This window comes from Gillisella taibaishanensis (genome assembly GCF_001938985.1).
Lineage (GTDB): Bacteria > Pseudomonadota > Alphaproteobacteria > Rhizobiales > Rhizobiaceae > Allorhizobium > Allorhizobium taibaishanense.
Window position 1 is genome coordinate 1 of the sequence record NZ_MKIN01000021.1, and the last position, 56642, is coordinate 56642.

The following is a 56642-nucleotide window of genomic DNA, read 5'->3' on the forward strand; positions in this document are numbered from 1 at the left end:
AGCCGGGTTCTAAGCCCACACCCTCATCATGTCAAACCCATTTTGTAAGTTTTATGACGTTTTTCGTAAGTCATTGATGTTAAATCAGAATATCGAAGGAACTTTTTGCCGGAAGCCAGTTGGACTGCCCCCGCGTCAGCTTTTCCTCCAGGCAGAGGTCTTTTCCAGCCATTGTTTGGTGCGATTTTCCGGATTTTCATTGCGGGTAATGTCCGTCACCACTGCCGCACTGTTTGCTCCATCGGCGAAGACCCCATCCAGACGCTCGACAGTGACCCCGCCGATAGCCACGAGCGGGATAGCGCCGATACGCGCTTTCCAAGCGGCAAGCCTTTCCAAGCCTTGGGGTGCCCATTTCATCTGCTTGAGAATGGTCGGCCAGACAGGACCTAGAGCAACATAGTCCGGTTGCGCAGCCAGTGCCGTCTCCAGTTCAGCTTCATCATGAGTGGAGAGGCCGAGACGCATATTGCCGGCCCGGATGGCTTTCAAATCTGCATCGACCAAATCTTCCTGACCGAGATGGACGAAGTCGCATCCCTCGTCCAAGGCGGGTTTCCAATAGTCGTTGATGATCAGCTGGCAGCCATGGGCCTGACAGACCTCCCTCCCCTGCCGGATATGGCAGCGCAAATCGGCCTCCGATACATCCTTCATGCGCAACTGCACGAGTTTGACGCCAAGAGGGACCAAACGTTCGATCCAGTCTGCGCTGTCGACGATCAGGTAGAAGGGATCGAGTGTCATGCAAATACGCCTTTGCCGATAACAGGAGTGGATGGCACGGCCATGTCACGCGGTTCCAGCAGACCGGAGAGATAGCCGATATGGCCGGCTTCGATGGCGCCTGCGAAGGCCTCGGCCATGCTGGCCGGGTCGGCAGCGGCGGCGACAGCCGTATTGAGCAACACGGCATCAAAACCAAGCTCCATCACTGCCGTTGCGTGGGAGGGGCGGCCGATGCCTGCATCGACGATCAGCGGCACCTCAGGAAATTCGGCACGCATGGCCCGCAGGCCCGGGATATTTTGCGGTCCCATAGCGCTGCCGATTGGCGCGCACCAGGGCATCAGCAATTGACAGCCGGCATTCAAAAGCCGCTCGCCCACCACCAGATCGTCTGTGGTATAAGGAAAGACCTCGAAACCATCTTCGGCCAGAATGCGGGCGGCTTCGACCAGCTGAAAGACGTCGGGCTGTAACGTGTCTTGATGGCCGATCAATTCCAGCTTGATCCAGTTGGTTCGAAACACCTCCCGCGCCATATTGGCCGTCAGCACGGCCTCCTTGACGCTTTGGCATCCGGCGGTATTCGGCAGAACGCGCACGCCGAGATCGCGGATCAGTTCAAAAAAGGCGCCGCCGGACTTGCCGCCTGCGGTTTCACGCCGAAGGGAGACGGTCACAATTTCGGTTTTCGACCGTCGCACGGCCTCTGCCAGAATGGCAGGAGACGGATAGCGGGCCGTACCCAGCAACAAACGCGAGGATAGGTCTACGCCATAGAGTGTCAGCATGTCAGCCTCCCTGCATGGGCGAAAGGATTTCGATCCTATCACCGTCTTTGAGCGAGCAATCCAAACGGTCTTCAGCGTGAATGAGATCGCCATTCACAGCCGTGGCCAGCCACTCACCTTCATACTCGAGGGTGGTGAGCAGAGCCGACAGCGTCTTAGCCGGACTTTCCAGCGCTTCGCCATTAACAATCAACTGCATCAGCTCGCCCTCTTTCTTTGTGCGCCAGCCAAGGCAATTTGAATGCGGTCGGCAGCCTGGCGGGCCATGGCCGGCGCCAGCAGAAAACCGTGGCGATGCATGCCGGCGATGGCCAAACCATCGCTGTTGTCGAGCACCCGTGGCAGATTGTCGGCGAAGGCGGGGCGGATGCCGACACCGGTCTCAATCACCCGCGCTTCGCCAAAGGCGCTGTTGAGCGTATAGGCGGCATTGAGAAATTCCATCAGCGAGCGGGCACTGATCGGGCCGCCATCTTCGGCCTCGATCATCGTCGCGCCGACCATGAAGATATTGTTGTCGCGTGGGACGATGTAGATCGGATGGCGCGGATGCAGCAGGCGGATCGGCCGGTGCAGCCGAATGTCGGGGCTGTGCAGGTAGATCATCTCGCCGCGCACGCCGCGAAGCGTGTCGATGCGGCCGATAGCGGCCGAGCCGGTGCAGTCAATAACTTGATCAAAAGAATGGCGGTCCGGCTCGGTATCAGGACCGAGATGGAACGCGACACCTTGCTCAACGAGAGCACGGTGGAGCCCGGCGAGTGCCTGGCGCGGATCAAGATGGGCTTCATCCGCGAAAAACAGTCCCTTGCGGAACCTGCCGGCGAGATCAGGCTCCAAGGCGCTGATCTCATCGGCATCGAGCCAGCGGTGGCCACGCGTGCGGCTGGCAAAGCGGTTGAGATCCTGCAGGTCGCGGGTCGGGGCGAGAACCAGGGTTCCGGCGCGGGTCACCGAGCCGGGCAAAGCGTCTTCCCACCAGTCGGCTGCAGTAAGGCCGAGCGTCAGCACCAGCTCTTCTGCAGCCTCGCGCTCACAATAAGGTGCGAACATGCCGCCGGCATAGTGTGACGCCCCCTGCCCGATCTGCGGCTTCACGTCATGCACGGCAACGGAGATGCCGCGCCGGGTGAGTTCAAAGGCCAACGCGAGGCCGGCAACGCCGGCCCCCTTGATCAGAACAGGCATATCACTCTCCCGGATTGGAAACCGGCATATAGAGATCGCCGCCCTCGCGGTATTTCGCGGCCATGGCCTCAAGTCCTTCCTTCTGAGCTTCGGCGCGAATGTCGTGCGAGATTTTCATCGAGCAAAATTTCGGGCCGCACATGGAGCAGAAATGCGCAACCTTGTGGGCGTCTTTCGGCAAGGTCTCGTCGTGGAAAGAGCGGGCCGTGTCCGGGTCGAGCGATAGGTTGAACTGATCTTCCCAGCGGAATTCGAAACGGGCGCGGCTCAGCGCATCGTCCCGCACCTGTGCGGCCGGATGGCCCTTGGCGAGGTCAGCGGCGTGGGCAGCGATCTTGTAAGTAATCACGCCGACCTTGACGTCATTGCGATCCGGCAGGCCAAGATGCTCCTTCGGCGTGACATAACAAAGCATGGCCGTGCCAAACCAGCCGATCATCGCGGCACCAATGCCCGAGGTGATATGGTCATAGCCGGGAGCGATGTCGGTGGTGAGTGGTCCAAGCGTGTAGAAGGGCGCTTCGCCGCACACAGCCAATTGCTTGTCCATGTTGGCCTTGATCTTGTGCATTGGCACATGGCCGGGGCCTTCAATCATCACCTGACAATCCTTGGCCCATGCGATCTTGGTCAGCTCGCCCAGCGTTTCCAGCTCGGCAAATTGTGCGGCATCATTAGCGTCGGCAATCGAGCCGGGGCGAAGGCCATCGCCGAGCGAAAACGACACATCGTAAGCGCGGCAGATGTCGCAGATCTCATCAAAATGCTCGTAGAGGAAGCTTTCCTTGTGATGATGCAGACACCACTTGGCCATAATGGAGCCGCCGCGCGAGACAATGCCGGTGACACGGTTGACGGTGAGATGGATATAGGACAGCCGCACCCCGGCATGGATGGTGAAATAATCCACGCCCTGCTCGGCCTGCTCAATCAGCGTATCGCGGAAGACTTCCCATGTGAGGTTTTCGGCAATGCCGTGGACTTTTTCCAGCGCCTGATAGAGCGGCACCGTGCCAATCGGCACTGGCGAATTGCGGATGATCCAATCGCGGATATTGTGGATGTTGCGGCCAGTGGACAGGTCCATCACCGTATCGCCACCCCAGCGGATGGCCCAGACCATTTTTTCCACTTCTTCGGCCATGGACGACGTGACAGCAGAATTGCCAATATTGGCGTTGATCTTGACCAGAAAATTCCGGCCAATAATCATTGGCTCAGCTTCCGGATGGTTGATATTGGCCGGAATGATGGCGCGGCCCATGGCCACTTCCTGCCGCACAAATTCGGGCGTCACATAATCTGGAATGGCGGCACCAAAGCTTTCGCCATCACGGATCAGCGCTTCTTTCGCGGCTTTGCGGCCAATGTTTTCGCGGATGGCAATGAATTCCATCTCTGGCGTAATGATACCTGCACGGGCGTAAGCAAGCTGGGTTACGGCCTTGCCGTCCTTAGCCTTCAGAGGCTGGTGGCGCACCGGAAATTCCGGCGTCAGCTTTTCGCCTGTGGCAAAGCCGTTATCTTCTGGCTTCACATGGCGGCCATCATAAGCTTCCACATTGCCGCGCGCGGTGATCCATTGGCTACGAATGCGCGGCAGGCCCTGATCAATGGCAATGGTGGCTTTGGGATCGGTGTAAGGGCCGGAGGAATCGTAGACATTCACCGGTGGCTCGCCGGATGTTGGGTGCAGCGCGATCTGGCGCATGGGCACACGGATCTCGGGATGCAATTCACCGGGAATGTGGATTTTCGTAGAAGCGGGCAACGGGCCCGTGGTGACTTCGGGTGTCGGAAACTGCGGGGCGATATTCATTTTTGAGGCTCCAAGTGTTCAGGTTGGAGACCCAGTCATGACAGCCGGAATGATGGAAAGACGCTTTCACCAAACCCATCGCGGGCATGGAATAACAGCGCTTGCACCGTCCCTACGCCAGTATGAACTGGATCAGGTTCAACGGGTCACCGCGCTGCTTTTAAGCCTAGCGGAATCTCAGCCCCTTGCGGGACACCCCTGGTGAATGATTGGAGTCTAACGCCAAATAGACGCCGACGTCAATGCAGTGTTCAAGTGGGTAAAGACCTGCGTTACAGGCCCCAGGTCCGCTCGAGAACGGATACCCAATTGCCGTGGCAGATCTTGGCAACAGCCTCCGCGTCATAGCCACGACCGACAAGCCCCTCAACGATTCGCGGCAGGCCGGTCGCGTCTTTAAGTGCTGCCGGAATGGTGGTGCCGTCGAAATCGGAGCCAAGCGCGACATGATCGAGGCCGATGCGGTTCACGATGTAGTCGATATGGTCGAGCAGCACATCAAGCGGCGTATCGACGTTGCGTTGGCCATCCTGGCGCAGGAAAATAACCCCGAAATTGATGCCGACGAGACCACCCGCGTCACGGATCGCATCCAGCTGCCGGTCGGTGAGATTGCGGCTATGAGGGCAAAGGGCATGCACGTTGGAATGGGAGGCGACAAGCGGCGCCTTGGACAGGCTGGCGATGTCCCAGAAGCCTCTTTCGTTCATATGCGAAAGATCGATCATGATCTTCAGCTCGTTGCAAGCGCGCACGAGGTCTGATCCCGCAGGCGTCAGCCCCGGCCCGATATCCGGTGACGAGGGAAAGCGAAATGGCACACCATGCGCAAAAGCATTGGGCCGGCTCCAGACGGGACCGAGCGAGCGCAGGCCGGCCTGATGCAGCACGTAAAGTGCGTCGAGATTTGTAGCGACCGCCTCGATACCCTCGATATGAAAGACAGCGGCAAACACATTGTTTTCGATGCTATGGCGAAGATCCGCGCCGCTGCGGCAGACTTTGAGGCCGCCTTGCGACTTCGCCTCGATGTCGAACAGCAGCCTGGCCATGGCGAGCGTTTCGCTCAAGGCATCCTGTTGGGCCGGCGCGATAAAGTCACCATTGGCATCGGGAGTATGGTGTGGCGATGGAATGAAAATGGCGCAAAGCCCGCCGGCAAGCCCACCCTCGCGTGCTTTCGGCAGGTCGATATGGCCGGGTTGCCCGCCTTCCAGAAAATCCGTGACCGGATCTGGCCGGCCCGACCGCCTCAGCCGCAATAAAACGTCATTGTGACCATCAAAAACCGGAGTGGCCGTCATCATCGCTCTTCCTTATCTTCTATACCGGCCGTCGCGGTCTGGTGAATGTCGATACAGGTCAATGGCTTGACATATCCCGACCGCAAATGCCACCCATCATCGCCGCACCGAGACGCTGACCCCTTATGATGCGCCCCGACCTCGGCGAAGCAGACAGATGTCTTTGCCAGTCCAACCTTGGGCGCAAAGATAACGCTATCATTCCGCCGGGCTGTCGTTCAACAGCGGCAATGCAGGCACCGGGCATATCTCACAGCGCATGTCGCGGCAGAGCTGAAGAATGGATGAAAGATGATGAATTGGGATAAGGCGCAAGCCACCATCGAAGCAATGCTGGCCGATTGGGGACATGGCGCCCAGGCCGTCACCCCCGGCGGCGCGGTGATCGGCTTTGACAAAGACGCGTTCCGGTTTACCGCCTGCGGTGGGCTTGCCGATCTCAGCAGCCGGACTCCTTTCACCGAAGAGACGGTTGTGCGCTATGCCTCTGTCACCAAGCATGCCTTTTGCACCCTGGTCTTGTCTCATCCCGATCGGATCCGCCTTGATGACCGGCTCGGGGAGCATCTGCCCGAGTTGCGAGAGCCACTCGCCAGCGTGTCGGTGGGCCGGGCACTCGATATGAGCGGCGGTCTGCCGGATGTCAGAGAAATGCTGAGCCTGCTCGGGTTTTCCGTCTACTCGGAAACCAGGAAGGACGCTTTGCTGGATTTTCTCAGCCGGCAGACGCGGCTGAATTTCGCCGCAGGCACGGAGGTTTCCTATTCCAATACCGGCTACCGGCTGGTCGAGGCTGCTCTTGAGCGGCAGGGGATCTATTTCCGCGACTATATCCGCTCGGCGGGCCAGGAAGCGGGCGCAATCTTCGATGCACCCGACGTCTGGAACGACGTCGTCGCTGGACTTGTCCCCGGCTATTGGCATGACGACGCGAAATGGCAGCTTGCCGCCGCCGGTCTGCATATTTCGGCCTCCGGCAGCATGACCGGTAGCGTCCGTTCGCTGGCCTTATGGCTCCAGGCACTCCTGAAGGGTGATGGTCGACTTGCCGGCCGGCTGCAAGAGATGAGCGGACCGCGCCTGCTCGCCGATGGGCGGGAAAGCGGCTACGGGCTTGGACTGGCCCAGACGAAGTTCGGCGACAAGGTTTTTATCGGCCATGGCGGATCGCATCCCGGCTACAAGACGTATTTCCTGCTCGATCCCGAAACCGGAGTTGGCTTTGCCGTCGTCTCCAATCGCGAGGACACCAATGGCGCCAAGATTGCGCAGGCGGCGATGGTGGCCCTGCTCGATCTGCCGCTGCCGCGTCTATCGAGGGCGCTGCGCGACGGGCTTTATGTCGAAGACAGCGGCCCGAACTGGATAGAGGTAAAAGGTGCGAGCATTATTTCGCTCGACGCGGAAGACACCGCCTATGATGATGGTGAGGGATGGGTCTCGTCGCGCTCATCGACATCGCCCATCAGGCTGCGGATGGAGGGCGACGACATCGTTGGTGACGTCGGCCATGCACCGCGCCGCTATCGGCCAGCGCGGGACGAAGGTGTGCCTGAGGATCTGTCAGGCAGCTGGCAATCGCATGAAGGTGCGCGGTTCGATATCCACGACGGACAGCTGATCATGGGCATCGGCCCGACTCGCCCCGCCATGCCATTGCACAGCCTGGGTGGCGGACGCTTCCTCTTTACCTTGCGCGACGGTCCCTGGACCAAGCGCATCTGCCTGAACCGGCTTGATGACGGCAGGGTTGAACTGGTGCTGGCCCGCGCCCGGATGATCGAATATCACCGGGCGCGATAGAGCACCGGCCGAAAAGTGGGAACCGGTTTTCGGAAAACTCCGATGCGCAAACAAAAAGTTAGAGCATCGTGCCGATTCCGATTTTCGGCACGATGCTCTAGAATTTAAATGGCCGTCTTGCGGGCGTTTTCCATGTAGAGTGCCCGCAGGCGGGTCACGACCGGACCTGGCTTGCCGTCTCCGACAGGCTTGCCATCAATGACAGTGATCGGCACGATGAAGTTAGAGGCGCTGGTAAGCGCGGCTTCACGGGCGTTCAACGCCTCTTCCAGGCTGAAGGGCCGCTGCTCGATGGTCAAGCCATGCTCTTCGGCCAGCTGCAGCAACGCCGCGCGGGTGCAGCCGGGCAGTGTCGCATTGCTGTTGGCCCGGGTAATGATCTTGTTGTCGGCCGTGACGATATAAGCGGTCGACGACGCACCTTCGGTGATCATCCCGTCTTCGATCATCCAGGCCTCGTCGCAGCCGGCAGCCTTTGCGGCGCGCTTGGCCAGCACCTGCGGCAGCAGGCAGACGCTCTTGATATCGCGCCGCTCCCAGCGCTGGTCGGGCACAGTCTTTACCTTCAGGCCCTTTTCCATCACGCTTCCCTGATCCAGCGACTTTGCCTGGGTAAACATCAGCAGAGTCGGCGCGAGATCTTCGGAATAGAGGAAGTTACGGTCTTCGGCACCGCGGGTATATTGCAGATAGATCATGCCTTCCCGCAGATTGTTATCCGCGATCAGCCGCCGTTCGGCAGCGACGATCTCGTCCGTGGTGACCGGCAGCCGGCCGCCGATTTCGCCGACGCTGCGCTCCAGCCGCGCCATATGCAAGGCGCTGTCGATCAGCTTGCCATCCAGCACCGCCGTCACCTCATAGATGCCATCGCCGAACAGGAACCCACGATCGAAAATCGAGATATGGGCTTCGTTTTCGGGCAGGAAGGCGCCGTTGAGATAAACGGTGCGAAGAGAGGGGCTGGACATGCGAACTCCTGGAATGAGCCGGGAAGCTGAAATCAGACCTCCCGAAGAGACAAGCGACAAAAAGACAGGCGACGATTACAACAGCGACGACCTCAGCCGATTATCGCAGGTCGAGTCCGTCATCTGGTCGTGAGGGCCGACGGATGGCGTCGAGATGAATGGCTTGAACTGAAGACGGTTTGCCCGTTGTGCAATTATACCCCGTCATCGGCAAGCCCATGGTCAGCGAATTGAGGATCGCCTCCTCCGTTGCCTCGATAACGGCTTCGAAAAGCGGCGAAACGACGTCATTGGCGAGATATTCGACGGTCATCAGCCCTTTGCGGCGCGCCGGCGTTAGCCTGACGCTTTCCGCCGTCGAAAAGGCGAGCGCATAATCGCCCGACCCGTTGCTGAGCGCCGCACCTGTGCGGGCAAGACCGCCAAAGCAGCGTTCGGCAAGCCGCTTCAGATTGCGGGAACAGAGCGGCGCATCGGTCGCAACCACCATGACGATCGAGCCGTCCTTGTCGTGCAGCGCTTTCGTATCATAGGCCTGTCCGGCAAGTGTCAGATGGCCGCCGTAATTGGATTGGACCAAAACACCTATTGTATAGACCGTGCCACTGACGCTGATCTGCCGCGAACTCGTGCCGATGCCGCCCTTGAGGCCGAAGGCGACGGTTCCGGTGCCAGCTCCGACGGCTCCCTCCGCCACCGGCCCTGGCCTAGCAGAATCGATCGCGGCCTCAATCTCCGCCGTGTCTGGACGCGCGGCCCTGATGTCATTGAGACGACCGTCATTGGTTTCGCCGACCACGGCATTGATCGATGTCACGCGCTCGTCACCGGGTTGGGCCAGCGTATAGCGATTGACGGCCTCAATGGCACGGCCGACGGCCAGCGTATTGGTGAGCACGATAGGCGTTTCGAGTTCGCCGAGTTCGCTGATCTGCGTGCTGCCGGCAAACTTACCGAAGCCGTTGAACACCGCAAAGCCGGCCGGCACCTTGTCCTGAAAGAGATTGCCGCCATGAGGCAGAATGGCAGTCGCGCCGGTGCGTGTTCGCTCGCCCTCGATCAAGGTAATATGGCCGACTGTCACGCCCGCCACATCTGTCATCGCGTTGAGCGGGCCGGTCGGATAATGGCCGACTGGCCCGCCGATATCCCTGAACCGCTTTTGCCGGAATGTCGTCACATGCGCGCCCTTTCAAATCAGGCGGCACAATAGGCTCGACATCGGCAAACATCACGGCAAAACTGGAGATATCCCCCAGTTGTTATGGTTTCAGTGCGCCATCCCAGTGCTCGTCCGCCTTGCCGTCGACGAACCGCCACATGTCGAACCAGGTTGTCGTATAGGTCTTTGTAGGATCCTTGGGGTCTTTGACGTCGCGGACGGTGGCGACCGTGACGAGATCACCTTCGGCGACGACAGCAACCACCTTGGCAGCCATCTTTTCAGGAATAGGCTTCTGCGTCTGCTTCAGCACCTTGGTGAAATAGTCGACCACGCCCTGGATGCCGGAGACGGCATTGGGATTGTGCTGGATGTAGCGAGTGGTGAGATATTGATCAGCTAGCTCCCAATGGCCGGCTTCCAGCAGATCCTTGAAGATATGATAGGCGGCCTGCTTGTTGCGGTTCAGCACAGGATCGGTGCTGGTGAACAGTGCGTCGGTATCGGCTGCGGCGGTCACAGCCTCCTGGGCGAAAGCCGGTGATACCAAAACAGGCGACGCGAGAGCTGCTGTCACCGTCAGGGCAAGGAAGAGAGATTTCATGAGGCGATCCAAATAAGGTTGCGATAGGCCGAGACCTTATTCATGGGGACCTGAGAGGCAAGACGGCAGTTTTCCCGCCGATAGGCAGAAAAACATAACCGTTCTACTCAGGCTCGCTTGCCAATCTCGGCAAGGATATCCTGCCGATGCTCGTCCAGACGTGGCGCGCGCCGCTCTGTCGCGAGTTCCGCTTCGGAAAAACGGATCGGCGTGCGAAGCCCAGGCACGCCATCCGGTGTGATCTTCATCTCCCGGAACGCAAACTGCGGATCGGCGAAGAGATCGGCGACGGTGTTGATCGGCCCGGCTGGCACCGTTGCTGCCTCGAGCTTCTGCAGCAGATCGTCTCTGGAGAACTGCCGCGTCCGGTCCTCCATAACCGTCGTCAGCTGGTCGCGATGGGCAACCCGGGCGGAATTGGTGGCAAATTCCGGCGTCTGCGCCAGGGGAGAAAGACCGAGCAGGTCACAGAGACGCACGAACTGCCCATCGTTGCCGCAGGCTATGATGATGTGGCCGTCCGAGACCGGAAAGGTCTGATAGGGCGCGATATTGGGATGGGCATTGCCCATGCGCTTCGGCACCACGCCCGACGCGGCATAATTCATCGCCTGATTGGCGAGCACAGCGCCCATGCAATCGAACAGCGCCATGTCTATGGCTTGGCCCCTGCCTGTCTTCTCCCGCTGCGCCAAAGCCGCCTGGATGGCGACAACGCCGTAAAGACCGGTGAAGATATCGGCAAAGGCGACGCCGATCTTCTGCGGCGCGCCATCTGGCTCGCCTGTGAGGTCCATGATGCCGCTCATGCCCTGGATCATGAAGTCATAGCCAGCGCGTTGGGCGTAAGGTCCATCCTGTCCGAAGCCGGTAACCGAGCAATAGATCAGGCGCGGGTTGATCTCCTTCAGGCTATCGTAGTCGAGCCCATATTTGGCGAGCCCGCCGACCTTGAAATTCTCGATCACCACATCCGCCGACGCGATCAGCGCCTTGACGATCTCGATATCCTCGGCCCGGGTAAAATCGGCGGCAATCGAGCGTTTGCCGCGATTGCAGGCATGGAAATAGGCCGCAGCCTTTTCAACGCCATCATCAATGAAGGGAGGCCCCCAGGTGCGGGTATCGTCGCCTTGCGGGCTTTCCACCTTGATCACATCGGCGCCGAGATCGGCCAGCGTCTGGCCGATCCAGGGACCGGCCAGAATCCGTGCGAGTTCAATGACCTTCAGGCCGTGCAGCGGCGCATTGGACATGGGTAAAACCTCAGAAAAATGCCTGGATACCGGTCTGGGCGCGGCCAAGAATCAGCGCGTGCACATCATGGGTGCCTTCGTAGGTATTGACCGTTTCCAGGTTCTGCGCGTGGCGCATGACGTGATATTCGATCTGGATGCCGTTGCCGCCATGCATGTCGCGGGCCATGCGGGCGATATCGAGCGCCTTCCCGCAATTGTTGCGCTTGACGATCGAGATCATCTCCGGCGCCATCTTGTGCTCGTCCATCAAACGCCCGACCCGCAGCGAGGCCTGGAGGCCAAGGGAGATTTCCGTCTGCATGTCCGCGAGCTTCTTCTGGAACAGCTGCATGCCGGCCAGCGGCTTGCCGAACTGGTGCCGGTCGAGACCGTATTGGCGCGCCCGCAGCCAGCAATCCTCGGCAGCGCCGAGTACGCCCCAGGAAATGCCGTAACGTGCCCGGTTGAGGCAGCCGAACGGGCCCTTCAGGCCTGACACGCCAGGCAGCAGCGCATCCTCGCCAACTTCGACACTGTCCATGACGATTTCACCCGTGATCGAAGCGCGCAGCGACAGCTTGCCGCCGATCTTCGGCGCCGACAGGCCCTTCATCCCCTTCTCCAGCACGAAGCCGCGGATCTCGCCGCCATGAGCTTCCGACTTCGCCCAGACCACGAAGACATCGGCGATCGGCGCGTTGGAAATCCACATCTTCGAGCCGCGCAGCCGGTAGCCGCCTTCGATCTTCTCAGCGCGGGTCTTCATCCCGCCCGGATCGGAGCCGGCATCCGGCTCGGTCAGGCCGAAGCAGCCGATGAGCTCGCCGGACACCAGACCCGGCAGATACTTGTCCTTCTGCTCTTCCGAGCCATAGGCAAAGATAGGATAGATAACCAGCGAGGACTGCACGCTCATCATCGAGCGAAAACCGGAATCGACCCGCTCAACTTCCCGCGCCACCAGGCCGTAGCTAACGTAATTGGCGCCGGCTGCGCCGTATTTTTCCGGCAGCGTCACCCCGAGCAGACCGGCCTTGCCCATCAGCGGAAACAGGCCGCGTTCGGTCGTTTCGTTGAGATACATGTCGGCTACGCGGGGCGCCAATTCCGCCTCGGAGAAAGCGGCGGCGGCATCGCGGATCATCCGCTCTTCTTCGCTTAACTGGTCTTCAAGCAGAAAAGGGTCGTTCCAGGCAAAGCTCATGGCATCCTCGCGTCAAAATCAGATTGGCGCTACTGTCGCAGATCGACGCGTGTTTGCAAAACCATGTTTACGAAACCGGATATGAGTTATAGTCATATCTGATGAAGCTCATTCCTCGCCGCCTCCTGCCGTCTACCAGCGCCCTCGTCACGCTCGATGCCGTGGCGCGGCTCGGCAGCTTTTCGGCTGCCGCCAACGAACTGAACCTGACCCAGGGTGCGATCAGCCGACAGATCCAGTCGCTCGAAGAGCAGCTGGGCACGCAGCTATTCCTGCGCAACGGTCGCGGCGTGATCCCGACGCAACGAGGCGAAAATTTTCACAAGTCGATCCAGGCGGCGCTGACTCTAATCCAAGATGCATCGCTGGAGGCCATCACGGGCGCCAAGGACAACGCGCTGAATATCGCGATATTGCCTACGTTCGGAACGCGCTGGCTTCTGCCGCGCATTTCCAGCTTCGTTGCCGCGCATCCGCATATCAATCTGAATTTCGCGACCCGCATCGGCCAGTTCGACTTCGATGTCGAGCAACTCGACGCCGCCATTCATATCGGCAAGCCGAATTGGCCGCGCGCCTCCTGCACCTTCTTAATGGATGAAACCGTAGCCCCGGTTTGCAGCCCTGCCTTCCTGGCTGCTAACAAAATCCTGTCTGACGCCGATCTTGCGAGCTTTCCGCTGATCCAGATGAAATCGCGGCCCTTTGCATGGGAGCACTGGTTTGCCAGCGCCGGGATTGAGGCAACGCCCCATGCCGCCATGAGTTTCGAGCAATTCATGAATGTCGCACAAGCCTGCATCGCCGGCCTCGGCATCGCATTGATGCCGCTGTTTCTGATCGGCCCGGAGCTTGAAAGCGGGCAATTAGTGCTGGCCTCCCATCACACCGTCAAAAGCCAGAGCAGCTACTATCTCGTCGCACCAGATAACAGGCAGACGTCGCGACCTCGTGCGGCATTTTCACAGTGGCTGCTGAAAGAGGCTAAAAACTTTGCCGCAGCGGAGAGCGAGTAACGGTTCACCCTTCACCCTCACCCACCATTGACCAGAGCCAGGATCAATTGCTGGATCGGCCCGCCCGGCGCCATTTCCGACTGCTCGAACACCCGGTCTCGCTCCCGTTTACGGTCTGAGATTTCACCCAGCTTCTCGGTCAAGGTGGTTCGGATCTTCTTGCAGCCGGGGTCATCGGCTACCCTTAGGCCAACGCTCGCAGCCTCGATCTCCTTGACCATATCGATGATATGCCGGCCGTGGCCCCGTTCGTGGGTCTCGATACCGGCAATGAATTTCGCCCAATTCTCCCGCACCGGACTTGGCAGCGATGCCGATGGGCGCGGCAGCGTGTAGACGACAGTCAGCTTCGGCACGGCGGTCTCCAGCACGCAAGCGCCATCCTGCTGCGGCAAATATTTCCGCGTCCATGTCAGCTTGAACGTGGTGTGCGCAATAACATGCATCGACTTACCCGTGCCGATAACCGGCCCCTTCTCGCCAATGGACTGGTAGAGCTGCGGGCCGGTTTTTCCCTCAATCGAATAGGGCGCAATTTTCTCGAGCGGCTGCCAATCGGCAGACAGCGCGGGAACGGCGGAAAACAGAATTGCCGTGACTGCAGTCAACGCCGCTAAATGTGCTATGGTCATTCGCATGAGGTTGCGGAGATCGGTCGATACGCAAGGCATGGCTGTTCATGTTCCTGTGACAAGGCGACCTTATTTACACCAAAGAGCGGCAGGTTTTCCTAGATTTTTTTGACAAAGCCAATTTGCTCTTTGTCGCAAAAGAAGCAGTAAATAACTGAAATAGCGACATCGTCTCGTTTTCGCCATATTTCCCGACTGAAATTGTTATATAATAAATAGGAATATTATCAATAAGTTTTATATCAAACACCGTGGCCAGGAGCTGGAAGCTATGCAGACGATTGGATCGAACGTGCAAGACCTTGAATCTGTTGCCCGCAAGGGGAGCGCTTTTCGCCGCATCGCGGTACGAATTCCCACCTACATAGCCGATGTCAAAGAGAATCCGGCCTGGTTGCCGATGTTTATGCTGGCGAGGACCCTGCCGGGCCGTAATCTGCATTGGCTCACAGCGCGCAAGCATAAGCCGATGCCGCGTGCCGAAAGCAGCATGTTCGCCGCTGACAGCACCACAGCGACCAGCGCGCTTCGCAACGATGGAATTTTCACCGGCCTGCAGTTGCCGCAACCGATTCACGAGGCGATCTTAGACCATGCCCTTTCGACACCCGTGTTTGGAAATTTCAGCCGAAAGCTGGAATTCAAAGCCGGCGACCATGGCGAGGCCGAAAAAACTTTTGGTCGCACCATCCTAAGCGGGCATTTGTTTGAGCGCAGCCTAGATTGTGAGGCGGTTCGCGCCGTCCAGCGTGATCCGTTGCTGACCGATGTCGCCAAATCCTATCTGGGTGCCCAGGCGCAACTCATCACGACGCGGGTCTGGTGGAGCTTTCCGACAGCCGCCACCGAGCAGGACCGCAGCATGGCCTCCCTCGACAAATTCCATTTCGACCTCGACGATTGGCGCATGTTGAAATTCTTCTTCAACATCAACAGTGTCGATGAGGGAACCGGGCCGCATGTCTTCGTGAAGGGGAGCCATCGCCGCCGGCGGCTGAAGCACCAGCTGACCCTTCTGGTCGGTCATCCCGCCGAGGATGTGCTGGACTATTATGGCAAGGACAGCAGGGTTACGCTGACAGGACCGGCCGGTTCCGGTTTCGTCGAAGATCCCTTTGGGTTTCATATGGGAACAGTGCCAACGGCACGGCCTCGGCTGATGATGGAAGTCGGCTTTGGCGTCTCCAAACCATCCAAGCGCCGCTTCCACGGCGAGCCGATTTTGCGCTGATGCTTTAACGCATCAATCGGCCGGGCATGGCCAATCCGCCGGATTGGTCAGGCCCGTCGGCAGCTTTGTTTTGGCGTCACCGCAAGCCAAATTCACCTGTTCCTGCTTCAAGCCTGTGGCCGTGGAGAGATCCGCGCCTTCGATCCGCGTGCGAAACAGGAAGGCATCGTCGAAATCCACGCCCCCGTCTAGGCGGGCGCCAACGAGGCTTGCTCGCGATAGATTCGCGAGAGAGAATTTCGCTCCCATCAGGATCGATTTTTCAAAGTTGACACGGCTGAGCTCGGCCTTGGTAAAATCGGCACCGGCAAGATTGGCGCCGCCGAGATTGACCCTTTGCATTTCCGCCGACACGAAACTGGCGTCCACCGCCGACAGGTTCGACATTTCCGCGCGGTAGGATTCGATGCGGTCGAATTTGGCGCCATCGGCATTGGTGTTTGCGAGAGATGCGCGAATCAACGTCGCCTTTTCAAGGTTGGCACCTTTCAGACTGGAATTACCAAGGTCCGTAAAACTCACATCGGCGTCATAAAGATTTGCTCCGCTTAAGTCGCTACCGCCCAGCATCAATTGGCGCTTGCGGCATTCCGACCAGTCCACTTTGCTTACCGGACCGCTGCTGCAGTCCGACGCATGCGCTGTCGCAGGCAAAAAGCTTAATGTAGCGACAGTCAGGCAGGCTGCGGCCCATGCAGCAATTTTGGTATCTTGAAACAAAGCACATCGCATCAGATCGAACCCAACCTCTCCTTTTGGCCATCCATGGTATCCGGCACTGCCACAACCATGCACCCTCCCCGGTGTTCCCCATTGACATATGGAAACCACAGCGAGCGTCAAGCCTCCGCATTGGCTTATCTAGCCAAGAATAAATTATGATGACCAACAAAAACCTGACAGCGCGCAAAATCGTGATGATCGAAAAATGGCGCCGACGCTCGCAGAACAAATTGCCCTTGCGCGCATCGGCAATGGAATTGTCAAGCTTTTCGCAGTGCGGTAAGCCTGATGCGTGACCCATAGCGATCTGACCATTCTTGTCATCGATGAAAATGCCATCCGCGCCTCGATTATCGAGGAAGGCCTGCGGGAGGCAGGGCATCTGCATGTCACGATTATCAATGAAGTGCATGGCATTGCTCGCAGCATCGAGACACTGGCGCCCGACGTGATCATCATCGATCTCGAGAGCCCGAACCGGGATATGCTGGAACACCTGTTTCAACTCAGCCGCAGCGTCAGCCGGCCGATCGCCATGTTCGTCGACCGGGCAGATACAGAGTCGATTGCCGCAGCAGTCGATGCCGGCGTCTCCGCCTATATCGTCGACGGGCTGCGCAAGGAGCGGGTCAAGCCGATTCTCGATATGGCCGTCATCCGCTTTCGCGCCTTTGACCGGCTGCAACGGGAATTGACGGAAGCGCGCACCGCGCTCGAAGAACGCAAAGTCATCGAGCGAGCCAAGGGCATTCTGATGAAGCTGCGCGGGCTTTCAGAAGAAGAGGCTTTTGCGCTGCTGCGCCAGAGTGCCATGAACGAAAAAAAGAAAATGGCAGAGATCGCCCAGAGCGTCGTCACTGCCGCAAGCCTTTTGATGTGAGGACGCCAGATCATGACCGAGGCCGCCACACAGAAGACCAGTCAGACAGTACCGCTTTCAGCGCCGCAGACGACCCGCATGGAAGCAAAGCATCTGCGCGCCGGTTTCATTCCGCTCGTCGACGCCTCCGTGCTGATCGCTGCCGTCGAATTCGGCTTTGCCGCACGTCAGGGCTTGGCGATCGATCTGGTCAAGGATGTGTCCTGGGCCAATGTCCGCGACCGGCTAGCGTTCCAGCAGTTCGATATTGCCCATATGCTGTCGCCGATGCCGGTTGCCTCCATGCTCGGGCTTGGCTCAAACCCTTCGCCGACCATCACGCCCTTTTCGCTCGGCCAGGGCGGCAACGCGATCACGCTGTCGGTGCGGCTGTTTCAGCGCATGGAAGACACCGGGCTGATTGCCGCCGGCTCCGACGCCCTCGCCAATGCAAAGGCGCTGGCCGCAGTTCTTTCGACTATGCGCAGTGCCGGCGAGCCGATGCCGACCTTCGGCATGACCTATCCGTTTTCCTCGCATAATTACGAGTTTCGGTATTGGTTGGCCGCCGGCGGTATCGATCCTGACCGGGATGTCCGTCTTGTTGTGGTGCCGCCACCGCTGACTTCGGATGCGCTGGCCGCCGGTGCAATCGATGGTTTTTGCGTCGGCGCGCCCTGGAACATGGTGGCTTCCGAGCGCGGTGTCGGACGTATCGTTGCCGCCAAACAGGATATCTGGCCATCGGCCCCGGAAAAGGTGCTGGGCATGCGGCCAGATTGGGCCGAGAGCAATCAGGACACGGTTATCAGGCTAATCACCGCGCTCGACGAAGCCGCTCGCTGGTGCGACCAACCCGGCAATCGCGACGCCCTGACCGAGGCCCTGTCCTCAGCACGCTACATTGGGGCACCCGGCGACATCATCCGCCATGTGCTTGATGGCGTCTTCCATCTCGATGCCAAGGGCAACCAGCGGGTGGTCGACCATTATTTCCGCTTTCACACCGATCAAGCCAATTACCCGCGACCGAGCCAGGCACTGTGGATCTACAGCCAGATGATCCGATGGGGGCAGACGCGGTTTGACGCGGAGGTGGTGGCAAAGGCGTCGTCCGCTTTCCGGCCGGACATCTACCGCGCAGCGCTTGGCCTTCCCGACACGCTCGCTGCGGATGATCTGCGCGTCGAAGGTGCTATGGAGCGAGACAGGTTCATTGACGGCATGATTTTCGACCCCGCGGATATCGCCGCTTATGTAGCCGGATTTCCCGTGCGTGCTGAGCCTGAAGTGCCGGCAGGATCAGACGACATCTGATTGCATTTCGGTCACGACTCTCGCCGCCTAAATGAGCAGCGACCAATAAATAGACAAATTTTGAAGCACAGGAACGTGGTCCATGGCCGGCTCGCTCCCGATGCCCCAAACAGCTGCGGATTGGTCTACGTTATTTTTATATATTCTTTTCAATGATCTAATGCATATATTTCGTCGAAATCGGCAAAAATATCCGACCCACCCCACTAACTGGCACGACGCTTGCTTCAGTATCTGCAGGCGGTCAACGGCGATCGCACAGAAATAGCGCAGCTCTCTGCGCTTCCATGAGACATCGACGTCGCAAGGTTTTTTGAGCGGACACCTCCCGGTCCGCACGAAACACTTTGCGGCGTCTTTTTGCGTTTTGTCCCTTGCCCGCACCGACAGGAGCCACGCCATGCCCAGCATCATCACCAAAGGCCTCAACCGCCGCTCGCTTCTCAAAGCCACCGGCACCGTCGCAACGCTTGCCGCGGCCCGGGCTCTGCTGCCTTCCGGCGCGATGGCTGCCACCGCGGCACCGGAAGTCAACGCAGCAAAGCTGGGCTACATCGCCCTGACGGATGCTGCTCCGCTGATCATTGCCCAGGAAAAGGGCCTGTTTGCAAAATATGGCATGACCGGCGTCGAGGTGGCGAAGCAGGCATCGTGGGGCGCGACACGCGACAATCTGGTGCTCGGCGGCGCGGCAAACGGCATCGATGGCGCCCATATCCTGACGCCGATGCCCTACCTGATGCAGACCGGCAAGGTGACGCAGAACAATGTACCGGTGCCGATGGCGATCCTCTCCCGCCTCAATCTCGACAGCCAGGGCATTTCGGTTGCCAAGGAATATGCCTCGACGGGCGTGGCGCTCGATGCCGGCAAGCTGAAGGAAGCCTTTGCCGAGAAGAAAGCCAAGGCCGGCGAGGTCAAGGTTGCCATGACCTTCCCTGGCGGCACCCATGATCTGTGGCTCCGCTACTGGCTGGCAGCAGGCGGCATCGATCCGGATAAGGACGTGTCCACCATCGTCGTGCCGCCGCCGCAGATGGTTGCCAACATGAAAGTCGGCACCATGGACGCCTTTTGCGTCGGCGAGCCTTGGAACGAGCAGCTCGTGAACCAGGGCATCGGCTTTACCGCCTGCACCACCGGCGAGCTTTGGAAGGGTCATCCGGAGAAGGCGTTTTCCATGCGCGCCGATTGGGTCGAGAAGAACCCCAACGCCACCAAGGCGCTTGTTATGGCGATCATGGAAGCGCAGATGTGGTGCGACAAGATGGAGAACAAGGCCGAAATGGCCGACATTCTCGGCAAGCGCCAATGGTTCAACGTGCCGCCGAAAGACGTGCTCGGCCGCCTGAAGGGCACGATCAATTACGGCAATGGCCGCCTCGTCGAAAATACCGGCCTGCAGATGAAATTCTGGCAGGATCACGCTTCCTATCCCTTCAAGAGCCATGACCTCTGGTTCCTCACGGAAAATATGCGCTGGGGCAAGTTCGCCGCCGATTCCGACATGAAAACGCTGGTGGACAAGGTCAACCGCGAAGACATCTGGCGCGCTGCCGCCAAGGAGCTGTCAGTGGCCGCTGCCGATATTCCGACCTCCACCTCGCGTGGCAAGGAGACCTTTTTCGACGGCAAGGTCTTCGATCCTGAAAATCCGAAAGCCTATCTCGACAGCCTTGCCATCAAGGCGACGGCGTGAACCGGCAGAAGAGGAGAAACCCAATGTCCGCCACTCTGCGCAAGACCAACACTGAGGCCGCAGCCTCGGCATTGCTGCCGGCCACCGGGGGTAAGGTCGTATCGCTTGCCCGCCGCCCCGCTCCCACCTTCAACGTCAGCCGTATCGGCTTGAACATCCTGCGCAATGTCGTGCCGCCGCTGGTGGTGCTCGCCATCCTGCTCGGCATCTGGCAGATCGCCTGTTCGCATCCCGGCGCCACTCTGCCACCGCCGAGCCAGGTGTGGAGCGAGGCGCACGACCTGATCACCGCGCCCTTCTTCAACAACGGTCCTCAGGATATCGGGCTGGCGCTGCGGGTGCTGGTGTCGCTGGAGCGGGTGGCGATCGGCTTTGGCCTTGCCGCCATTGCCGGCGTCTGTCTCGGCGCCATCGTCGGCCAGAGCGTCTGGGCGATGCGGGGTCTCGACCCGATCTTCCAGATTTTGCGCACCGTGCCGCCGCTGGCCTGGCTGCCGCTATCGCTCGCTGCCTTCCAGAACTCCAACCCCTCGGCAATCTTCGTGATCTTCATCACCTCAATCTGGCCCGTGATCATCAACACAGCCGTCGGCGTGCGCAATATTCCCGACGATTATCGCAATATCGCCCGGGTTCTGCGTCTCAACCCGCTCGAATTCTTTATCCGCATCATGGTTCCGGCTGCAGCGCCTTACATCTTCACCGGACTTCGCATCGGCGTCGGCCTCTCGTGGCTGGCGATCGTTGCGGCTGAGATGCTGACCGGCGGCGTTGGCATCGGCTTCTTCATCTGGGATGCGTGGAACTCGTCGCGCCTGTCAGACATCATCGTGGCCCTCGCCTATATCGGCGTCACCGGCTTCATTCTCGACAAGCTGGTGGCACTGCTGGGCAGCGTCATCACCCGTGGCACCGCGAAAAATTGAGGTTGATGGCCATGAATGCTTACCTGAAAATCGACCATATCGACAAAAGCTTCGAGCGCGGCGGCGTCAAGACCGATGTGCTGAAGGATGTATCGCTCACCATCGACAAGGGCGAGTTCGTCTCGATCATCGGCCATTCCGGCTGTGGCAAGTCCACGCTGCTCAACCTGATTGCCGGTCTGACCCGGGTCTCGTCAGGCGCCGTGCTCTTGGAAAACCAGGAAGTCAACGCTCCGGGACCGGAGCGGGCCGTGGTGTTCCAGAACCATTCGCTGCTGCCCTGGCTGACGGTCTATGAAAACGTCAACCTGGCCGTCTCCAAAGTATTTGCCGGCAAGAAGACCAAGGCTGAAAAGCATGACTGGGTCATGCGCAATCTCGACCTCGTGCAGATGGGCCATGCCAAGGACAAACGGCCTTCGGAAATTTCCGGCGGCATGAAACAACGCGTCGGTATCGCCCGGGCGCTGGCCATGGAGCCCAAAATCCTGCTGCTCGACGAGCCTTTTGGCGCGCTCGATGCTCTGACCCGCGCCCATCTGCAGGATGCCGTGATGGAGATCCATGCTCGGCTCGGGAATACCATGATCATGATCACTCATGACGTGGACGAAGCCGTGCTGCTCTCCGACCGCATCGTGATGATGACCAACGGCCCTGCCGCAAAAATCGGCGAAGTGCTCGATGTGCCGATCCCCCGCCCGCGTGACCGTATCGCGCTGGCATCTGACCGAACCTATCTGAAATCCCGCGAAGCTGTGCTGAAGTTCCTTTACGAACGTCACCGCTTCGTCGAAGCCGCGGAGTAGCCACCATGGCCCAGAAACTCGTCATTATCGGCAACGGCATGGCCCCCGGCCGCATGCTGGAGCACCTTTTCGAACAGGCCCCAGGCCTTTACGACGTCACGATCTTCAACGCCGAACCACGCGTCAACTATGACCGCATCATGCTGTCGCCGGTTCTTTCAGGCGAAAAGACCTTCGAGGACATCATCATCCATGGCGATGGCTGGTACATCGCCAACAACGTCACCCTCTACAAGGGCCACCGGATCACCGCCATTGATCGTAACGCCCGCACCGTAACTTCCGACCATGGCGTGACGGAAAGCTACGACAAGCTTGTCATCGCCACGGGCTCGGTTCCGTTCATCATCCCGGTTCCGGGCAAGGATCTTCCCGGCGTCATTACCTATCGCGATCTCGATGACGTCGACGCCATGCTGCTGGCCGCGCAATCGCGCGAAAAGGCCATCGTCATCGGCGGCGGCCTGCTTGGGCTCGAAGCGGCTGCGGGCCTGGCGCTGCGCGGCATGGATGTGACCGTGCTGCATGTCATGCCGACCCTGATGGAACGCCAGCTCGACCCCGCTGCAGGTTACCTGCTGCAAAAGGCCGTGGAAGAGCGCGGCATCAAGGTCATCACCAAAGCCAATACCAAGCGCATCCTAGGCACCGATCGCGTCGAAGGCATCGAGCTGGACGATGGCACTATCATTCCGGCCACACTCGTCGTTATGGCCGTCGGCATCCGTCCGAATGCGGGTCTTGCCAAGGAGGCAGGCCTCGCCGTCAATCGCGGTATTGTAGTCGATGCCGGCATGCATACATCGGACGGCGACATCTTCGCGGTCGGTGAATGCGCCGAAGTGGACGGCATGGTCTATGGCCTCGTGGCGCCGCTTTATGAAATGGCCCGCGTCGCCGCCTCCCATCTTTCAGGCGACACCAAGCCGGCCTTTGTCCATTCCGACACGCCGACCAAACTGAAGGTCACGGGCATCAACCTCTTTTCTTTAGGTGATTTCGCGGATGGTGACGACCGGGAGGAAATCGTGCTGCGCGATGCCACGGCCGGTATCTACAAGCGCGTCGTTATCAAGGATAATCGCATTATCGGCACGGTTCTCTATGGCGAGACCTCCGACGGCGCCTGGTTCAACGACCTGAAGAAAAAAGGCACCGATATTTCCGCCATGCGCGACACGTTGATCTTCGGCCAGTCCTACCAGGGGGGCACCCCGCTGGACCCTATGGCGGCCGTTGCAGCCTTGCCGGATGATGCGGAAATCTGCGGCTGCAACGGCGTCTGCAAGGGCAAGATCGTCACCTCCATTACCTCCAAGGGCCTGACGGCGCTGGATGAAGTTCGTGCCCATACGAAAGCTTCCGCCTCCTGCGGCAGCTGCACCGGCCTTGTCGAGCAGCTGATGTCGCTGACGCTGGGCGATGCTTACAACCCCGCCGCCGTCACGCCGATGTGCACCTGCACAGAGCTTGGCCACGACGACGTGCGCCGGCTGATCAAGGCCAAGGGGCTGAAGACGATCCCTGCCGTTATGCAGGAGCTGGAATGGAAGACCTCCTGCGGCTGCGCCAAATGCCGCCCCGCCCTCAACTACTATCTCGTCTGCGACTGGCCGGATGAATATGCCGACGACTACCAGTCGCGTTTCATCAACGAGCGGGTGCATGCCAATATCCAGAAGGACGGCACCTATTCCGTCGTGCCGCGCATGTGGGGCGGCGTCACCTCGGCGGCCGAGCTTCGCGCCATCGCCGATGTGGTCGACAAGTTCGAAATCCCAATGGTGAAGGTCACCGGTGGCCAGCGCATCGACCTGCTCGGCATCGAGAAGGAAAACCTGCCCGCCGTCTGGGCCGATTTGGGCAAGGCCGGGTTCGTGTCAGGCCAGGCCTATGCCAAGGGCCTGCGCACAGTAAAGACCTGCGTTGGCGAGCAATGGTGCCGCTTCGGCACGCAGGATTCCACCGGCTTCGGCATCAAGCTCGAGAAATTCATGTGGGGCTCCTGGACGCCGGCCAAGCTAAAGCTGGCCGTTTCCGGCTGCCCGCGCAATTGCGCGGAGGCGACCTGCAAGGACATCGGCGTGATCTGCGTCGATAGCGGCTTCGAAATTCATTTCGCCGGCGCTGCTGGCCTCGACATCAAGGGCACCGAAGTTCTCGGCCTCGTCAAGACCGAGGAGGAAGCGCTGGAGCATATCGTAGCGCTGACGCAGATGTACCGCGAGCAGGCCCGCTATCTGGAGCGCATCTACAAATGGGCCAAGCGCATCGGCTATGACGAGGTCCGTCGCCAGATCATGGATGATGGCGACAAGCGCCGCGCCTATTTCGACCGCTTCGTCTTTTCGCAGAAATTTGCTCAGGTCGACCCTTGGTCGGAGCGTGTCTCCGGCAAGGACAAGCATGAGTTCAAGCCGATGGCGACCATCGGCCATGCCCAAGCCGCGGAGTGAGATCATGGAAAACAACTGGATCGCCATTGGCCATATCGACGACATCCCGCTGCGCGGCGCACGCTGCGTGAAGACGCCTCAGGGCAAGATCGCCGTGTTTCGCACCGCCGAAAACGAAGTCTTCGCCATCGAGGACCATTGCCCCCACAAGGGCGGCCCGCTTAGCCAAGGCATCGTCCATGGCAAGGCCGTCACCTGCCCGCTGCACAACTGGGTGATTTCGCTGGAAAGCGGCAAGGCACTCGGCGCGGATGAGGGCGCGGTTGCCACCATCGACATCCGCAACGAGGCAGGCGCGCTGTCCATCCGCCTCACCCACCAGATGATGGCGGCAGCGGAGTAAATCATGGCGCACGAGGTCAAGACCACCTGCCCCTATTGCGGCGTCGGCTGCGGCGTGATCGCCAAAGTGGAAGAGAATGGCGCCGTCAGCATCAAGGGCGATCCGGACCATCCAGCCAATTACGGCCGGCTCTGCTCCAAGGGTTCGGCGCTCGGAGAAACGCTTGACCTTGATGGCCGGGCGCTTTACCCGACCGTCGACGGCAAGCGCCAGAGCTGGGATGCAGCCCTTGACCTCGTGGCCGAGACATTTTCGCGGACCATATCCGAGCAAGGGCCTGACTCCGTCGCCTTCTATCTCTCAGGGCAATTGCTGACCGAGGATTATTACGTCGCCAACAAGCTGATGAAGGGCTTCATCGGCTCGGCCAATATCGACACCAATTCGCGCCTGTGCATGGCTTCCTCTGTTGCCGGCCACAAGCGGGCTTTCGGCGCCGATACCGTGCCGGGCAATTACCGGGATCTGGAACTGGCCGATCTCGTGGTGCTTGTCGGGTCCAACATGGGCTGGTGCCATCCGGTCCTTTATCAGCGGCTGGCGGCGGAAAAGGCCAAGCGGCCCGGACTGAAGGTCGTGGTCATCGACCCGCGCCGCACGGCAACGTCTGATATTGCCGACCTGCATCTGTCGATCCGGCCGGATGGCGATGTGGCGCTGTTCAACGGTCTGCTCGCCCATTTGGTTGAAGCCGGCGCCATCGATCAATCCTATATTGCCGCCCATACGACAGGTTTCGCCGAGACCTTTTCGGCAGCCGCCAGCCAATCCTTTGCCGATCTGCTGGACGCGACCGGCTTGCCGGCCATGCAGATCAGGCAATTCTTCCAGATGTTTGCCGCAACGGAGCGGAGCGTCACCTGCTACAGCCAGGGGGTCAATCAGTCCTCGCTTGGCACCGACAAGGTCAATGCGATCATCAATTGCCATCTGGCCACCGGCCGCGTGGGTAAGCCGGGCTGCGGTCCATTCTCCCTTACCGGCCAGCCCAACGCCATGGGCGGGCGCGAAGTCGGCGGCCTCGCCAATATGCTGGCCGCCCATATGGAAATCGCCAATCCTGATGATCGCGACCGGGTGCGGCGTTTCTGGGCATCACCGTCGATTGCTGAGAAGCCGGGCCTGAAAGCAGTCGAAATGTTCCAGGCTGTGGCAGATGGCCGGATCAAAGCCTTGTGGATCATGTCGACCAATCCCGTCGTCTCCATGCCCGATGCCGATGCCGTCAAGGCGGCGATTGCCGCCTGCCCCTTCGTGGTTGTCTCCGACATCCAGGCGGACACTGACACTGCGCAGCTGGCGCATGTGTTGCTGCCAGCCGCCGGCTGGGGCGAAAAGAGCGGCACGGTGACCAATTCCGAACGGCGCATCTCCCGCCAGCGGCCCTTCAAGCTCGCCCCCGGCGAAGCACGGCCAGACTGGTGGCAGATGGCAGAGGTCGGTCGGCGCATGGGCTTTGCCGAGGCTTTCGCCTACAGTTCTCCCGCCGAGATTTTTGCCGAACACGCCAGCCTTTCTGCGTTTGAAAATCACGGCAGCCGCGACTTCGATATCGGCGCCTATGCCACGGCAAGGGAAGCCGATTACGAGGCACTCATCCCCTTCCAATGGCCGCAGCAGGCTGGCGAGACGGCGAGCGAGAGTCGGTTCTTCGCCAATGGTGGCTTCTACCATGCCGATGGCAAGGCCCGTTTCATCGTCTGCGACACCGCCGCCCCGGAACGGGTGAAGGCCGATTTCCCCTTCACGCTCAACACTGGCCGGGTGCGAGATCATTGGCATACGATGACCCGCACCGCGAAAAGCGCTCGGCTGTCTGCGCACCTCGCCGAACCGTTTGCGGAAATTCATCCGCTCGACGCGGCCAGTCTTGGCCTTGCCGATGCAGCGCTGGTGGAACTGACGAGCGAGACTGGGGCACGGATCCTCGTTCGCACTCTAGTCACCGCGAGGCAAAGCCGGGGATCGATCTTCGTGCCTATGCACTGGACGGGTGAAACCGCCTCACTGGCACGCGTCGACACCTTGGTTCCCTCTGTTACTGATCCAATATCCGGGCAACCAGCCCTTAAACATGTCGGCGTCTCGGTCAAACCTTACAACGCCCATGCCTACGGCTTTGCCGTTACCGCGCAGAAGCCGATCGGTCTCGATGCCACCTACTGGGCACTTGCGAAGGCCGACAATGGCTGGCGTCTGGAACTGGCGTTTGACAGTGCCGAAGACTGGGAAAGCTGGGCGCGCGCCACCCTCGGCGTGCCCGATAGTGCCGATATGGTCGGCTACGGCGATGCCACGACCGGCGATCATCGGCTGGCCTTTTTTGACGGCGACAGGCTCTGTGCCGCCCTGTTCATCGCCCGCCAGCCGGTCGCGGTGTCGCGCAATTGGGCAGCAGCACAGTTGGCCGGTGATTTTTCGGATCGTCGCAGCCGGTATGGCCTGATCGCCGGGCGGCCAAGCGCAGGCGAAGTCGATCCGGGCGCCATCGTCTGCTCGTGCTTTTCGGTCGGCATTAACCAGATCGCCAATGCCGTGACCGACGGCTGCCGCACGACGGAAGAAATCGGCCAATGTCTCAGTGCCGGCACCAATTGCGGCTCTTGCCGCGCCGAAATCAGGAGGATCATCGATGACATCACCATTCTTGCCGCAGAATGATCCATCCCGCACAGAGCGCGTCGCGCCGCTTGCAAAGTTGCCGGTCTTCTGGGGGCTGGAGGGAAAACGGGTCATCGTCGCCGGCGGCTCGGAGGGTGCCGCCTGGAAAGCCGAACTGCTGGCAGCCTGCGGGGCCAATGTCGACGTCTACTGCCCGGACGAAGAGCTCTGCGACACCTTCCGCACGCTTGTTGCCGCAGACGACCGCATTCGCCATTACGCTCATTGCTGGCATATAGGTCTATTCGACCATGCCGCCCTCGCCCTTGCCGATTGCGAAACGGACGAGGAAGCACTCGCCTTTGCCTGCGCTGCGCGGGCAGCCGGCGTCCCCTATAACGTCATCGACAAGCCGGCCTATTGCCAGTTCCAGTTCGGCTCCATCGTCAATCGCTCACCGGTCATCGTGTCGATTTCCACCGATGGCGCCGCGCCGATCCTCGGCCAGGCGATCCGCCGGCGCATCGAAACGCTGCTGCCACCGGCGCTGAAGCAATGGGCGGAGTTAGCGCAGTCCGTTCGGGGAAGAGTCAACGAGACGCTTGCCCCCGGCCCGGCGCGCCGCAGTTTCTGGGAGCGCTTCGTCAATAGAGCATTTTCCGGCAATCAGCCGCCCGCCGATGGAGAGGAGCAGTCCCTCCTGCATCACGCCGCCACAAACGGCGGAGCGGCATCGAATGGACGCGTGACCCTGGTCGGCGCTGGCCCTGGCGACGCGGAACTGCTGACGCTCAAGGCCGTTCGCGCGCTGCAATCGGCCGATGTCATTCTATTCGACGATCTGGTGTCGCCTGATGTCCTGGAACTGGCCCGGCGCGAGGCAAAGCGCATGCTGGTTGGCAAACGCGGCGGCCGGGAAAGCTGCAAACAGGACGACATCAACGAGATGATGGTGCGGTTTGCCAAGGCGGGGAAGCGGGTCGTGCGGCTGAAGTCCGGCGATCCGATGATATTCGGGCGGGCCGGCGAAGAAATTGCACGGCTTGCCGATGAAGGCATCGCCGTCGACGTCGTGCCCGGCATCACCGCCGCTAGCGCCATGGCCGCCACGCTCGGCATATCGCTGACGCACCGCGACCACGCCCAATCGCTGCGGCTGGTAACCGGCCATTCCCGCCATGGCGATCTGCCGGAAGGGCTGAACTGGAACGACATGGCGAACCCGTCCGTCACGACGGTCTTCTACATGGGCGGCCGCATGGCGGCGCGTATCGCGCAAAATATGATGGCAGCCGGCATGGCCGCCGCAACACCTGTTGTGGTGATGACATCGATCACCCGCGCAGATCAGACCGCTTGGCGCGGCTGTCTCGCGGAACTCGGTGCCGCCGTCTCTGATATCGGCGTCGACAACCCTATCCTGATTGGCGTCGGCTCAGCCTTTGCGCAGCCGGGGATCTTGTCGGTTGAGGAAGATGGGAGCGAGGAACACTTCCGCGCGCGCGCGTAAAAGCGAAGCCCTACTGCATAAGAATTACGCAGCGAATTTAACGTGTTACAGCGTCATTAGTGCGGTTTACAAAACGCACAGCGCTCTAAAATACGAAAAGCCCGCCGCGGGAGGAGGTGCGGCAGGCTTTTCGAAAACAATGAACGACGACTGGGAGGAGGAGTGTCGTCATTCCGACGGGCCGCTTTGGGAGGAGGAGAAGCTGGCCCGTAAATCGAAGCTCGGCGGGAGGAGGAGTGCGTCGCTTCGATGGAATTATATATACCTCAAATCAGCACAATTTCGAGGCAGTTTTACGCAAGTCTGCCATGCGCTATGCGCGTAGCGAATTGCTAAATGGTTAATCAATGCCCAACCGATAGAATGGCCTCCGGGTCACGATGCAGGGCAAAGCGGTCCATCATATGTGCGCTTGCGACATTCAGGCCCTTCACGTCAACGGTTGCTCCCTTGGCGCGCAGCTTCAGCACGATCTTGTCGAGGGCGCCCACGGCCGTGATATCCCAGAAATGGGCCTGGGTGACATCGATGACGATGGCTTTTGCCTCGTGATCAAAATCGAATGCCGCAATGAAGGCTTCCGACGAGGCAAAGAAGATCTGGCCGTCCACTCGGTATAGCCTCGAACCGTCTGCATGATCTTCCGCCGCCACATGGACCATGCGGGCCACTTTTCCGGCAAAGAACACGCCTGACAGCAGCACACCGACCAGCACGCCCTTCGACAGATCATGCGTTGCAACCACAACGACGACAGTTGCCAGCATGACAAGCGAGGACGACGGCGGGTTCTTCCTGAGATCGAGGATCGAGCGCCAGGAGAAGGTGCCGATCGATACCATGATCATGATGGCCACCAGCGCCGCCATCGGCACGACGCGCAGGATATCGTCCAGCACTAGCAGCAATGTCAGAAGGAAGACCCCGGCAACGAAAGTGGACAAACGCCCGCGCCCGCCCGAGGAAATGTTGATGACGGACTGGCCGATCATGGCGCAGCCCCCCATGCCGCCAAACAGGCCAGCAGCGATATTGCTGGCGCCCTGCCCGATGCATTCCTGGCTCTTGTTGCTCTGCGTGTCCGTCATGTCATCGACGATTTGCGCGGTCAGCAGCGATTCCAGCAGACCGACAGCGGCGAGCGCCACGGAATAAGGAAAGATGATCTGTAGCGTCTCAAACGTCAGCGGCACCTGTGGCCAGCCAAAGATTGGCAGGCTGGAGGGCAATTCACCGAGGTCGCTGACGCTGCGGACATCAAACCCGAACCACCAGGTCGCCGCCGTCAACACGGCAATCGCCACCAGCGGCGACGGGACGGCCTTGGTCAGGCGCGGGAAGAGATAGATGATGGCAAGCGCAATGGCGATCATCACGAAGGTCGACGGTGGCCGTCCGAGCAATTCAGGCAATTGCGCCATGAAGATCAGGATGGCGAGCGAGTTGACGAAGCCGGTCATGACCGAGCGCGACACGAAGCGCATCAGCCGGCCGAGTTTCAGGAAGCCCGCGAGGATCTGCAGAAGGCCCATCAGCACTGTCGCGGCAAACAGATATTGAATGCCGTGGTCCTTGACCAGGCCGCCAATCAGCACCGCAGTCGCCGCTGTTGCGGCAGAAATCATGCCGGGGCGGCCGCCGCAAATGGCGGAAACGCAGGCGATGATGACGGAGGCAAATAGGCCGATCTTCGGATCGACCCCGGCAATGACCGAAAAGCCGATGGCTTCGGGAATAAGGGCGAGAGCCACGACAATGCCGGAGAGGATATCGCCACGGATATTCGAGGACCAGTCTCGCTGGTAACGTTCAAGTTTTTTCATGGATTTTTCACAAGGGTTCAGCGCTGACCGAATGAACGGTCCAACATGTTTCAAAAATGTTGTGCGTTGTCTGGCGGATCGGCGGCCAGAATAGCCACCCGGAATTGCACCGGGTCCAGGGTTAATGCCCTTGTCTATACGGCTTGTCAGCGAATTGTTCAATCCGCGACGTCGAGCTTTCGCCAGAAAAGTTGGAACAGCGGTGTCCCAGTGCGGTTAAAGCTCAAAGCTGGGGCTTAGCGAGACACTCGAACTGATGGAGAGAGCTATGCATGTCCGCGAAATGATTTCCACCCACCCGCATTTCCAGGGAAAAGCAGCCGATGCACTGCTGGCCTGCATCGAGCAATGTTATGCCTGCGCCCAAACCTGCACCAGCTGCGCCGACGCCTGCCTGGGAGAAGCCGAGATAGCGCCGCTCGTCCAGTGCATTCGCCGCAATCTCGACTGCGCAGATTTATGCATGGCAACCGGCGCCATGGCCTCGCGCCGCACCGGTTCAAACATTGAAGTGCTACGCGCCGCTCTTAACGCTTGCGCAGAAGCCTGCAGGGTTTGCGGCGCAGAATGCCGCGGCCATGCCGAGATGCACGAACATTGCCGCATCTGCGCCGACGCTTGCCAGAGCTGCGAGCAGGCCTGCCGAATGGCCCTGCCTCAGGTGCACTGATCGGAAACTTTCAGAAGCTGGCGACCTTGCCCCAGGCGGAGGTCGCCAGCCGCTCTGGCCGGTAATCCTCGGGATCGACAATCGGCTCGGCGCCCGTGATCAGGTCGGCAATCAGATGACCGGCTCCCGGGCCGATGCCGAAGCCATGACCGCTGAAGCCGGCGGCGAGGATGAAGCCAGGCAGCGTTGGAATTTCGCCGATAGCAGGCACACCATCCGGCGTGCTGTCGATATAGCCGGCCCAGCTTGCTGCAATCGGCTTTCCGGCCAATGCCGGCAGCAATTCACCGGCGCGGCGATAGGTTTCCGCCACCAGCCTGGCATCGGGCTTGGGATCGAGTATCCGGTTGCGCTCCATTGGCGTTGCCTTGTCGAGCGCCCATTTGGCAAGCGACTCGTGGCCGCTGCGCAGCCCCTCTGTCGTGCCCGGCTTCAGGCTCTTCCAGCGGCGCTGAAACATAGGCAGAAATGCCTTGCCGTAGCGGATCTGCTGCGGCGTGAGGTCAACACTGGCGCGGCCGCTGATCGCCAATGTATAGCCGCCATCGCTGCGCTTCGTCACGGAGACGCGGGCGGTGTGCAGTGCATCCGGTAAGCCTTCGATACCAGGTCCGACAGCCAGGATCGACGACCGAACCGAGGCCTGCGGAAACCTGATATCGAGCTGGTTGCAAAAGGACGATGCCCAGGCCCCGCCCGCCATGACGACGGTTTTGGTGCGGATCGTGCCTTTTTCCGTCACCACGGCGCTAACGCGGCCGGCCTCGGTCTCCAGCCCGCGCGCAGCACAGTTCTGCACCACAGTGCCGCCGAATTTCGCCACACCACGAGCAATGACCGGTGCTGCCTTGTTGGGCGCAGCGATGCCGTCGCTTGGCGAAAAGACACCGCCGAGCCAGGATTTTCCCGTCGCCCTGCCCCGTTCTGATGCTTCCTTTGCGGAGAGTACATGGGTGGTGACGCCAACCGTTGCGGCAAAGTCGCGCCATTTTGCCCAAGTGGCGATTTCGGCCTCGCTATTGCTGAGATACAGCAGGCCGCAGCGGCGAAAGCCGACATCCTCGCCAATCTCTTCGGCAAATCGATCCCAGAGATCAAGGCTCTTTGTTGCCATCGGCAATTCGCGCGCATCGCGGTTCTGCTGGCGGCACCAGCCCCAATTGCGGCTCGATTGCTCGGCGCCGATCTGTCCCTTTTCAAGCAGCACCACGTCAACGCCGCGCTTGGCCAGATAATAGGCCGTGCAGGTCCCGACGATGCCGCCGCCGATAACGACGACATCGGCCGAGGCCGGAAGGCTGGAATGGGTTTCGATCCGCATGAGGGGTGCGCGCATGGCAAGCTCCTTAGTTGACTGCCAGCATAGGGATTTCGCTCAGCGAAAAGCACCGCGATTGCGCGAGATTCAGCATATCCTTCCGTTTTTCAACCGAGATGATGCTGCGCCGATGCCGAGGCTTTTCAAAGCTTTCCAGCCTGTTGAAAGGCCTTTCATCGCTTGCTCTTTGCTGGTCGAAGCATATTATGCTGAAAACAAGACAGGGAAGCAGTCGCGTGAAGCTCGACAGGATCGACATCAAGATTCTCTATGAATTGCAGAAGAATGGCCGGATCACCAATGTGGAACTGGCTGAGTTGGTGAACCTGTCGCCAAGCCCCTGCCTGATGCGGGTGAAAAAACTGCAGTCGGAAGGCTTCATCGAAGGTTATTCCGCGCAGATCAACGTCAGCAAGCTTGGCCAGACGCTGACTGTCTTTACCGAGATCACCCTCAAGAACCACCGACAGATCGATTTCGCCCGCTTTCTTGCCGCCGTCGAGAAGGTCGATCAGGTGATCGAATGCCATCTCGTGTCCGGCGGCTACGATTACATGCTGAAATTCGTCACCGCTGGGATCGGCGAATATCAGGCGATCATGGAACGTCTGACCGATATGGATATCGGCATCGACAAATATTTCAGCTTCGTGGTGCTGAAATCGCCGATCGTCAAATCGCATATGCCGCTGACCAGCCTGTTTCCGATGTAGAGTCCTAAGGGTTTAGCCGCGAACAATCGCCTCAGCGGAAAGCGCAAGACCCAGCAACCTCTCATCATCCCGCGCCAGTGCCGAGATCTGCAGGCCAACCGGCATATCGGCGTCACCAGTGCCGCAAGGGATGGAGACGGCGCACCAGTCGAGGAAATTGCCCAGCATGGTATTGCGCAGGGTCTTGGCATTGGTGGCAACAAACAGATCGTCATCGACAGCCAGCGGCGCCGTCAGCGGTGCGACATGGGCCACAGTCGGCGTCAGGATAAACTCGTCCGGTCCAAGATCTTCGGCAAAAGCAGCGATCAGCCTTTCCCGCCCTTCCAGCAAGTTGATGTAGGCGCCAAGCCCGATGGCTTCGCCAAGCCTGGCGCGGGTCGCGACGCGGTGATCCATGCGGCTGGCGGCTTCGCCATGCAGGCGTTCGCGGTGCAGGACATAGGCCTCGGCTGTCACCAGCGGCCCATGCGCCGCCAGAAGATCGAGCACGGCTTGCATCACCGGAAATTCCTTACGGCGCACCACGGCACCTGCCTCTTCCAGCCGGCGGATGGCAGCCTCGAAAACGACGACGACCCCGGTTTCGGCACCATTGAAGAATATGGTTTCCGGCACGACGAAGCGGCAACCGGCGAGCGGCTGGCGCACCACCTGCGGCTGGGTCAGGCCGCACATGGCGGCGTCGATCCAGACAGCGTCCTGCACCGTTCGGCAGAGTGGCCCGAGCGAATCCAGGCTCTTCGACAGCGGGAAGACCCCGCGCATGGAATAACGGCCCCGCGTTGCCTTATAGCCGACAATGCCGTTGAAGGCGGCGGGGATGCGCACCGACCCGCCGGTATCGGTTCCCATCGCGACTGGCACCAGTCCGGCTGCAACAGCAACGCCCGACCCGGAAGACGAACCGCCGGGAACCCGTGCGGCATCCTTGCCATGTGGATTTTGCGGGGTGCCATAATGCGGATTGACGCCGAGTCCGGAAAAGGCAAATTCGCTCATATTCACCTGGCCGATCGAGATCATACCGACGCTGGCAAGCGCTGAGACCACATCAGCATCGCGCTCCGCCGGCGGATCTGTGGCCAGCACGACGGAACCCGCGGTCGTCGTCACACCTTCGAGATCGAACAGATCCTTCCAGGCAACAGGGATGCCATCCAACATCCCAAGCGACCGGCCATCGCGGATGCGCGCGGCCGAAGCCTCTGCCTCGCGCAGCGCCCGCTCTGCCGTCAACCGGGTAAAGACCGTTTGGTCGGCGTAGCCGTTGACGGCATCAAGCGTCTGCTGCGCCAGATCGCGCGGGTCGAGCGCGCCTGATTGGATCAGCACGGAAAGCTGAGCAATGCTCTTGCCGGAATTCGCGGTCATATCAGTCTCCATTGTTCTTTCAGTCCGCAACCAACTGCATCCAGCGGCGAACCAGGTAATTGTGCTCGTCCATCGTCGTGTTCCACACGGCAATCCGGTTGGCGCGCTGCCAGTAATCGCCACCACTGCGGCGCTGGCCAGCCTTGATGCGGATGGCGCCATCGGGTCCGGGCAGGTCGGTCTCAGCCGGAAGGCCGCCATACCAGTAGTCCCATTCCGGTTTGGTCAGATAGGCGCGCGAACGCTCCGGCGTCGACATGTAATAGCCTTGGCGGGCCACGACAGCGCCCGGCCAGCCGGAAATCCACCAGTTGAGATAGTCATAGGCCACGTCCAGCATCCGGCCATCGAGATTGCGCGACAGGCAGAGTCCCCCATGCCAGGCGCGGTAGCCCTCCGCCGGCACCGCCTGCTCCACCGCCATGCCCTGGCCGGTCAGGATGGTGATCCCTGTCGACCACATGCTCTGGATATCCGTCTGACCTTGCGCCATCAGCGCTGCGGCATCCTCGGCCGTGCGCCAGAAGCCCTTGAAGAAACCAGCCTTCTTCTTCTCTGCCAGAATGGCGATCAGGCGGTCGATCTCAGCTGTCGTCATGTTGCCGATCGTGTCAAAGCGCATCAGACCGGCGGCTTCGGCGGCAAGGGCCGCGTCGAAAATGCCGATGGCGGGCTCATCGACCAGTGCCACGCGGCCGGACCAGCGCTCGTCCAGCAAGCTCGCCCAACTGGAAACGCTGGAGCAATCCATTTTATCGGACCGATAGGCGAAACTGTCGAAATTATGGGTGGTGGGCAGCATGGAGATCTGCCCGGTTGGACGCCCCCCGAGCGACAGGTCCGGCTGCACGAACAGTTTCTTCACCGGCGCATCTCCCTTGCCGAGTTCCGCGCTCGGCCCGAGCCTGCCGGTCTTGGTGAGATCGGTAATTTCATCCCAGAGCGCGATGCGTTTCAAATCGATCGGCTGAATCGCACGCCAGTACCAAACGATGTCAAGGTTATGAAAGCACTGGTCGTAGATGTCGTAGTGCTCGGGGCCTTGAGCTGCCTTATGCTGGGTGGTGAGGAAGTCATTGTTGTCGAACACGACCTCAATGCCGAGATCCTGCTCCGCCCGAAGCCGCAACTGTTCCAGCAGCGAAATCGCCGTGCCCAGCACCCGCAGACGCGGCTTGCCCTTGGCATGCACGGCAGGAGCCGGATAGGCGCTGGGCGGATTATGCGTGTTCATTGCGGACCCGTCGATTCTTCATGTGCTGCGCCCCGCGTGAGCGTAAAACCGCGAAGCCTGCAATGCCATGCCCTGATGTCATTTTATCGCAAAGGCCTCGAAGGATCTGCGGATCAGCGCGGTATCCAGCCCGTCGACGATGAAGACCAGCCGCGAGCGCCGGTCGTCCGATGGCCAACCTGCCATATGCACCGGCGGATGCACGAGATGCTGGACGCCATGAATGGCAACGGGCCGTTCCTCGCCTGCAATATTGAGGATGCCCTTGACGCGGATCACCCGCGCGCCGTGCCGGTTGAGCAGCATGGTCAGCCAGAGGCCGAAACCTGTCCAATCCACGGGCCGGTCGACTGTAACGACGAAGGAGCGGAAATCGCCGCTATGTCCGGTCTCCTCTGGGCTTTCGCAATAGAAACCGCTGGCAGATTGCAGGATATCGCCGCGTTGGCTGGCATCGTCGTCCAACAGCCGGGCCGGCGCAAAATCCGCGTCAGCAGCAAGCACAAGCGCCGCATCGGGATTGATCGCGGAGAGGCGCGCTGCCAGATTCCCCTGCCCCGCCGCTTCCGCCATATCCGTCTTGGTCACCACCAGCCGGTCGGCGATGGCCACCTGGCGCGCCGATTCACCATAGGTATCGAGTTGGGCCAGACCGTTCACAGCATCGACGGTGGTGATGACATTGCCATGGCGGAAATGATGGCGCAGCACCGGATCGGCCTTCAGCGTCGACAGGATCGGGAATGGATCGGCAAGGCCGGTGCTTTCGATCACCACCCGGCGGAAGGGCGCGATCTCGCCGCGCTCGCGCCGCTCATGCAGGGTGCGAACAGCGTCCGCGAGATCGCCTCTAATCGTGCAGCAGACGCAGCCGGATTGCAGCAATACGGTATCGCCATCGACCGTTTCCACCAGATCATGGTCGAGGCCGATTTCGCCGAATTCATTGATAAGCACAGCCGTTTCGGCAAGAGCTGGATCGGCAAGAAGCCGCTTCAGCAGCGTCGTCTTGCCCGAACCGAGAAAGCCGGTCAGCAGGTTGACTGGAGTAAATTGCGGAATGTCAGCCATGGTTCTCCGCTTCCATCCGCGCGATCATTAAAGGGTCCAGCGGATCGCAAAACCGGCCGGAAAGAGCTTCCGCCGCCCGCCAGAGATGGCCGAGATCCTCGATAATTTCGGTCTTCCCGGTCAGGCTGGAGAGCAGATAAGAAGCGCCCTGCCAATCGGACACCGTCAAACCGTAGGCCTTCAGGATGCGGTTGGCAGCGCTGACGCGGTTCATCCGCTCACGCCGACGGTCGACCGGCTCGCCATTGCGGGTATAGACGCCCGGCCGGGCCACCGCATCAGCCCAATGGTCGTTGCCGCCAATCACGCCGCAGAGCGAACACATACACATCTCCTATTCAGAAAGTGGGGCGGGTCATACCCACCCCTATTCTTAGCTTATTTCTTGCGCGGGAAGCGCTTGGCGAAATCATCGGCGATCTCATTCATGGTGACGAATTTCACGCCCGGATGCTTGCTCATGTGGGCGTAGAGGCGTTCCAGCATCATCAGCACCTGCGGGCGGCCCGCAACGTCGGGATGAATGGTGATCGGGAAGACCGCGTAGTCCATCTCCCGATAGACCCAATCGAACTGGTCGCGCCAGATTTGCTCGATATCGTGCGGATTGACGAAGCCGTGGCTGTTGGGCGACTTCTTGATGAACATCATCGGCGGCAGGTCGTCGAGATACCAAGAGGCCGGGATTTCGATGAGGTCGGTCTCGTGGCCGCGCTTCAAAGGCACCATCCAGTCCGCCGGCTTCTTGGAATAGTCGATCTTGGTCCAGCTATCGCCGACACGCACATAGTAGGGCGTAAAATCGTTGTGCATCAGCGAATGATCGTATTTGATCCCGCGCTCCAGCAGCAATTCGTTGGTGACATTGGAAAACTCCCACCAGGGCGCGACATAGCCGGTCGGGCGCTTGCCCGAGAGCTTGGTGACCAGCTCGATGCACTTGTCGAGCACTTCGGTTTCCTGCTCGCGGGTCATAGCGATCGGGTTTTCGTGGGTATAACCGTGAATGCCGATTTCATGCCCGGCATCGGCCACCGCCTGCATCTGCTCCGGGAAGGTCTCGATGGAATGGCCGGGGATGAACCATGTGGTCTTGATGCCGAAGCGTTCGAACAGTTTCAGCAGGCGCGGTGCGCCGACTTCCCCGGCAAACAGGCCGCGGGAGATATCGTCGGGCGAATCCTCGCCGCCGTAAGAGCCGAGCCAACCGGCGACAGCATCGACGTCGATGCCGAAGCTGCAAAAGATTTCCTTGGCCATGGTGTTTCTCCTTACTGAGTTTCTTAGGCTGGGGTTTTAAGCTCAATGGGCGGGGATGACGGTGGCGTCTGACGGCTTCCACGACAGGAAGACCTCCGAGCCCACGGGAAAATCATCCGGCCGGTATTTCTCGACATGGGCTTCGAGCGATAGCGACCGCCCATCCGCCAACTGGGCCGAGATATGCGAGACATGGCCGACGACATCGGCGCGCAGAATGCGGGCATCCACTGCATTGCCGCCATTGGCTGCGGCGACCTCTTCCCGGCCCCGCCCGACGCTCGCATGCAGCGCCATCGCTTCGGCCGGCACGACGATACTGACTGCCTCGCCATCGGCAACTGCGCCATTCGCCGCGCCGCTCAACAGACCGGCCGGCGTCTCGACCCGCCATGCCCCGGCGCCATCAGCCCGCGCCTGCCCCTTGAATATCGCATTGCGACCGATGAACTGCGCCACGAAAGGCGTGTCCGGCCGCGTATAGAGCTGATGCGGCGGGCTGACCTGCTCCACCCGACCCTGGTTCATAACCACGACGCGGTCGGACAGCGCCAGGGCTTCCGACTGCGCATGGGTGACGAAGATGAAGGTAACGCCCAGCGTCCGCTGCAGGATTTTCAGCTCGTTTTGGATCGCCTTGCGCAAGTTGGCGTCGAGCGCGCCAAGCGGCTCGTCGAGCAACAGAATATCAGGCTCGATCACAAGACCGCGCGCCAGCGCCACCCGCTGACGCTGACCACCCGACAGCTTTTCCGGCTTGCGCTCGGCAATGTCTTCGAGACCCAGCGTGGCGATAATCCGGTCCACCTTGCGGTCGCGCTCGGCTTTCGCCATGCCCTTGACCTCAAGACCATAGGCGACGTTGCGCCGGACTGTCATATGCGGAAACAGCGCGTAATTCTGGAAGATCGTTGCCGTTGGCCGCTTTTCCGGCGGTACGTCGTTCATCCGCACGCCCTTGATCATCATGTCGCCGGAGGAGATGCTTTCGAAGCCGGCGATCATTCTAAGCGTGGTTGTCTTGCCGCAGCCGGAAGGGCCGAGGAAAGCGATGAACTCGCCTTTGTTCACCGCCAGACTGAAGGCGCTGACGGCAGTGGTGCCATTGTCATAGACCTTGCCCACATCGATCAGTTCCAGGTCGTAAATCATCGGCTTTCTCCAGTCAGGGCATCGCAAAGGGAGGCAGGGCTATCCTGCCTCCCCGTCGTTCGTCAGGCGTTGAGGAACTCATCCCATTTCTGGATCAGATGATCGTATTCGTCCGGCCACTGGTGCCAGTAGGCAACGTTCTTGGCGCGCTCTTCCAGCGAGCCGCCATCGCGCAGATCGCCTTCCTTGATGCCGCGTTCCGCCGCGCCAGCCCAGGGCTTGCCTTCGTACCAGAAGGCATATTTCTCAGGGGCCATGACCTTCTTGATATTGGTCGAGGGGGAGTAATAGCCCTGTTCCGAGACGGCGATGCCAGGCTCGCCCGACAGCCAGTAATCGGCATAGGCGATCACGGCGTCCTTGTTGGTCGTGCCTGCAATCATCGACGGGCCAATCGCCCAGGCGCGGTAGCCTTCCTTTGGTACCGCATATTTGCAGGGTTTCCCTTGCGCCTTGACCGCCATGACGGCCGGCTGCCAGGCGTCGCACACCACCATTTCGCCAGACGCCATCAGGTTGACGAGCTCACCGAAATCGCCCCAGAGTGCCCGGAACTGACCTTCCTTCTTCTTCGACACCAGGAAGGCAGCGGCCTCGTCGATTTCCTTGGCGCTCGGATTGCCCGGGTTCTTGACGTTCAATAGCCCCAGCGTATTCATCGCCATGATCGCCTGACCGAAGGCAATCAGCGGGTCGGTGTTGAGGCCCGACTTGCCCTTCCACTTCTTGTCGAAGATCGCCGCCCAGCTATTGGCTTCCTCGGCGGAGACCACATCGGGATTGTAGCCGATGGAATCGTAGTTATAGACGGCGGGCACCATGTTCAGCGTGGTCTGGCCTTCATCGGCCCAGATCTGCCCGACGATCTGCGCTTTCCGGTCCCATTTGTCCGAGGGCTTGGTGAAGGTGTCGCGGATATTGGCCCAGTTCTTCAGCCCAGAGGCCGGCACCGGCTCGACATTGTTTGTCATGACGATGGCCGGCAGCCGCTCGGCGATGATTTCCCAGCAGTCGTAATCCTTGGAGCCGGAGAGGATCTTGGTCTGCGCATCCGGGAAGGTTGCCGCCGTTCCTGATGTGCCGCCGACGCCCGACGCCTTCTTGAAGTCGTTGAGAATGCGTTCCTGCACCGTCACCGACAGGCCGATGGTGCGCAGCTGCTGGCTGGCAAGGCTCGCGGCCTGGGCATAGGCAGCGCGCGACGACAAAAACGGCGTGCCCGCCCCCATGGCGAGCGCCATCATGCCGGTGGAGCGTTTGAGAAGCGATCTGCGGTTCAATTCCAGTAAGGACATGTCCGTTCTCCAGTTACGTTGAGTTCCCGATCCGGCTTTGCCGGTTTTTCTTGTTAATTCGTCTGCTCAGTAGCGCCCGACCAACAGGCCACCGTCGACGACCAGCACCTGGCCGGTCATGTAGCGGGCGGCGTCGGAGGCAAGGAAGGCGATGACATCGGCAATGTCCTCAGGCGTGCCGAGCCGGCCCATGGGGATAAATTCGGCAGCCTTTTCGGCCCCAACAGGCCCAAGCGAGTTTTCCTCGGACAGCAATTGCGCGGTCCTGATGTAGCCGGGCGCGATACCGTTGACCCGCACGCCATCGCGAGCCAATTCCACAGCAAGTCCGCGCACGAGACCGATCACCCCGGCCTTGGCCGAGGAATAATGCACATGCTCGTCCCAGCCATAGGCAATGCCCATGATCGAGGACAAAGCAACGATGGCGCCGCTCTTGCGCGCCCGCATACCGGCAGCGGCCGCGCGCACCAGACGGAAAATTCCCTTGAGGTCGATGTCGAAGGTCAGGTCCCATTTTTCGTCGGTCAGCTCGGCCAGCGGCACCCGATGGGCAATGCCAGCATTGGCGACGATCACGTCGATCCGGCCAAGCCGGGCCTCGAGATCTGCCACCAGTGCGTCGGCGGCCGTGGCGGAACGGACATCGTAATGGTGAAACTCGGCAGACCCGCCAGCATCCCGGATGGCCTTCACAACGCCCTCGCCTTCGGCATCCAGGATATCGGTGACGACGACATGATCGCCAAGCGCGCCGAAGGCCTTTGCGGCGGCCGCGCCGATGCCGATCCCGGCGCCGGTGATAACAACGATCCGCTGACGTGCTGTGCTCATGGTGTCACTCCCTTTCCTCGCATCAAAGCATCACATCGCCGGAATTCGGCCCCAGCGTCTGGCCGACGAAAAGGCCAGCATCGGTCGAGGCCAGGAAGGAGACGGCAGCCGCCACTTCCTCCGGCTCACCGAACCGGCCGAGTGGCAGTTGCGCCTTTTTGGCAGCGCGCCAATCCTCAGAAAGACCCATGACCAGAGGCGTATTGATCGGCCCCGGCGCCACGGCATTGACCCGGACGCCACGCGAAGAGACTTCACGGGCGAGCGCTTTGGTCATGCCGATTATCGCCGCCTTGGCACCGGAATAATGCACCAGCTCGACACCGCCGATCTGGCCGAGCTGCGAGGCGATATTGATAATCACACCGTTTTCCCGCTCCAGCATCGAGGGCAGAACCGCCCGGGTCATCAGGAAATTGCCACGCACATGCACAGCAAACATTCGGTCGAAATCGGCGACTTCGAGATGTTCGAACAGCGCCTGATGGGCAATGCCGGCATTGTTGACCAGAAGCGCCACCGGCCCGTGGGCGACGACCGCAGCCGCACAGATCGCTGCGACTTCCGCTTCCTTTGAGACATCGCCGGCATAGGCGGTGGCCGTACCTCCCGCAGCAACGATTTCATCGGCGACTGACTGTGCCCGCTCAAGCGAGAGATCGTTGACCAGGACGCCGTAACTGTCTTTCGCAAGCCTGAGCGCGATGGCACGACCGATGCCGGAACCAGCACCTGTGACGATGGCGGAAGGAAGAGCGGGTTTATCCATCATGCGTCCTCCTGCACGGCGATGCGCCGGGCGCGGCGCACCGAAAGCCCCATCAGCACGGCATAGGTGCCGAGCAGCGCGAAGGAAAACAGCGTCGTCAGCACGCCGAAGGCAAAGACATTCGGATGCACTTCCACGGAAAACGTGCCGTAGATCGCCAGCGGCAAGGTCAGGTCGCGGCCGGAGGCAAACAGCGTGCGGGAAAACTCGTCATAGGACAGCGTGAAGGCAAACAGCATGGCCGAGAGCACCCCGGGAAAGATCAAGGGAAAAGTGATCTTGCGGAAGGTGCGGATCGGGCTGACGCCAAGCGACCATGCCGCCTCCTCAACGCTGGGGTCGAAGCGATTGAAGATCGCCAGCATGACTAGGAAGGCAAACGGGAAGGTGTAGACGACATGCAGCACGAAGGCCGTGCCCCACCAATGCCGATCGATGCCAAGCGTATTGGCCACCAGTGCCATGCCGAGCCCGACCAGCACGCCCGGCACCATCATGCCCAACACGATCAGGTAAAACACCAGCCCTGACCCTTTGAAATGGCTGCGGAAGGCCTGGGCGGAGACCACACCGAGCACTGTGGAGACGATCATGGTCATCACGGCCAGCGCCATGGAGCGCACCAGGGCATCATCGATCGGCAGCGGCGCAATGCGCGATGGCGGCGTGAGGCCGAACAGGTGCTTGTACCAGTAGAGCGACCACTCGATGATTGGAAACTGCGGCCCGCCCTCCGGTCCGGTCTGGAAAGAGAGGATGGCGAGTACCACCAGCGGCCCGTAGAGAAACACCAGGAACAGCGCGGTATAGACGCCAAGCCCGAATTTGACGGCTCCGGAATTCATTCTACAATTCCTTCCTGAGATCGACGACCCTGAGAAGTGCTGCCACGACCAGGCCCATCAGCAGAGTCAGCACCACACCCGCCACGGCGGCGAAGGCCCACTTCAGCGACCCGACCTGGGTTACGATGATATTGCCGAGCAGATTGACCTTGCGGCCGGAGAGAGCGGCGGAGGTGGCGAACTCCCCGAGCACCATGACGGAGACGAAGATCGCGCCGACGACCACACCCGGCATCGACATAGGCAGGATGATGGTACGGAAGATGCGCCAGAAGCCCGCGCCGAGATCCTGGGCGGCTTCGATGATCGCAGGTTCGATCCGACCCAGCATGAAAGCGATCGGACCGACCATGAAGACGCAGTAGATCTGGGTCATGCCGATGATGACCGAGAGTTCGGAAAACAGCAGCACTTCAATTGGATGGGTGACGAGGCCAAGCTTCATCAGGATCATGTTGATCGCACCTTCCTTGCCGAGCATCGGCCGCCAGGCGAGAACGCGGATCAGGAAGGAGGTCCAGAACGGGATGACGCAGAGCACGAGGAGCACGGTCTGCAGCGTCTTGTTCTTGACGAACAGGCCGACGAACAGCGCGGCGGGATAGCCGACGACGACGGTGGCAACGAGCACCAGCAGCCAAATGCGGACTGTGGTCCAGAGCGCGCCGAGATAGGTATCGCTGGAAAAGAAAGTGATCCAGCTTTGCAGGGTCAGCACCGGCTTGATGGTGAATGTGGTCTGCGTCCAGAAGGACACATAGACCATCATCAGGATCGGCAGGACCAGGAAGAGCAGCATCCAGACGACGCCGGGGAGCACCAGCCAGAAGGCCATCCGCGAGGGCTTGGCCGCTGGCTCCGTCACGGTCACTTCCTCGGTGAGAACAGGGTTATGCATAGACAAGTGCGTGCTCCTTGTTCCAAACCAGCGCATAGCGCCCCTGCGGCTCCAGCACCGGGCGAGTGTCCTTGCTCAGATGCGTTTCGACTTCGAGAAGCGTGCCGTCTTCGGTGGTGAAGAAGGAGTAGACGGCAGAACCTGTATATTCCTCGGCCAGGAACTGTGCCTCGATGGCCGCCTCGTCTCCTCCCAATCCAGTTCCGGTTGGACGAATGGCAATACGGTCATGACGAATGGCATAGGCGGGTGTCGCAGCTGTCTGCCGCAAGCCGCCAAGGGGCAGACGCCCGGCAGGTGCGACAAAGCTTTCGCCGTCGATGCGGCCGGAAAACAGATTGTAGCAATTGAGAAAACGGGCCACGTCTGATGAGGCCGGACGATTGTAGATACTATCGGAATTGCCGGTCTGGGCGATACGTCCGCGGTCGAGCACCAGAACAACATCACCCATGGCGAGCGCCTCGGTTTCGCTACCGGTGACATGCAGAAAGGCGACACCGCAGCGCTCGCGGATCTCGCGCAACTCATTGCGCATCCTGGCACGCAGATTGGCATCGAGCGCGCCGAGCGGCTCGTCCAGCAGCACCATTTTCGGCTCGGTCACCAGGGTGCGGGCCAGCGCCACGCGCTGTTTCTGGCCGCCGGAAATCTGGGTGACGGCGCGATCCTCAAGCCCGGTCAGGCCGACCAGCGCGATCATCGCCTGCACCCGGTCGGCGATCTCGCCAGCATTGGTCACAGGCGCAAGCTCGCGGTTTGTGAGGCCGAAGGCAATGTTGTCGCGCACGCTCAAATGCGGAAACAGCGCAAAATTCTGAAAGACAAAGCCGATGCCGCGCCGGTGCGGCGCCACATCCTGCATCGAGCGCCCGCCAAAGCGGATCGAGCCCGCCTCGCAGCGCTCGAAACCGGCGATGACCCTGAGCAGCGTCGTCTTGCCGGAACCACTCGGCCCCAGCAGCGAAATATAACTGTTATCGGGCAGCGACAGGCTGAGGCCATCCAGCGCGCGGCTGGCGCCAAACGTCTTGACCAGATTGTTGAGCTCGAGCACGGGGGTCACATCGGTTCTCGCCAGTTGCGCCGGAACACTCGCCTGCGATCCTTCAGGCAAGCCGAAGGTGTTTGCGCCTTTCGACAAGGCGCATTGCAGGATCGGGCATTACGGCATTTTTTAATCAGTTCCGCTCGTCAGCGCTTCTACGGCGCGATCATGTCGGAGCATGGCATGGATGTTTTTTGTATTCAATGTTCTTTTTTATCTTTTTTGAATTCAGTTGATTTTTAGGGGTTCTCGAGCTGATCCACATCCAGCCCAAGCGCTAAAACATCAGCATTGTGCGCAAAGTATCAGGCAGAAGGCGCTCTATACAGTGCATGCCACAGCCTCAAGCCTCAAAGTCACATATCGATCAGCCACAGTCGGTAGCCGCACTTGACTAAATTGACCTTGCAATAAAATGCCTATTGCACACGATATTCACAAAATAGATAATCATCCGCCAGGCGCTGGTGGACAATCATCCCATCGAGGCGATTTCACATTTCATCGCAAACCGGAAATAGGTTATCTCCTTGTTTTAACGCAATTCCACCGCCCCGCAGCCATTGCCGCCTTCGCGAACACACAGCAAGTAGGTCCCATTAAAACGTGATGCCAAAACCATGACGGCAACCAAATGACCACACAGCCCGGCCAGCGCCGCTACGACATTGCCGAGACGGTTCTGCGCGCCAACATTGCCGAAGGGCTTTTGCCTGAAGGACTTGTCCTGCTCGAAGGCCATATTGCCGATATGCTGCAAATGTCGCGGGCGCCGGTGCAGCATGCGCTGCAATCGCTGGAGGCCAAGGGGTTGGTGCATCGGTTCCAGGGGCGCGGCTATCTGGTTGGCGCTGCCGGACGCGGCATCGAGCCGCTGCGCACCGACATCCGCCAGATCGGGCTTGCGATCAACCAGCATGCCGACACTGCCCTGCAAAGTCGCGCCTCTTGGGAGCGGATCTACGACACCGTCGAGCGTGACGTCGCGGGCTGCGTCGTCTTTGGCCGCTACCGCATCATCGAGAGCGAGCTTGCCAGCCATTTCAACGTCAGCCGCACCGTGGTGCGCGACGTGCTGGCGCGGCTCAGCGAACGCGGACTGGTGCGCAAGAACCAGAGTTCGCACTGGATCGCCGGACCTTTGACGGCCCAGACAGTCAAGGATCATTTCGGCTTGCGCGCGATGCTGGAGCCGCAGGCCCTGACTTCGGCGGCAGCGCAGATCGACCGCGCCGCCCTTGAGGCGCTTCTCGCCCGCCTGCAACGGCTGGAGCGGGACCATCCCGAGGACAGTTTGTCCGATATGGACGACCTGCAGGCATGCTTCATCGACACATGCATTCTCGCCACACCGAATGAGCGTTTGCGGGAACTGATCCGTAACAACTTGCTTCCGGTCACGGCGACCACCAGCCTGCTGGCCCATCTCGGCCTGCCGGCGGATTTGACGACGATCACAGAACTCCGCCTGGTCGTAGAATTGCTGAGCCGGGGCGCGACGACGGCGGCCGCGGCCATGCACGAAACTCATCTGGATGCGGCGCTGAACCGGACGATCGCACAAATGAAGATCGTCGCGATCATTCCCGATCCGGGCGCGACGGCGGCCTATCTTACCCGTGTTCAGGAATAGATGGGCCGCTGGTCTGGTCATGGGTTTCGCCCCACAGCAGTCCGGATCTGCGCCAGCAAGGCCTGCCGCTCGCGTCGCGCCGCAAGCGCTTCCTCCATGCTGACCTTGACAAACCGAGCAGGCATATGCGGCTGCAACTGCCCGATCAGGTCCATATCGGCCGAAATCACCGTGCCGAGCATGAAATAGCCGCCGCCCGACACTGCATCGCGATGAAGAACGATCGGCTCCGTGCCGCCGGGCACCTGGATCGAGCCATAGGGATAGCAGCTATCAACAATATTCGACGGATCGGAACCCGCACCGAAAGGCGGCGTGCGCGGCACGAAATCCAGCTTTCGTCCGCCGCGAAACCGGTAACCCATGCGATCGGCCTCAGGTGCGACCTTCCACTCATCCTCGAAGAACTGGCGCCCGGCATCTTCCGTCAGCCGGTCCCAATAGAGGCCGGGCAGAACCCGCAACTGCGCAGGCTTGCCCGGGCCGCGCCGCAGAGGCTCGGGAACGGTGCGACCTTCGGCAACCATGGCCGCCTGCCCCATCGGCAAATCGTCACCGACAGCCAGCGGCCTGCCTTGAAAGCCGCCCAGCGCACCGATGGCATAGGTGGAGCGCGAGCCGAGCGCCAGAGGCACATCGATCCCACCGGCAATGGCGATATAGATGCGGGCGCCCTTTTTCAGATAATCAAAGCTGAGCACCTGACCGGCTTTGACCTTGAAACTTGTCCAGCCCGGCCGCTCCTCACCATCGAGCCGCACCGGCATGTCGGCGCCGGTCACCGCGACCATGGTATCGGCACCGAACTCCAGCTTCGGACCGATGAACACAGCTTCAAGCCCTGCCGCGCCCTCGTCATTGCCGACGAGCAGATTGGCGGCCCTGAGAGCCAGCCGGTCCATAGCGCCGCCAAGCGGAATGCCGAGATGGAAATAGCCGGGGCGACCGAGATCCTGAACCGTTGTCGCAAGCCCCTGATGCAAAACCTTAATGACCATGGAGAAGCCCCTCCAGCTTGGCATTGTAGCCGTCAATATCCTTCTGGAACTCGGCAAGATCGAACCGCACTTCACGGATTGGCGGGACGAACAGCCCCTTGTCGACCTCTTCCACCGCCTGGTCGTAGCCGTCGCGGTCAACAGGCTTGAATTTGACGATATCGCCGGGCCTGAAGAACACCATGAAGTCGCGCAGGTAAGACGTCGTCTGGGTCGGATCGTAGATCGGCATCGGCGTGATACCGAACATCTGATAGCCGCCGGCGCCGCGCACCGAATAGATGCAGCCGAAGCAGCCACCGTGACCAACGGTCAGGCGCGGCGTATCGGTGCGGGGTCGCAGATATTTCGGCACTTCAATCTGCCGCTGGCGCTCGACCATCTGATACATGAACGGCAGGCCGGAGACGAAGCCGACCATGGACACAAACCAGGGCGAGCCGGCATGGGCGGCAATGAAATCCTCCACCGTTGCGTAATTATTGATCCGGGCAGCGTAGTCGAGATCAGTCCCGCTGGGATCCTGATGGCGCTCGCGAAACCGCATCAGTGTTTCATGCGTCCAGGGGTCGCCGTAGAAGACGGGGATTTCGACGATACGCGTGGAAATTACGGGCGCGGCGCCAGAGGCCGCCGTCTCGATGGCCTTGACCTCCTTCAGGAGATCGTCGGGGTGGATGATGTCGGGATCGAATTTAACTTGAAAGGACGCATTGGCCGGGCAGATCTCGGTTATGCCCTTGATGCCAGCCTCACCGATTGCCTTGGTCATCGACAGCGAGGCGAAGAAGGCGTGGAGCGACATCGCCTCGCTGCATTCCACGAACAGATGTTCATCGCCTCCAAATGTATAGCGCATCGCCATCAGTGCTTCTCCTTCGCTAAAACAGGTGCGACTGACGCCACGGGAGACGCCGCAGGAAAGGCGGTCTCGAGCCATGGCTCAAGAAACCGCGTGTGAAAGTCTGCCCTCTTCACCGAGGCATCAGCCGCCAGCTTGCGGTGCAACGGCACGGTCGTGGCAAGCCCGCCGATTTCGAAATGCTCGAGTGCGCCGGCCAACCGCGCAAGGCAGGCATCCCGGTTCTCACCCCATACGATCAGCTTGCCGAGCAGCGAGTCGTAAAAGGGCGGCACCTGATAGCCCTCGTAAAGCATCGTATCGAAGCGGATGCCTTCGCCTTCCGGAATGTTGAGCGTCGAGATGGTGCCCGGGCCAGGCAGAAAGCCCTTGGCCGGGTCCTCGGCATTGATCCGGCATTCGATGGCATGGCCGTTCAGCCGGACATCTTCCTGACGCAGCGACAGGCGGGCGCCACCGGCGATCCGGATCATTTCCTGGACGAGATCGATGCCAGTAATCATCTCCGTGACGGGGTGCTCGACCTGAATGCGGGTATTGACCTCGATGAAGTAAAATTCGCCGCTCTGCTCGTCATAGAGATATTCAACCGTGCCCGCGCCGCGATAGCCGACCGAACGGGCGAGCGCCACGGCACTGTCGCACAGCGCCCTGCGCACATCGGCGGGTAGGCTGACGGACGGCCCCTCCTCCCAGACCTTCTGGCGGCGGCGTTGCAGCGAACATTCCCGCTCAAAACAATGGATCGCGTCAACGCCATCACCAAGGATTTGCACTTCGACATGTCGAGCGCGGGTGATGACCTTCTCGATATAGAGCCCACCGTCGCCAAAGGCGGCGAGCGCTTCCGCGGACGCCTGGGGGAAATGCCGCTCGAAATCGGCAAGCGTTTCCGCAATACGAATGCCGCGCCCGCCACCGCCGGCAGCGGCCTTGATCATCACGGGAAAGCCGATCTCCTCGACGACAGCCCTTCCAGCATCGAGATCGTCCACCCGGCCGTTCGAACCCGGCACGGTCGGCACGCCGGCCTGCATTGCGACCTTGCGGGCCTCGACCTTGTCGCCCAGCAGCGAAATCGCCTCATGGCTCGGGCCAATGAAAATCAGGCCCGCATCGGTGACCGCCTTGGCAAAGGCAGCATTCTCGGACAGGAAGCCATAGCCTGGATGGACAGCATCGACGCCACTTTCAAGCGCCGCCTTCAGCACCGCCTCGATATTGAGATAGGATTTTGCTGCCGAGGGCGGACCGATTTCGATGGCAGCGTCGGCCATTTTAACCGCAAGCATATCGCGATCGGCAGCAGAATGGACCTGCACGGTGCGGATACCCAGCGCCTTGGCCGCCCGGATGATCCGCACGGCGATCTCGCCCCTGTTGGCCACGAGCAGCGCGGAAATGGTCATGCGCCAACCTCGACTTCAGCAATTACCTGGCCAGCCATGATCGGTTCATTGTCGTCGGCGAGGAAGCGCAGGCCAGCGCCTGACGCATCCGCGTGGACCTCGTGAAAGGTCTTCATCACCTCGATCAGCCCGATCACCTCGCCTGCGGCAATTGGATCGCCATCGTTCTTGAAGGCTGCGGCATCGGGGGAAGGCTTGCGGTAGAACGTGCCGGGCAGTGGCGAGCGGATTTCATGAACGGGCATGGCGGCCTCCGATTACTTGAGGATCTCTGACAGGGGAGAAATGCGGATGCCCTCGGCCGACAGGGCCTCGCGCATATGGCGGGCGATATCGAAGGCGCCCAGGGTGTCGGAATGGAAGCAGATCGTCTCGAAGGGTATATCGATGTCCTTGCCAGTGACGGCAGTCACCCGGCCTTCCAGGCAGGCGCGTAGCACCTTGCGGGCGATTGCTGCCGGGTCCGGACGGCCGGCATCGCGGGTAAAGACGATTGAGCCGCTCTCGTCATAATCACGGTCGGCGTAAAACTCTCTTGCCACCGGCTGGCCGGCTTCTCGGGCAGCGATTTCCGTCGCCGATCCCGCCATGCAGAGAATGCAGGCATTGGGGCTCGCGACGCGCATGTAGTGGACGAAGGACTGCGCCAACTCAGGATTGGCCGCCATTTCCATGTAGAGCGCCCCATGCGGCTTAACGTGCTGCAGGGTGGCGCCGTGGCGCCGCAGGAATTCTTTCAGCGCACCGACCTGATAAACGATGTCATTGACCAATTCGCGGGAGGTGCCGTTAATCTTGCGGCGGCCAAAGCCCTGGAGATCGTCATAGCCGGGATGCGCGCCGATGCCGACGCCATGGTCCACCGCCAGCCGCACCGTCTCGTCCATCAGGTTCGGATCACCGGCGTGAAAGCCGGTTGCGATATTGGCGGAGCTGATCAGCGGCATCAGCGCCGCATCGCTTGTATCTCCGACACGCCAGCGGCCAAAGGCCTCACCCAGATCGCAGTTGATATCGACAGTATCTCGCACACGAATTTCCTTTATGCCTTTGTTTTATGCAAAAAGTCATCTTGCTCGTATTTGCGTCAGAAAACGCTAGGTAAAATCCACTCATTTGAAAAATAGTATTTTCGGAACGCCGATATCGGTTTATCTAATAGTCGCGACAGCAGGGTTTGATCAGCGAGAAATTGGAAAATCAGCCCTTTTGGCGCCGATACTGAGTAGCATCAACAAGACCATGCAATCCTAAGCTTCCGCCATCTGATTTTTAGATGAAACCTTCTAAAACAAATAGGGACCCACGATGTCGCTGAGCCTCCGTCAGATCCGCTACTTCGTCGCAACGGCCGAGTCCGGCCAAGTGTCGCAGGCGGCTATCAACCTTGCGATTTCACAATCGGCGGTCACCATGGCGATCAAGGAACTGGAGACGATCGTCGGGGCACCGCTGTTCGAGCGGACGCCGCACGGCATGGATCTGACGGAAACCGGCCGGTTGCTGCTATCGCAGGCCTATGACATCTTGCGCAAGGTCGACGATATCGAAACGTTGATGCCGGCAGCCGGCCCCCTCAGCGCCAAGCTGCAGGGTCGGCTCAGCGTCGCCGCAAGCTATACGGTGATCGGCTATTTCCTGCCGCTGCATATTGAGCGGCTGAAACGGCAGTTTCCGGGCATGGAGATACAGCTGTTCGAGTTGAACCGCGAAAGCGTCGAGGAAGGCCTGCTCGCAAATCGCTACGACATCGCCGTGCTCTTGACCTCCAACATCCTCAATCCGGAGCTGACGACGGAAACGCTGCTGAATTCGCAGCGCCGGCTCTGGCTGCCGACCCGTCACCCACTGCTGTCGAGGCCGTCGGTGGGGCTTAAGGAGGTCGCGGAGGAGAATTACATCATGCTGACGGTGGACGAGGCCTCGCATACCACGCTGAAATACTGGAGCCAGACGCCCTATCAGCCGAAGGTGACGCTGCGCACCTCCTCGGTCGAAGCGGTGCGCTCGCTGGTCGCCAACGGTCAGGGCGTTGCCATTCTTTCAGACATGGTACACCGGCCCTGGTCGCTGGAGGGCCGGCGGATCGAAACGGTGAGCCTGACCGACCCGGTGCCATCGATGGATGTTGGCCTGGCCTGGCGGCGCAATGCCGAATTTACGCCCGCCATGGAAGCCTTCCGGGCCTATTTCCGCCGGGCCTTCCATATCCCGGGGTGACAGCGCCACCCCGGAGATAGCTGAAAGATTATTCCAACCCACCGATGTGGAAGGTTTTCATCTCAAGGAACTCGTCGATGCCGACCTGGCCGCCTTCGCGGCCGAGACCGGACTGTTTGACGCCGCCGAAGGGCGCGACTTCCATGGAAATCGCGCCGGTGTTGAGGCCGACCATGCCGGCTTCAAGCGCCTCCGCCACCCGCCAGGAGCGCTTCATATTGTCCGTATAGAAATAGGCGGCAAGGCCGAAAGGCGTGCCATTGGCGATCTCAAGCGCCTCTTCCTCGGTCTCGAACTTGAACAGCGGCGCAACCGGGCCAAACGTTTCTTCGCTGGCCAGCTGCATGTCTGTGGTGGCGCCAGTCAGCACGACCGGTGCGGTAAACTGCTTGCCCTGCGGCAGGCGGTGGCCTTCGGTGACGACCTTGGCGCCCTTGGAAACGGCATCCTCGACATGCTGTTGTATCTTGGTGATCGCGGCCTCGTTGATCATCGGGCCGATGGCAACACCATCCTCCGTGCCAGCACCAACTTTCATAGCGTTGACGCGGGCCGAGAGTTTCTGCGCGAAGGCATCGTAAACGCCTGCCTGCACCAGGATGCGGTTGGCGCAAACGCAGGTCTGACCGCCGTTGCGGAACTTGGAGACAAGCGCGCCCTCGACCGCGAGATCGAGATCCGCGTCGTCAAACACGATGAACGGCGCATTGCCGCCAAGCTCCAGGCTGAGCTTCTTGATCGTGTCGGCAGCGCCGCGCATCAGCAGCGACCCAACCCGAGTCGACCCGGTGAAGGAAATCTTGCGCACCGCATCGCTTGCCATCAATTCGTTGCCGATTTCGGTCGGCATGCCCGTGACGATGTTGATGACACCGGCCGGAATCCCGGCGCGTTCAGCAAGAACGCCCAGCGCCAGCGCAGAATACGGCGTGAAATCGGAGGGCTTGATTACCACGGTACAGCCAGCGGCAAGCGCCGGGCCGACTTTGCGGGTGATCATCGCATTCGGGAAATTCCAGGGCGTGATGATGCCGCAGACGCCGACCGGCTCCTTCAGCACGAGGATGCGCCGGTCCGTGGTTGGCGAGGGTATCGTATGACCGTTGGTGCGGCGCGCCTCTTCGGCAAACCATTTGACGAAGGAGGCGCCGTAGCGAATTTCACCGCGGGATTCGCTGAGCGGCTTGCCCTGCTCCATGGTCAGGATCAACGCCAGATCGTCGACATGCTCGATCATCAGGTCATGCCAGGCTTCCAGCAGCACGGCACGCTCAGCATTGGTCTTCTTCTTCCAGAGCTTGAAGGCCTTTTCGGCTGCGGCAATGGCAGCGCGGGCATCGTCGGTTCCCATGTCAGGCACGGTGCCGATCACAGCCTGAGTGGCGGGATCGATGACATCGATCGCCTTTCCGGAGGCCGCATTGACCCACTGTCCACCGATCAGGCCCTGCTGGCGCAGCAACGTCTTATCTTTGAGAGTATGCATGGAAAATCCTTCACATTGAGACGGCTTCGCGGTCATGTTGTACGAACAACGGACCGCTCCGGCCGTAGGATCCGTCGGAGATGGGCAATCTTTAATAGCCGCGGCTGCGATCAACAAGGCCAATCATGGTCAAGCCAGCGCGATGGCGCCTGATATTGTCGATCACGGCAAGCGCTGCCGTCTGCGGCTGGGTGACGCTGGCAATATGCGGGGTGATGATCACGTCCTGCCTTTGCCAGAGCGGGTGACCGGGCGGCAACGGCTCGGGATCGGTAACGTCAAGCACGGCCGAGGCGAGGTGACCGCTATCAAGCGCGGCAATCAGCGCTTCATGATCCAGTTGGGGGCCACGACCAGCATGCACCAGCGAGGCGCCGCGCGGCAATTGCGCAAACAGTTCGGCATTCAGAAAATGCCGCGTTTCAGCGGTGAGCGGCAGAAGGCAGACGAGAATATCGGTCTGCGCCAACAAGCCGGGCAAGGCTTCGGCACCAGCATGACAGGTGACGCCTTCAATCTCGCGGGCCGAGCGGCTCCAGCCTGACAGCGCAAAGCCGAAAGGCCTCAGCCGCTCCAGCGCCGCCTGGCCCAGCATGCCTAGACCCAGAATAGTCACCCGCCGCTGCGGCGCCTGCACGGCGAGCTGCGCGCGCCATTCCCCTTGCCGCTGCTGCCCGAGATAGGCGGGCAGATTGCGATGGAGCGCAAGTACGGCAAGGGCGATATATTCCTGCATCATCCGGACAATGCCGTCTTCCACCATCCGCACCAGCATCACGCCGGCAGGCAGGCGAGCAGGATCCATCTGGTCGACCCCGGCACCGATCGAAAACAGCACTTCGAGATTAGTGTAGCGGTCGATATCCTCGGGCATCGTCCATGTCAGGAGATAGCGGATCGCAGTCGGATCGACGTCTGCAGGCGCGATATGAAACGCGAGATCGGTCAGTTCACGCGCAAAGGCTTGCGCAAAAATTGCGCCGCGCGCCGGATCGGAGTTGAAGAGAAAGGCCATGATCGTCCTGACGCCATGTGCCGCAATCGCCCCTTCGACTGAAGACGCTCTGCGGCAAAGAGTGATTTGTGGGTGAGATTAGCGCGATTTTGCCTGATGGCATGCCGCACTTCGTTGCCCATTCGACAAAACCTGCTGGATTCCTCGCCATTTCGGTGGAATCTGTGGCGCAGAGCCGGTTTAGATGGCGGAACCCCCTCTCTATGGGAGAGGTTCTGCTGTGAGGAAGATGAAGTGACGGTCAAAACGTCGATCCAGATCGAATCCTTCGAATTGACGCTGTGCGACATCCATGATGTCGCGCCTGAGCATCTGCACGGATTGTCGGTCGCCGTCGGCTGGCCGCACCGTATCGAGGATTGGACCTTTCTGCTGACGGAGGGCAAGGGCATTGCCGCCACCGATCCAATCGGCCGGGTAATGGGTTCGGCCATGTGGTTTCCGATGGGCGAGGATTTCGCAACGGTCGGCATGGTCATCACCTCGCCGCGCCTGCAAACGCTTGGCACTGGCCGTTGGCTGATGGATCACGCCCTGCGTGCGCTGCCGCAGCAGCGCCTGGGGCTGAATTCGACCCGTGCCGCCAAACGCCTCTACCAGAGCACCGGCTTTGCCGTGGAAGCACCTGTCCATCAGTGCCAGGGCGAAGCCAAGCTTCGGCCACATCCAAACAAACCGCCAGGCGGCGGCGTCCTTCGCGACCTCACCGCCGAGGATCTGCGTGAGATCGTCGCCCTCGATGCCGCAGCCTTCCGGGCCAATCGTAGCGACTGGCTGCAACGGCTGCTTGAGGTGTCACAAGGCTTCGTGTTGGAGCGCCAGGGCCAGATTGTCGCCTATGCGCTTGCGCGCCGTTTTGGCCGGGGTCACGTCATCGGCCCGGTCGTCGCGAGCACGGACGAAGACGCCATTGCCGTGACGCGACCTCATGTCGCATGCCATCAGGGCCAGTTCCTGCGGCTCGACACCCGGCATGGCTCTGGGCCATTTGCCGAATTTTTGCAGCAATCTGGCCTTGCCTTGTTCGATACAGTCACCACCATGTCGCTGCGCGCCCCCTGGCCCGTGGGGGTTTCGGCCGCTCTCAGCGACACAAGCGAAGGTTCGCAGATCGCCGGCTCCGAGCGCGCCTCCAACCTGCCGCCGATCACATATGGACTGGCGAGCCAAGCACTGGGTTGACTATGACACCCGGACAGTCGTAAAGCGGCGCTCCCTGACTGGTTCGTTGACCGGTTCGCAGGTTCCGGTCGCAGACTTCGCGGCCGAGGCCGCAACCAGTGCAACACATTTTTAACATTCATGACTTACAGCGCATCGCTTCGGCGATGACCTCTGCGTTGCGTTGTAACATCTTTAAATTGCTACATAAATTCTTGTGTGGCCGCTTGCGGTCGGCACGATTATGCGGTAGCAGCGCCACCCCGGCATCTCACCGCCGGGACATCAATGAGTTGCGAGTACCATGCCAAGATTGACCCCATCCGCTCCGATCTTTCATCGGAAAATAGAAACCTTTTGCGAAGTGCGGCTCGCGCCTGCTCTCGCCAAGGCCGACTACCAGAACCTGCGCAGCTACATGCTCGGGCTGATCGTGCGCCAGGCGACACCGCCGCTGCATGGCGGCCGCCCGAACTGGAAGGAAATCGGCGCTACCTGTCTGTTGAGCGAAGATGGCCTTGCCATTGCGCGCCGCGAAGGCCGCCACGCATTCGAAGCGATCATGCGCTGGGTGACCATGGCGCAGAAGCAGAAGACCAAGGCTGCTCCGGCAGCAGCACCG

At 60.4% G+C, this 56642-nt stretch carries 52 protein-coding genes, 1 riboswitch and 1 other annotated feature (1 of these 54 running past the window's edge); of the genes, 18 read left to right on the forward strand and 34 right to left on the reverse strand.

The window, feature by feature from the left end; all coding sequences use genetic code 11:
• Positions 1-135: 135 nt before the first annotated feature.
• The 6 genes from BJF91_RS07330 to BJF91_RS07355 form a co-directional block, all read right to left on the reverse strand.
• Complete coding sequence (locus BJF91_RS07330; protein ID WP_075613857.1) at positions 136-747, reverse strand: thiamine phosphate synthase; 612 nt, start codon at positions 745-747, stop codon at positions 136-138.
• Positions 744-1517: a thiazole synthase gene (locus BJF91_RS07335; RefSeq protein WP_075613858.1), complete on the reverse strand. Its 774-nt coding sequence runs from the start codon at positions 1515-1517 to the stop codon at positions 744-746. Before BJF91_RS07335 ends, BJF91_RS07330 begins: the two co-directional genes overlap by 4 nt.
• Before the next feature lies 1 nt (position 1518).
• Positions 1519-1716 carry a sulfur carrier protein ThiS gene (gene thiS, locus BJF91_RS07340; protein ID WP_075613859.1) on the reverse strand — a complete coding sequence of 66 codons (198 nt, stop codon included), beginning with the start codon at positions 1714-1716 and terminating at the stop codon, positions 1519-1521.
• On the reverse strand, positions 1716-2705 hold the full coding sequence (gene thiO / locus BJF91_RS07345; protein ID WP_075613860.1) for a glycine oxidase ThiO: 990 nt from the start codon (positions 2703-2705) through the stop codon (positions 1716-1718). Before thiO ends, thiS begins: the two co-directional genes overlap by 1 nt.
• A 1-nt stretch (position 2706) precedes the next feature.
• Positions 2707-4524: a phosphomethylpyrimidine synthase ThiC gene (gene thiC / locus BJF91_RS07350; RefSeq protein WP_075613861.1), complete on the reverse strand. Its 1818-nt coding sequence runs from the start codon at positions 4522-4524 to the stop codon at positions 2707-2709.
• Positions 4525-4615: 91 nt separating this feature from the next.
• Positions 4616-4734, reverse strand: a riboswitch (TPP riboswitch).
• Between the two features lie 62 nt (positions 4735-4796).
• Positions 4797-5831, reverse strand: a complete 1035-nt coding sequence (locus tag BJF91_RS07355) for a dipeptidase (protein WP_407639867.1) — start codon at positions 5829-5831, stop codon at positions 4797-4799.
• A 288-nt stretch (positions 5832-6119) separates the two neighbouring features.
• On the opposite strand from BJF91_RS07355, the gene BJF91_RS07360 reads away from it, so the two are divergent.
• Positions 6120-7631, forward strand: coding sequence for a serine hydrolase domain-containing protein (locus BJF91_RS07360; protein WP_075613862.1), 1512 nt, complete (start codon positions 6120-6122; stop codon positions 7629-7631).
• A gap of 104 nt (positions 7632-7735) precedes the next feature.
• Here the strand turns inward: BJF91_RS07360 and BJF91_RS07365 are convergent, their stop codons facing one another.
• The 5 genes from BJF91_RS07365 to BJF91_RS07385 all read right to left on the reverse strand — a co-directional run bounded on the left by BJF91_RS07365 (position 7736) and on the right by BJF91_RS07385 (position 12810).
• Positions 7736-8602, reverse strand: a complete 867-nt coding sequence (locus BJF91_RS07365) for a D-amino-acid transaminase (RefSeq protein ID WP_075613863.1) — start codon at positions 8600-8602, stop codon at positions 7736-7738.
• Between the two features lie 100 nt (positions 8603-8702).
• A complete protein-coding gene (locus BJF91_RS07370) occupies positions 8703-9782 on the reverse strand; it encodes a DmpA family aminopeptidase (RefSeq protein WP_075613864.1) in 1080 nt (359 codons plus the stop codon).
• An 82-nt stretch (positions 9783-9864) separates the two neighbouring features.
• On the reverse strand, positions 9865-10368 hold the full coding sequence (locus BJF91_RS07375) for a nuclear transport factor 2 family protein (RefSeq protein ID WP_075613865.1): 504 nt from the start codon (positions 10366-10368) through the stop codon (positions 9865-9867).
• A 107-nt stretch (positions 10369-10475) separates the two neighbouring features.
• A complete protein-coding gene (locus tag BJF91_RS07380) occupies positions 10476-11624 on the reverse strand; it encodes a CaiB/BaiF CoA transferase family protein (RefSeq protein ID WP_075613866.1) in 1149 nt (382 codons plus the stop codon).
• 10 nt (positions 11625-11634) lie between these two features.
• On the reverse strand, positions 11635-12810 hold the full coding sequence (locus tag BJF91_RS07385; protein ID WP_075613867.1) for an acyl-CoA dehydrogenase: 1176 nt from the start codon (positions 12808-12810) through the stop codon (positions 11635-11637).
• Positions 12811-12911: 101 nt separating this feature from the next.
• On the opposite strand from BJF91_RS07385, the gene BJF91_RS07390 reads away from it, so the two are divergent.
• Positions 12912-13826 (forward strand): LysR family transcriptional regulator, encoded by a 915-nt coding sequence (locus tag BJF91_RS07390; protein ID WP_075613868.1) that lies wholly within the window; start codon positions 12912-12914, stop codon positions 13824-13826.
• A gap of 17 nt (positions 13827-13843) precedes the next feature.
• Here BJF91_RS07390 and BJF91_RS07395 read toward each other — a convergent pair whose 3' ends face one another.
• Positions 13844-14458 (reverse strand): DUF922 domain-containing Zn-dependent protease, encoded by a 615-nt coding sequence (locus BJF91_RS07395; RefSeq protein WP_075614508.1) that lies wholly within the window; start codon positions 14456-14458, stop codon positions 13844-13846.
• A 271-nt stretch (positions 14459-14729) separates the two neighbouring features.
• Here BJF91_RS07395 and BJF91_RS07400 point away from each other — a divergent pair, with 271 nt between their 5' ends.
• Complete coding sequence (locus BJF91_RS07400; protein WP_075613869.1) at positions 14730-15689, forward strand: phytanoyl-CoA dioxygenase family protein; 960 nt, start codon at positions 14730-14732, stop codon at positions 15687-15689.
• A 12-nt stretch (positions 15690-15701) separates the two neighbouring features.
• Here BJF91_RS07400 and BJF91_RS07405 read toward each other — a convergent pair whose 3' ends face one another.
• On the reverse strand, positions 15702-16421 hold the full coding sequence (locus tag BJF91_RS07405) for a pentapeptide repeat-containing protein (RefSeq protein WP_075613870.1): 720 nt from the start codon (positions 16419-16421) through the stop codon (positions 15702-15704).
• A gap of 283 nt (positions 16422-16704) precedes the next feature.
• Between BJF91_RS07405 and BJF91_RS07410 the strand changes: the two genes are divergently transcribed.
• The 9 genes from BJF91_RS07410 (at position 16705) to cysG (ending at position 28932) form a co-directional block, all read left to right on the forward strand.
• Positions 16705-17292 carry an ANTAR domain-containing response regulator gene (locus BJF91_RS07410; RefSeq protein WP_075613871.1) on the forward strand — a complete coding sequence of 196 codons (588 nt, stop codon included), beginning with the start codon at positions 16705-16707 and terminating at the stop codon, positions 17290-17292.
• A 12-nt stretch (positions 17293-17304) separates the two neighbouring features.
• The gene (locus tag BJF91_RS07415) at positions 17305-18588 is read left to right on the forward strand and encodes a CmpA/NrtA family ABC transporter substrate-binding protein (protein WP_075613872.1); all 1284 of its coding nucleotides are present in this window, start codon (positions 17305-17307) and stop codon (positions 18586-18588) included.
• 400 nt (positions 18589-18988) lie between these two features.
• A complete protein-coding gene (locus tag BJF91_RS07425; protein ID WP_075613874.1) occupies positions 18989-20287 on the forward strand; it encodes a CmpA/NrtA family ABC transporter substrate-binding protein in 1299 nt (432 codons plus the stop codon).
• A 23-nt stretch (positions 20288-20310) separates the two neighbouring features.
• Positions 20311-21213 (forward strand): nitrate ABC transporter permease, encoded by a 903-nt coding sequence (gene ntrB, locus BJF91_RS07430; protein ID WP_075613875.1) that lies wholly within the window; start codon positions 20311-20313, stop codon positions 21211-21213.
• A gap of 11 nt (positions 21214-21224) precedes the next feature.
• Complete coding sequence (locus BJF91_RS07435) at positions 21225-22022, forward strand: ABC transporter ATP-binding protein (RefSeq protein ID WP_075614509.1); 798 nt, start codon at positions 21225-21227, stop codon at positions 22020-22022.
• A gap of 5 nt (positions 22023-22027) precedes the next feature.
• Positions 22028-24478, forward strand: a complete 2451-nt coding sequence (gene nirB / locus BJF91_RS07440) for a nitrite reductase large subunit NirB (protein ID WP_075613876.1) — start codon at positions 22028-22030, stop codon at positions 24476-24478.
• Positions 24479-24482: 4 nt separating this feature from the next.
• Entirely contained in the window at positions 24483-24821 is a 339-nt protein-coding gene (gene nirD / locus BJF91_RS07445) for a nitrite reductase small subunit NirD (RefSeq protein WP_075614510.1), read from the forward strand.
• A gap of 3 nt (positions 24822-24824) precedes the next feature.
• Complete coding sequence (locus BJF91_RS07450; protein WP_075613877.1) at positions 24825-27482, forward strand: nitrate reductase; 2658 nt, start codon at positions 24825-24827, stop codon at positions 27480-27482.
• Entirely contained in the window at positions 27454-28932 is a 1479-nt protein-coding gene (cysG, locus tag BJF91_RS07455) for a siroheme synthase CysG (RefSeq protein ID WP_075613878.1), read from the forward strand. Before BJF91_RS07450 ends, cysG begins: the two co-directional genes overlap by 29 nt.
• Positions 28933-29276: 344 nt before the next feature.
• Here cysG and BJF91_RS07465 read toward each other — a convergent pair whose 3' ends face one another.
• The gene (locus tag BJF91_RS07465) at positions 29277-30755 is read right to left on the reverse strand and encodes a SulP family inorganic anion transporter (RefSeq protein ID WP_075613880.1); all 1479 of its coding nucleotides are present in this window, start codon (positions 30753-30755) and stop codon (positions 29277-29279) included.
• A gap of 64 nt (positions 30756-30819) precedes the next feature.
• Positions 30820-30875, reverse strand: a sequence feature (sul1 is cis-regulatory element that is thought to sense ions involved in sulfur or methionine metabolism; They are found in Alphaproteobacteria).
• Positions 30876-31023: 148 nt separating this feature from the next.
• Here BJF91_RS07465 and BJF91_RS07470 point away from each other — a divergent pair.
• Positions 31024-31425: a four-helix bundle copper-binding protein gene (locus tag BJF91_RS07470; protein ID WP_184412813.1), complete on the forward strand. Its 402-nt coding sequence runs from the start codon at positions 31024-31026 to the stop codon at positions 31423-31425.
• Between the two features lie 10 nt (positions 31426-31435).
• On the opposite strand, the gene BJF91_RS07475 is transcribed toward BJF91_RS07470, so the two are convergent.
• A complete protein-coding gene (locus tag BJF91_RS07475) occupies positions 31436-32761 on the reverse strand; it encodes an NAD(P)/FAD-dependent oxidoreductase (protein ID WP_075613882.1) in 1326 nt (441 codons plus the stop codon).
• A 218-nt stretch (positions 32762-32979) separates the two neighbouring features.
• Between BJF91_RS07475 and BJF91_RS07480 the strand changes: the two genes are divergently transcribed.
• Positions 32980-33456: an Lrp/AsnC family transcriptional regulator gene (locus BJF91_RS07480; protein ID WP_075614511.1), complete on the forward strand. Its 477-nt coding sequence runs from the start codon at positions 32980-32982 to the stop codon at positions 33454-33456.
• A gap of 12 nt (positions 33457-33468) precedes the next feature.
• Here the strand turns inward: BJF91_RS07480 and BJF91_RS07485 are convergent, their stop codons facing one another.
• The 12 genes from BJF91_RS07485 to BJF91_RS07540 form a co-directional block, all read right to left on the reverse strand.
• Positions 33469-34830 carry an amidase gene (locus BJF91_RS07485; RefSeq protein ID WP_075614512.1) on the reverse strand — a complete coding sequence of 454 codons (1362 nt, stop codon included), beginning with the start codon at positions 34828-34830 and terminating at the stop codon, positions 33469-33471.
• Between the two features lie 19 nt (positions 34831-34849).
• Positions 34850-36064 (reverse strand): ABC transporter substrate-binding protein, encoded by a 1215-nt coding sequence (locus BJF91_RS07490; protein WP_075613883.1) that lies wholly within the window; start codon positions 36062-36064, stop codon positions 34850-34852.
• Positions 36065-36142: 78 nt separating this feature from the next.
• Positions 36143-37135: a CobW family GTP-binding protein gene (locus BJF91_RS07495; protein WP_075613884.1), complete on the reverse strand. Its 993-nt coding sequence runs from the start codon at positions 37133-37135 to the stop codon at positions 36143-36145.
• Entirely contained in the window at positions 37128-37460 is a 333-nt protein-coding gene (locus BJF91_RS07500) for a hypothetical protein (RefSeq protein WP_075613885.1), read from the reverse strand. The genes BJF91_RS07495 and BJF91_RS07500 overlap by 8 nt, the downstream gene beginning before the upstream one ends.
• Positions 37461-37513: 53 nt before the next feature.
• On the reverse strand, positions 37514-38395 hold the full coding sequence (locus BJF91_RS07505) for a polysaccharide deacetylase family protein (protein WP_075613886.1): 882 nt from the start codon (positions 38393-38395) through the stop codon (positions 37514-37516).
• 42 nt (positions 38396-38437) lie between these two features.
• Entirely contained in the window at positions 38438-39547 is a 1110-nt protein-coding gene (locus tag BJF91_RS07510) for an ABC transporter ATP-binding protein (RefSeq protein ID WP_075613887.1), read from the reverse strand.
• A gap of 62 nt (positions 39548-39609) precedes the next feature.
• Positions 39610-40842, reverse strand: a complete 1233-nt coding sequence (locus tag BJF91_RS07515; RefSeq protein ID WP_075613888.1) for an ABC transporter substrate-binding protein — start codon at positions 40840-40842, stop codon at positions 39610-39612.
• Between the two features lie 66 nt (positions 40843-40908).
• The gene (locus BJF91_RS07520) at positions 40909-41676 is read right to left on the reverse strand and encodes an SDR family NAD(P)-dependent oxidoreductase (protein WP_075613889.1); all 768 of its coding nucleotides are present in this window, start codon (positions 41674-41676) and stop codon (positions 40909-40911) included.
• Positions 41677-41698: 22 nt separating this feature from the next.
• A complete protein-coding gene (locus tag BJF91_RS07525; protein WP_075613890.1) occupies positions 41699-42448 on the reverse strand; it encodes an SDR family NAD(P)-dependent oxidoreductase in 750 nt (249 codons plus the stop codon).
• Complete coding sequence (locus BJF91_RS07530) at positions 42445-43290, reverse strand: ABC transporter permease (RefSeq protein WP_075613891.1); 846 nt, start codon at positions 43288-43290, stop codon at positions 42445-42447. The genes BJF91_RS07525 and BJF91_RS07530 overlap by 4 nt, the downstream gene beginning before the upstream one ends.
• Position 43291: 1 nt before the next feature.
• Complete coding sequence (locus BJF91_RS07535; RefSeq protein WP_075613892.1) at positions 43292-44188, reverse strand: ABC transporter permease; 897 nt, start codon at positions 44186-44188, stop codon at positions 43292-43294.
• A complete protein-coding gene (locus BJF91_RS07540; RefSeq protein WP_075613893.1) occupies positions 44181-45254 on the reverse strand; it encodes an ABC transporter ATP-binding protein in 1074 nt (357 codons plus the stop codon). The genes BJF91_RS07535 and BJF91_RS07540 overlap by 8 nt, the downstream gene beginning before the upstream one ends.
• 616 nt (positions 45255-45870) lie before the next feature.
• On the opposite strand from BJF91_RS07540, the gene BJF91_RS07545 reads away from it, so the two are divergent.
• The gene (locus tag BJF91_RS07545) at positions 45871-46869 is read left to right on the forward strand and encodes a GntR family transcriptional regulator (protein ID WP_075613894.1); all 999 of its coding nucleotides are present in this window, start codon (positions 45871-45873) and stop codon (positions 46867-46869) included.
• Between the two features lie 17 nt (positions 46870-46886).
• On the opposite strand, the gene BJF91_RS07550 is transcribed toward BJF91_RS07545, so the two are convergent.
• The 5 genes from BJF91_RS07550 to BJF91_RS07570 are packed head-to-tail and all read right to left on the reverse strand — an operon-like array spanning position 46887 to position 51169.
• The gene (locus BJF91_RS07550) at positions 46887-47867 is read right to left on the reverse strand and encodes a 5-oxoprolinase subunit C family protein (protein WP_075613895.1); all 981 of its coding nucleotides are present in this window, start codon (positions 47865-47867) and stop codon (positions 46887-46889) included.
• A complete protein-coding gene (locus BJF91_RS07555; protein WP_075613896.1) occupies positions 47857-48732 on the reverse strand; it encodes a 5-oxoprolinase subunit B family protein in 876 nt (291 codons plus the stop codon). Before BJF91_RS07555 ends, BJF91_RS07550 begins: the two co-directional genes overlap by 11 nt.
• Complete coding sequence (locus BJF91_RS07560) at positions 48732-50138, reverse strand: acetyl-CoA carboxylase biotin carboxylase subunit (RefSeq protein WP_075613897.1); 1407 nt, start codon at positions 50136-50138, stop codon at positions 48732-48734. Before BJF91_RS07560 ends, BJF91_RS07555 begins: the two co-directional genes overlap by 1 nt.
• Positions 50135-50383, reverse strand: coding sequence for an acetyl-CoA carboxylase (locus tag BJF91_RS07565; protein WP_075613898.1), 249 nt, complete (start codon positions 50381-50383; stop codon positions 50135-50137). Before BJF91_RS07565 ends, BJF91_RS07560 begins: the two co-directional genes overlap by 4 nt.
• A 12-nt stretch (positions 50384-50395) precedes the next feature.
• The gene (locus BJF91_RS07570; RefSeq protein ID WP_075613899.1) at positions 50396-51169 is read right to left on the reverse strand and encodes a 5-oxoprolinase subunit PxpA; all 774 of its coding nucleotides are present in this window, start codon (positions 51167-51169) and stop codon (positions 50396-50398) included.
• 277 nt (positions 51170-51446) lie between these two features.
• Between BJF91_RS07570 and BJF91_RS07575 the strand changes: the two genes are divergently transcribed.
• Complete coding sequence (locus BJF91_RS07575) at positions 51447-52358, forward strand: LysR family transcriptional regulator (RefSeq protein ID WP_075613900.1); 912 nt, start codon at positions 51447-51449, stop codon at positions 52356-52358.
• A 28-nt stretch (positions 52359-52386) separates the two neighbouring features.
• Here BJF91_RS07575 and BJF91_RS07580 read toward each other — a convergent pair whose 3' ends face one another.
• Both BJF91_RS07580 and BJF91_RS07585 read right to left on the reverse strand, forming a co-directional pair.
• Positions 52387-53844: an NAD-dependent succinate-semialdehyde dehydrogenase gene (locus BJF91_RS07580; protein ID WP_075613901.1), complete on the reverse strand. Its 1458-nt coding sequence runs from the start codon at positions 53842-53844 to the stop codon at positions 52387-52389.
• A gap of 91 nt (positions 53845-53935) precedes the next feature.
• Positions 53936-54859: a 2-hydroxyacid dehydrogenase gene (locus BJF91_RS07585; protein ID WP_075613902.1), complete on the reverse strand. Its 924-nt coding sequence runs from the start codon at positions 54857-54859 to the stop codon at positions 53936-53938.
• Positions 54860-55093: 234 nt separating this feature from the next.
• Between BJF91_RS07585 and BJF91_RS07590 the strand changes: the two genes are divergently transcribed.
• Both BJF91_RS07590 and BJF91_RS07595 read left to right on the forward strand, forming a co-directional pair.
• Complete coding sequence (locus BJF91_RS07590; RefSeq protein ID WP_075613903.1) at positions 55094-56041, forward strand: GNAT family N-acetyltransferase; 948 nt, start codon at positions 55094-55096, stop codon at positions 56039-56041.
• 283 nt (positions 56042-56324) lie between these two features.
• Positions 56325-56642 carry the 5' portion of a hypothetical protein gene (locus BJF91_RS07595; RefSeq protein ID WP_139310626.1) on the forward strand. It continues 177 nt past the right edge of the window, so 318 of the gene's 495 nt are visible here — the first part of the coding sequence; the start codon lies at positions 56325-56327; its stop codon lies off the right edge, out of view.

What these genes read in the sequence shown, in the direction of transcription:
- BJF91_RS07330 (WP_075613857.1), bottom strand. Translation starts at nt 747, where the DNA reads ATGACACTCGATCCCTTCTACCTGATCGTCGACAGCGCAGACTGGATC.
- BJF91_RS07335 (WP_075613858.1), bottom strand. Translation starts at nt 1,517, where the DNA reads ATGCTGACACTCTATGGCGTAGACCTATCCTCGCGTTTGTTGCTGGGT.
- thiS (WP_075613859.1), bottom strand. Translation starts at nt 1,716, where the DNA reads ATGCAGTTGATTGTTAATGGCGAAGCGCTGGAAAGTCCGGCTAAGACG.
- thiO (WP_075613860.1), bottom strand. Translation starts at nt 2,705, where the DNA reads ATGCCTGTTCTGATCAAGGGGGCCGGCGTTGCCGGCCTCGCGTTGGCC.
- thiC (WP_075613861.1), bottom strand. Translation starts at nt 4,524, where the DNA reads ATGAATATCGCCCCGCAGTTTCCGACACCCGAAGTCACCACGGGCCCG.
- BJF91_RS07355 (WP_407639867.1), bottom strand. Translation starts at nt 5,831, where the DNA reads ATGATGACGGCCACTCCGGTTTTTGATGGTCACAATGACGTTTTATTG.
- BJF91_RS07360 (WP_075613862.1), top strand. Translation starts at nt 6,120, where the DNA reads ATGATGAATTGGGATAAGGCGCAAGCCACCATCGAAGCAATGCTGGCC.
- BJF91_RS07365 (WP_075613863.1), bottom strand. Translation starts at nt 8,602, where the DNA reads ATGTCCAGCCCCTCTCTTCGCACCGTTTATCTCAACGGCGCCTTCCTG.
- BJF91_RS07375 (WP_075613865.1), bottom strand. Translation starts at nt 10,368, where the DNA reads ATGAAATCTCTCTTCCTTGCCCTGACGGTGACAGCAGCTCTCGCGTCG.
- BJF91_RS07380 (WP_075613866.1), bottom strand. Translation starts at nt 11,624, where the DNA reads ATGTCCAATGCGCCGCTGCACGGCCTGAAGGTCATTGAACTCGCACGG.
- BJF91_RS07385 (WP_075613867.1), bottom strand. Translation starts at nt 12,810, where the DNA reads ATGAGCTTTGCCTGGAACGACCCTTTTCTGCTTGAAGACCAGTTAAGC.
- BJF91_RS07390 (WP_075613868.1), top strand. Translation starts at nt 12,912, where the DNA reads ATGAAGCTCATTCCTCGCCGCCTCCTGCCGTCTACCAGCGCCCTCGTC.
- BJF91_RS07395 (WP_075614508.1), bottom strand. Translation starts at nt 14,458, where the DNA reads ATGACCATAGCACATTTAGCGGCGTTGACTGCAGTCACGGCAATTCTG.
- BJF91_RS07400 (WP_075613869.1), top strand. Translation starts at nt 14,730, where the DNA reads ATGCAGACGATTGGATCGAACGTGCAAGACCTTGAATCTGTTGCCCGC.
- BJF91_RS07405 (WP_075613870.1), bottom strand. Translation starts at nt 16,421, where the DNA reads ATGCGATGTGCTTTGTTTCAAGATACCAAAATTGCTGCATGGGCCGCA.
- BJF91_RS07415 (WP_075613872.1), top strand. Translation starts at nt 17,305, where the DNA reads ATGACCGAGGCCGCCACACAGAAGACCAGTCAGACAGTACCGCTTTCA.
- BJF91_RS07425 (WP_075613874.1), top strand. Translation starts at nt 18,989, where the DNA reads ATGCCCAGCATCATCACCAAAGGCCTCAACCGCCGCTCGCTTCTCAAA.
- ntrB (WP_075613875.1), top strand. Translation starts at nt 20,311, where the DNA reads ATGTCCGCCACTCTGCGCAAGACCAACACTGAGGCCGCAGCCTCGGCA.
- BJF91_RS07435 (WP_075614509.1), top strand. Translation starts at nt 21,225, where the DNA reads ATGAATGCTTACCTGAAAATCGACCATATCGACAAAAGCTTCGAGCGC.
- nirB (WP_075613876.1), top strand. Translation starts at nt 22,028, where the DNA reads ATGGCCCAGAAACTCGTCATTATCGGCAACGGCATGGCCCCCGGCCGC.
- nirD (WP_075614510.1), top strand. Translation starts at nt 24,483, where the DNA reads ATGGAAAACAACTGGATCGCCATTGGCCATATCGACGACATCCCGCTG.
- BJF91_RS07450 (WP_075613877.1), top strand. Translation starts at nt 24,825, where the DNA reads ATGGCGCACGAGGTCAAGACCACCTGCCCCTATTGCGGCGTCGGCTGC.
- cysG (WP_075613878.1), top strand. Translation starts at nt 27,454, where the DNA reads ATGACATCACCATTCTTGCCGCAGAATGATCCATCCCGCACAGAGCGC.
- BJF91_RS07465 (WP_075613880.1), bottom strand. Translation starts at nt 30,755, where the DNA reads ATGAAAAAACTTGAACGTTACCAGCGAGACTGGTCCTCGAATATCCGT.
- BJF91_RS07470 (WP_184412813.1), top strand. Translation starts at nt 31,024, where the DNA reads ATGCATGTCCGCGAAATGATTTCCACCCACCCGCATTTCCAGGGAAAA.
- BJF91_RS07475 (WP_075613882.1), bottom strand. Translation starts at nt 32,761, where the DNA reads ATGCGCGCACCCCTCATGCGGATCGAAACCCATTCCAGCCTTCCGGCC.
- BJF91_RS07485 (WP_075614512.1), bottom strand. Translation starts at nt 34,830, where the DNA reads ATGACCGCGAATTCCGGCAAGAGCATTGCTCAGCTTTCCGTGCTGATC.
- BJF91_RS07490 (WP_075613883.1), bottom strand. Translation starts at nt 36,064, where the DNA reads ATGAACACGCATAATCCGCCCAGCGCCTATCCGGCTCCTGCCGTGCAT.
- BJF91_RS07495 (WP_075613884.1), bottom strand. Translation starts at nt 37,135, where the DNA reads ATGGCTGACATTCCGCAATTTACTCCAGTCAACCTGCTGACCGGCTTT.
- BJF91_RS07500 (WP_075613885.1), bottom strand. Translation starts at nt 37,460, where the DNA reads ATGTGTTCGCTCTGCGGCGTGATTGGCGGCAACGACCATTGGGCTGAT.
- BJF91_RS07505 (WP_075613886.1), bottom strand. Translation starts at nt 38,395, where the DNA reads ATGGCCAAGGAAATCTTTTGCAGCTTCGGCATCGACGTCGATGCTGTC.
- BJF91_RS07510 (WP_075613887.1), bottom strand. Translation starts at nt 39,547, where the DNA reads ATGATTTACGACCTGGAACTGATCGATGTGGGCAAGGTCTATGACAAT.
- BJF91_RS07515 (WP_075613888.1), bottom strand. Translation starts at nt 40,842, where the DNA reads ATGTCCTTACTGGAATTGAACCGCAGATCGCTTCTCAAACGCTCCACC.
- BJF91_RS07520 (WP_075613889.1), bottom strand. Translation starts at nt 41,676, where the DNA reads ATGAGCACAGCACGTCAGCGGATCGTTGTTATCACCGGCGCCGGGATC.
- BJF91_RS07525 (WP_075613890.1), bottom strand. Translation starts at nt 42,448, where the DNA reads ATGATGGATAAACCCGCTCTTCCTTCCGCCATCGTCACAGGTGCTGGT.
- BJF91_RS07530 (WP_075613891.1), bottom strand. Translation starts at nt 43,290, where the DNA reads ATGAATTCCGGAGCCGTCAAATTCGGGCTTGGCGTCTATACCGCGCTG.
- BJF91_RS07535 (WP_075613892.1), bottom strand. Translation starts at nt 44,188, where the DNA reads ATGCATAACCCTGTTCTCACCGAGGAAGTGACCGTGACGGAGCCAGCG.
- BJF91_RS07545 (WP_075613894.1), top strand. Translation starts at nt 45,871, where the DNA reads ATGACCACACAGCCCGGCCAGCGCCGCTACGACATTGCCGAGACGGTT.
- BJF91_RS07550 (WP_075613895.1), bottom strand. Translation starts at nt 47,867, where the DNA reads ATGGTCATTAAGGTTTTGCATCAGGGGCTTGCGACAACGGTTCAGGAT.
- BJF91_RS07555 (WP_075613896.1), bottom strand. Translation starts at nt 48,732, where the DNA reads ATGGCGATGCGCTATACATTTGGAGGCGATGAACATCTGTTCGTGGAA.
- BJF91_RS07560 (WP_075613897.1), bottom strand. Translation starts at nt 50,138, where the DNA reads ATGACCATTTCCGCGCTGCTCGTGGCCAACAGGGGCGAGATCGCCGTG.
- BJF91_RS07565 (WP_075613898.1), bottom strand. Translation starts at nt 50,383, where the DNA reads ATGCCCGTTCATGAAATCCGCTCGCCACTGCCCGGCACGTTCTACCGC.
- BJF91_RS07575 (WP_075613900.1), top strand. Translation starts at nt 51,447, where the DNA reads ATGTCGCTGAGCCTCCGTCAGATCCGCTACTTCGTCGCAACGGCCGAG.
- BJF91_RS07580 (WP_075613901.1), bottom strand. Translation starts at nt 53,844, where the DNA reads ATGCATACTCTCAAAGATAAGACGTTGCTGCGCCAGCAGGGCCTGATC.
- BJF91_RS07585 (WP_075613902.1), bottom strand. Translation starts at nt 54,859, where the DNA reads ATGGCCTTTCTCTTCAACTCCGATCCGGCGCGCGGCGCAATTTTTGCG.